Source organism: Candidatus Methylacidiphilales bacterium (genome assembly GCA_033875315.1).
Taxonomy (GTDB): Bacteria; Verrucomicrobiota; Verrucomicrobiia; order Methylacidiphilales; family CAZTYG01; genus JANRJG01.
Genome location: JANRJG010000009.1, coordinates 113,776 through 171,446 on the forward strand (window position 1 = coordinate 113,776; position 57,671 = coordinate 171,446).

Here is a 57,671-nt window from a genome sequence, read left to right on the forward strand (position 1 = left end):
AGGTCGGGTTTTTCGCTCATGGTGTTTTCGTTTTCCTATGGGAGGGGCGGAACGTTATCAGGCGGACGCGGGCTGCGCGGATTCCTTGATGATCCAATCGTAGCCTTTTTCTTCCAATGTCAGGGCCAGTTCGCGTCCCCCCGTCCGGACGACGCGTCCTTGGACCATGACATGGACCACGTCGGGCACGATGTAATTGAGGAGGCGTTGGTAGTGGGTGATGACGAGGGCGCCGAGGGCGGGTCCGCGCAATTTATTCACCCCTTCGGAGACAATGCGAAGGGCATCAATGTCGAGACCGCTGTCGGTTTCGTCGAGGACCGCGTAAGTGGGTTCGAGCATGGCCATTTGGAGAATTTCGTTGCGCTTCTTTTCACCGCCGGAAAAACCGTCATTGACCGGGCGGCTGGTGAAGGACTTGTCCATCTCGAGCATGGCCATCTTGGCATAAAGCTTTTTGTAGTATTCGACGGCGTCGATTTCCTGGCCTTCGGGCAGGCGGGCTTGGAGCGCGGCGCGGATGAAGTTGGCGATGCTGACTCCGGGGATTTCGCTGGGGTATTGGAAGGCGAGGAAGAGCCCCTTGCGGGCCCGTGCGTCGGGTTCCATTTCGAGGATGTTTTCCCCGTTGAGCAGGACCTCGCCCTCGGTGACCTGGTAGTCCGGGTGACCGGCCATGACCTTGGCCAAGGTGCTTTTGCCCGAGCCATTGGGGCCCATCAACGCATGAACCTCGCCCTGCGGAAGGGTCAAAGAGAGACCTTGAAGAATCTCCCGGTCTTCTATGCGGGCGTGGAGGTTGCGGATTTCAAGCGTATTCATGCCTCAACAGTATAGAGGCAGCTACCGGGGGCGCAAATAAAACCGAATCTCATGTGCATTTAGCAGGCTCATACTCCGAGAAGAAAGCCACCCCAGTAGCGGGCCTTATAAACAGCTTTAGTCAGCAGGGGGACATGAACTGGCCTTTATTTTTTCTGGAGTTTGGCAATGCGGGCTTGGAGACCGCTGACGATTTCCGGAGGGATGGGTCCCGGAATGAGCATCCTTCCCGAACGCAGGGGCATGTCGATGATCGGCGCATAAACCACCGTGCCGTTGATGAGTACGACCATGATCCTGCCGGAGTTGGAGGAGCTCATTTCCTCCAGAATACGCGTTCCGGTGCTGTCAGCCTGCAGCATCATGCCGCCGTCGGGGGTGGGCAAAACGCTTTGGAGGTGGTTTTCCGAAAATGCGGCCAAGCGGTTGACGGCGATGATTTGGTTGGGATTGGTAAGCGAAATCTGGAGGGTTTGGCTGGCCGCTTCTGTGCGCGACTGGACCTGGACATGGATACGAAAAGTCATTTCAGGTTTCGAGGCCCCCGCGCACACGTTCTGTTGTGGGGTGAGGACAAAGACAGAGAGGAGAGCGGCCAAAATCCTTAGCATCAATGCATGCTGCCCTATTCCGGGCCGATGCCAAGTATTCCGGAAATCAAAGAAGATTGAATCGGGCCGTCTCCTCCCCCATCTTATGGGCATGCGCATCTTCACGGCCCTGATACTGGCGGCCTGCCTTGTTCCCGCCGCCCAGGCAGTAGACGTCAATCCCCAACGCCGTACCATTCCGGATAATTTCATCAATCCCCCGGGCAAGCGCTACAGTATCTTCGCCGGTGACCCGGCGCGGGTGCAGCGGGCCAATGAAATCAATCTGAAAGATTTCAGCACGCAAGTTCAGATCGAACCGGCATCGCTGTCCCTCTCCAACCCGGTCAATGCCCAGGGCCAGGCCGTGACGGGATTCAAGGTCACCTTCAAGGTGCAGAACAACGGCAAGAAAAAATCCTATCCCCTCTCGTTCCCCGATGCCCAGCGCTACGATCTGGCGGTCAGCGGCCCGGACGATAGTTTGGTCTGGCTTTGGTCGGAGGACAAAATATTCACCCAAGAAGCCGACTCCCTCTTTATCAACGCCGGGGAATCCATCACCTACACCGAAACCATCCCGGTGGAGTCGCTGAAATCCAAGGCCAAGCCCGGGACCTACAAGGTCGTGGTCATCCTCTCGAACTATCCGGAACTCAAGGACAGCAAGGAAATCACCCTAACTCCCTGATTCGGAAACCCTCACTCGCGTTTGTTGAGGATCTCGCGCACCTCGCTCATGCTCAGGACCCCGCCCTTGAGGTCTTTCTTGTTTTGGAGCGTCTGGTTGATGATTTCTATTTCCGTGGTCTTGCGCGTCAATTCCGGACCCTCGTAACGTTCCCGGGCGGGCTTGTAGGTCTTGTCCCCCATCGGATTGGCGCCGGTGTCGAATCCGGCCGCATTCCGTGTGCTGTAGTTTCCCGAGAATCCGGTGGCCGGACCGGTCCGATAGGACTGCGAAGCATCGAGGTAGGAACGTCCGTTGAAGACACGGCTTTCCGAGACGCGGAAGGACTTGTTGAAGCCCTTGTTTTCCGCGGGGAGGCCGAAAGTCGGCATGTCGTTGCGGGGAGTGGTCCTGAATTCTTTCAACCCGTCGTAATTCTTGACCCGCTGGAGCGACTGGGTGTCGTAGATCTTGCCGGACATGTCGTAGGACTTTTCCATTTTGTCCTCGAATTGGAGGATGTCTTTGAGCGCGGCCGGGGCCGACAGCGGCCAGATGACGGAGAGAGCGGCCACGATCCAGGCGGGAAGGAACTTTGGCTTCACCCTTGCAGCATAGCATCGGGAAGCGGACCGGGCCAGTGGCCATTCACATCGGTGCATAGGGCAGCATCAATTCAATCAATTGGGCCAGAAGGTGGATCTCGAGCAAGACCATCCGGCGTCCATCATCGTGGAACGCATCCAGGTCGCTGTCCATGTCCTCTTCGCCAATCGCATAACGGCCCGCCAGGTACATGCGGTGGTCGTTGGCCAGGAGAATGAAGCGCTCCACACCTTCGGGATCTAGACGCCAGGTGACCCACTCACCGGAGGAGTTGCGGAGAAGGGCCGACCACTCCCGGGCCTGGCGAGCATGTTCCGAGGCGTGCAGGCGGCGTTCCTCCCACCAGGCCTCTTCGTCCTCGGGGGAATAGCCACTGCCGTCCAAACCCCGGTGCGCCGGGGTGGAACGGTCGGACGATTGATACTCGTCCGCGATGCGGTCGAGGATGGCGGCGAGAAAGTGGGCTTCGGCGGGAAAGAATTCCAGCAGCACTCCGTGATCTTCCGGCCGGATTTGCATAACCCGTTTGATCAACCGGCAGGCCGCAACGTGCAACGGAGACCGTGATGGAGGATTTGCTGGTGGTAGAGTTCGGCCTTCTCCCGCGCCTCTAGGGCGACGCAGCTTTGCCCCTTTTCGTGGACCTCCAGCATGTGGCGGGTGGCCCGGGCGCGGTCGAACCGCAGGACCTTCATGAACACATAGACCACATAGGACATGGTGTTGACCGGATCATTCCAAACCATCACTTCCCAGCCCGGATCGGTGTGGTCCCGGCTGCGCGGTGAGACCACGGGGGACTCCACCGGTGCGCCCGCGTTTCTCATGGTGCCAGGCGGCTCAGCGGATGATGCCCCCACCCGGCTGGGCCAGGTCGGTATCCAGTTCCAGTGGGCCGGCCTGGGCTTCGTTCTCACTGGCGTTGGAGAGGGCGGCATCCAGGGCCGGGGTGGTTTGCTGGGCATAAAACCGGACCAAACCGATGTTGGTTTTATCACCAAAAACCGTGATCAGGAGGCAATCAAACTGCAAGGCGGTCATGAGGATGCTGATGTGACTGCCTTCGTGGTACAAGGCGGTGAATTCCTGTTCGCCCAGCCGGCGGGCCAGCTCGCGGGTCGCGGCAAACGAACCCGCGGCCAGGGCGCTCAGGATGCTGATGTCGAGCGTGCCGATGTCCCCCATCTCGGCGAAGAGGTTGCCGCCCTTGTCGACCACCGCGGTCCATTGGGATTCGGACTTGGCCAGAAATTCCTTGAGGGTGCATTCTATCGCCACCTGGTCTTCCACTGAGAGCATGCCAATCGCCATAAACGTATCCTGATGGGGGTTCAACCAGCCTGGGGATCACCGGCCACGGGACGTGCCGGGGCGGCGGATTTGGAGTATTTGGCCAGAAGTAGACGGGCGACACCGTTGAGCGTGTCCAGGACGCCATTGCCCTGGTGGGCGCTGGCTTCGAAGGAAAGCACCCGGTTGGCGCGGTTGTTGAAGGTGTATTCCAGGTAGTGCATCGGGGCGACGTTTTCCACATCCCGCTTGTTGTACTGCAACACGTAAGGAATTTGTGCCAGACTGAGGTGGTTTTCGATCAGGTTCTCCTGCAGGTTGGCAAAGGATTCGACATTCTCCTCCATGCGCTCCCATTGGGAATCCACGACGAAAACGATGCCATCCACGCCCTTGAGGACCAATTGGCGGGTCGTGTTGTAAACCGGCTGGCCCGGGACGGTGTACAATTGGAACCGGGTATCGAACCCGGGCAGGGTCTGGGTGTTGAGACTGAGGAAGTCGAAGAACAGGGTCCGGTCGGCATCGGTGGCGAGGGACACGAGGTCGCCCTTCTGGGTGCTGGTGATGCCTCCGTGGAGATTGATGAGGTTCGTCGTCTTGCCCGAAAGGGCGCAGCCGTAATAGACGATCTTGAGCTGGATCTCCCTTTTGGAGTAATTGATGAAGGCCATAGGGGTTGAAGGTTAACCGGGACCCGACTGGGCCAGCAAGGCCAGGGCTGCGTGAATTGTTTTACGGTGCACGATGGGCAACTGTTCATCTTCGTGCACCAAAACCAGGATGAATCCGTGGTCGCGGAAAAGGGTCAGGCTGTTTTCCTTGCCGGGTAGGTTCATCTCGGACAATTCCGCACGACCCAGGTCGGTGAGCAAGCCAGAAGTGGTCTTGAACAAACGGGGCGCCACCGCCGCCAGGGCCTCATCGGTCTTGTTTTCTCCACCGGCGGCGGAAATCGGCAGGCCGTCAGGCCCGCATAGGATGCAGCCAAGCATCCCCGGCCAGAGGCTGATCTGGCGGGTGAATTCCTTGAAACCCGCCGGCACATCGGCGGGCAGGCGGATGAGCTGGTGCAACTCGGAGGACGCAGCCTTCGTGGGAACGTTCGTTTTTGTCGGCGTAGCCTTCAAGGCCTTGCTGAATGAATCAGCCAGTTGGGGCGACGATGCCACAGCCGCGCTGAGCGGAGAAGCCGGAAGCGGTTCCACATCAGACTCATCCGCAGTTGGTTCAACCGGCTTGACCTTGGCCCTCTGGGCGAAGGAAAAAACCGGCGCTGTCTTGATGGGATTCGGCGAAGGTGGCGGGGTGCTCACTTCCACGGCCGAGGGTTCATCCACTGGAAGCTCGGGAACCTGCAGCTTGCTCAGCAGAGCCTGGTATTCCGAACTCTGGGTGAAGGAAAAGCTGTCCGCTGGATCGGCCGACTCCTCCACCACAGGAGCATCGACTGGATTTTCCACGATCGGCAAGGCTTCATCGGCCTGCTGCACCTCGGATTCGGCGAGGGCGGCCAAAGCGGCCAGTGCCGGATCCAAGCCACCCGTATCGGGCTCGGATGCGTCGACTGCCTCCGTCTGAAGTGCGGTGTCGGACATTACCGGCTCCGGGTCGGGCTCCTGATCTGCCATGGATAATCCCGGGTCCGCTATCTCGCCAGGATTTTCGCTCGGAGAAAGTTCCGCCCCGGCGAACGGTGTCTCACTGGCTGCCGCGGCTTCGAGTTCCGCCTGTTGCGCCGCTTGAGCGGCCTGGGCGGCTTCCACCTTGGCCCGGATGGCCTCCGGGGAAAACGGATCATTCATTGAGGCCACCGCCTGGTCGATCTGCTTCTGGTCCCTGCGCAACTTCATATAGTCGGCAGGGATGCGCATCACCACCTGGGGCAGGGGCAACAAGATGGTCATCGCACCGTATTCACCTAACGAATCAACCGGATGAATCAATCCTTCCGGCGCACATTGCGCGAGGTCGGCGATGGTGAACTCGATCTTGCCCGAGGGCAACATGGGCAACACCGCACCCATGGGCAGGCGGAAATCCCCTTGCCCCTGGGGCGACTGGAGCAAACTGGCCGGATCGGCCAGCAGGACCGCCTCCGGCAGCAAGGGCACGACCACCGATGCCGGCATCTCGAGCGCCACGTCGGGCATGGGCGTCATCTGCATGGTAGGTGGCGGGGCGGCCACGGCTACGGCAGCGGGAATCTTGAGCTTGGCCGAACCCGGCCCGGAGGAGTTCAAACCGGCAAGGGAGAGGCGTTGGGTGACCCGTTTGCGTGCCCGCTCGAACAAAGGCTGCGAACCAGGAGGGCGGGGCATCGACCCGCCCCCGATCGGCCCGGTGGCTCCCGACTCCGGCGGAGGCATCGGTGCTCCGGGCGGTGGGGAAGAACCCGGCCCGCGGACCATGGGCATGGCAGGACTGGGGGCAGCGTCCTCTTGCTTTTTTTTACCTAAAAATCCTAAAAAACTAGACGCCATGATTTTGGGTGGTTTAGTCGGCCCAGAATGCCTGATCCTCAAGTGCTTGCAACAAAAACATCGGTCAGCCATCTCCGCTCTTTTCAGTTGGAAATTAAGTCCCATGCTTGCGGGAGATGACGACGCTGGAAATTCTTCAGCTCTGCCTGATTGGACAACGGAGCGGACGGATCGAATGCTTCCACCCCGGCAAGCAAGGTGTGCTCCACGTCGAAAGAGGCAAAATCATCCATGCCGTATGCGGGGATGCGAAGCCGGAGGATGCCTTCTACAACCTGGTGGTCGAACCGGGCGCCGCCGCCGAGTTCATTCCTTGCGACGACCACCCCGCACGCACCATCACCACCTCAACGGATTACCTGCTGATGGAGGCGGCGCGGCGTGCGGACGAATTCAAACGCAATACTCCGGTCTCCCCCGAGCCAACGCATCCTCCTGTGACCCACCTCAGCGTCGTCTCCGATCCCCTTCCGAAAATTTTCGAGTTGCTCGATGACCGCATCACCATCGGCCGCAATCCGGACAACCGGCTCCAACTCAGCGTGGAATCTGTATCCGGGCACCACTGCGTCCTGGAAAAAAGAAACCACCACTATTGGATCAACGATCTCCAATCGAGGAACGGTACCTTCTTGAACAATAAACCCATCGTATCGCCCACAATCATCCAGCCCGGCGACCTCATCCAAATGGGCGCGGCACTGCTGCGGTGCGAGATAAAAGGCCCGCTGGAAGTGGGACATAAGAAAAAAACCGCCCGCATCGTCAGCTCTGACACCCAGGATCTGCGATTGCCTCCCCGGGCCCATGCCACCGAGGGGGCCATCCGCTTCCAGTCCCCCGAGCCCTGAGGTTGCTCTCAACCCCTTCCAACGGCCCCGAAGCACTCCAAGGAAAAAGCTTCAACCGGCCCCTTGTAGCCCGGGAATCCTTTCCCAGGGGTCCATTAACCCGCCACCGCAAGGGCGAATTCCCTCGTTGATTCCCGGGACATAACTGGCAGTCTAGAAAACCCTTGAACAACTCAAACTCACCCATCGCTCACGCCATCCCCCCGCTGCTGGAAGCACCAGAAATCTGGATTTTCAGCCACCAACGCCCCGATGGTGACGCCTTGGGAAGCGCCCTCGGGCTCGGATGGACCTTGTCCGGACTGGGGAAGAGCGTGCGCATCTTCAATCAAGATCCCGTGCCCGACCTTTACACCTTCCTGCCCGGGCGGGAACGTGTGGAATCGCCTGCCGGATGCTCCCCCGGCCCCACCACCCTCTTGGTGGCCTTGGACACCTCGACGCGTGAGCGGCTGGGAAAGGGCTTTTTGGCTTGGAACCGCCAAGCCGACCTGAACCTCGATCACCACGAGAGCAACACCCTCTTCGGCCGACTCAATGTCATCGACCCCACCGAGCCCTCGACCGCCTCGCTCGTTTTGCGTCTGATCGAGGAAGCCGGCTGGCCCCTGCCACCCGAAGCCGCGACGAATTTGTTCGTGGGTTTGAGCACCGACACCGGATCCTTCTGCTACCGCGGAACAACCGCCGCGACCTTCCACGCCGCCGCCCGGCTGGTGGAACGGGGCGCCGATCCCGCCGAACTGGCCCGCGAATGCTACCAATCCACCAGTCCGGAACGTTTTGCCCTCCGCCGCTTGGCCCTGCAGCGCATCCGACTCGAACACCAAGGTCGGTTGGCCGTTCTCGATCTGGAGCCCTCAATGTTCGCGGAATCTGGAGCCAAGGCATCCGATACCGAGGGTTTGGTGGAAGAAGCACTGACCGTTCGCGGGGTGCAATTGGCCGTTCTTTTTGAGGAGCGCCCCGGGGACGCACTCAAAGTCAGTCTGCGGTCGAAGGGCCAGCACAACGTCAGCACCCTGGCCCAGGCATTCGGCGGCGGCGGCCATCCGGGTGCGGCGGGGATCAACTTTGAAGATCATGCCAAGGCCCATCGCCAATCGGTCTTGGAACGTATCGCTCAGATTTTCTCCTAATCTCATGAATCCCCCCCTCCCCAGCATCGACGGACTGCTCATGGTCAACAAACCCGGCGGTATGACCTCGCACGACGTGGTGGATTTCGTGCGCCGACGCTTCGGCCTGAAGAAAGTCGGCCACTGCGGGACACTCGACCCCATGGCCACCGGCCTCCTTATGCTGGTCATTGGCAAGGCCACCAAAGTCCAGGACCTCCTCATGTCGGAAGACAAGGAGTACCGGGGGACTCTGAAATTGGGAACAATCACCGACTCCCAGGACGCCGAGGGCCAGGCCTTGGAAACCCGTCCAGTGGAGGACTACGATGAAGCCACCCTGCGGGCGGCCTTTGCCGCATTCCAGGGTGATTTCTACCAGACGCCGCCCATGGTGTCGGCGGTGAAAAAAGACGGGGTGCCCTTGTACAAACTGGCGCGCCAGGGAAAAGTGGTGGAACGGGAACCACGCCTGGTCACGGTCTACCGTCATAGCCTTGACCGAATTGCCCTGCCGGAAATTGATTTCACCCTTCGTTGCAGCAAGGGCTTCTACGTGCGCAGCTACTGCCATGAAATCGGCCTGAAGCTGGGCTGCGGAGGCCACCTGTCGGCCCTCTCCCGCACCCGCTCCGGAAATTTTTCCCTGGAACAGGCCCTGGGTTGGCCGGCCATGCAGGACATGCGTGATCTCGCGCAGTTGGTCCCTTATGTGATCAGCCTGCCGGAAATCTCCCGCATTCGACGCCAATAATCCGACTCACCCCTCCACTCATGAAGGTGTTCCGAAGCTGGGAAGACGCGGCCCGCAGCGGTGAAGTCCGGCGGCTGGCCCTGGGTTTCTTTGACGGGGTCCATCGGGGCCACCGGCTTGTCTTCGATGCCGTGCGTGAACCGTGCACAACACCTTCAACCTCATCTTCATCCAATTTTTCTCCCACCTCTACCGCCTTTTCCGTGCTGACCTTCTGGCCCCACCCACAGGCCATCCTGTCCCCGGGCCAGGAACCGCCCCTGATCACCGGGATCGAACACAAATTGCGGCTCTTTGCCGCCGCAGGAGCCGCATCCACGCTCCTTATCCCGTTCGACCTTGTTCTGGCCTCACTGACCGCTGATGCGTTTCTGGATCTCCTTCATCATCATCTGCCGAACCTGGAAGCCGTCGCCTGCGGGCAAAATTTCCATTTTGGCCACGGTCGCACGGGAGATGCCTCCCACCTGCGCGCCTGGGCCAACGGGCTCGGCATCTCGGGCCTGATACCGCAGATGCAACGGGACCGCCATGGCCAGGCCATCAGCAGCAGCAGCATCCGAAATCTCCTGCGTGAAGGACGTCTGGAAGAGGCCTCCCACGCACTGGGACGTCCCTATAGTCTTTGGGGCCAGGTTGTTCAAGGACGGCAATTGGGACGCCAACTGGGCTTCCCCACGGCCAACCTGCAAACGGGCGACCAACTATTTCTACCCGCAGGCGTCTACGCAGGCCGGGTGGTGCTGGAGAACGGCGACACGTATACGGCGGCCCTCAACATCGGGCGCAGACCCACCGTGGAGGGTTCGGGCGGTCTTCTGCAAGTGGAAGCACACCTGCTGGGCTACAACGGAGGGGAACTCTATGGACAGCACATCGATGTTCAGCCCATCGAATTCATCCGCGCCGAGCGATCCTTCACCGACCACACGGAATTGCGTAAACAAATCGCCGATGACGTGTTGGAAGCTGGCAGGCGAGTCGGGTGATGCCTTTGTTTGACAAATCGAAGTAACCGACAGGATGGATTGACGGGAAGGCGAGGCTCCTGTCGAGCCGGTTTGATGTCTCTATTCCAAGGGCGGCTCAGCGGGAGCTTTGCCCCCCCGTATTGCAATTTGTCGCCTACTCAATAAGACATGGCGCTACTGACCTGGGGTCAAATTGTAAGGCTCACCATCCGGACGCAGGATGCGAACTGTAACAAAAATCAGCAAATTGCGTTTGATGGCCTGTTCAGCCTTGCTGCGGAAGGCCCTACCTATCAATGGGATGTCTCCCAGAATTGGCACTTTTTCCTCCACCGTGGAGATGTCCTCACGAATTAATCCGCCCAATACCATGGTTTGGCCATCTCCGATTTCCATCTGGGCGTTTTCCACTGTGCGAACCGAAAAGACAGGCTGGTTGATAACGTTATTACTAATCACCTGACCGTTGGGAACACCAAAAAACGCATCTGATTCTGTTGAAAAAATACGCGAACCATAATTGATAAACCCATCAAACTCAGTGATGTCCGGCTTGAGGGTCAGGAAGACGCGCTGGCGGTCGACGGTGATGCGAGGCTGGGCCGTAAGTACCACCCCGACGTTGCGAGTTTCAAAGGTAGACGGCCAGGCCGGCACCACTGTGGTGCGGGATGAAATCGTCGCCGCCGTGACTTGGGCCTCATCGAACTCAGTGGGATAATAAAATTCGCGGGCAATCGTGATAGTTCCTTGAGCCCCATCATTGATGATGATTGAAGGAGCCGTCATGAGGTCGAAGCTTTGCTTCTGACTCAGGGCCTCCAAGAGTGCGCGGAAGGCGTTTCCATCGAGAAAGCCACCGATACCGATTTTGTTGGGTTCCGTGGCATTAGACGCAGGATCTATCGCACTGGCTCCAGCGCCCAGAAGGGTTGAAATGACATCGGAGGGTTTGATTGCTGAGGCCCCCTGCAAACCGGTGCTGGCCCCCACGGAGCCGCCTCCGATGCTACTGCCGCCGGACGCCACGATGGAGGTGGGATTGGCCGCCAGCGTGGCATTGATAGCCAGAGAATTGAGGTCGGTTTGATTAATTTCTACGACACGCGCATCCACTTTGACAACCAAGGCTTCCACCGTGTCCCCAATGACTAGTTCTTCCACTAGGTCGATCTGGTCTTGGGTGTTTTTGACCGTGAGGATACCGGTGGAGAGGTTGTAAAATGCGGCTGCCCCATCCGTGCTAAAGTCCACGCCACGGGCTTCCAGCGTAGAACGAATGCTCTCGCTGCCGCCTGACCGGGCGGCATCCCCCGAGTCAACTGGAGTGCGACGGCTGTTCACGGCAGGCTGATTGCCAGCCGATGCGGAGGGCGCTACGTCAAAGAAACTGGGGCGGGTGGGAAATTCCCGGGTTACTAGAACATCCGTGCGCTCGGTCAAGGGCACAATGAAGACGGCAAACTCATCCACCCGATATTTAACTCCGGCCAAGTTAGTGATGTAACGCAGCACCTCACCGGCGGGAACATTGTTCAGGCGCAGGCTGAAGGGTTTGCTGGAGGAATTGACCCCCTCGTTCTTGACAATGACACTCACTCCGGTGCCTTCCGGATCAAGTTCGCGGGTGCGGTTGGTGATGAAGGTTGCGGCATCGGCAATGGTGGCATCACTGAAGTCCACTTGCGGGATGATGATGGAAGTGAGCTTCTGGCTGATAGCAAAATTATTGGAACGGCGGATGGGCTGGACCAATTTGGTGGGATCTGTGACGCTTTTTTCCGTGCGGGTGTTTTCCGTCCAGCCTTCGCGGGTCTTGGTCAGACGTTCTTGGCGGCTGGATTCACGGCCGATGCGCGCCACCGTGCGACGCTTGATAAAAAGCTTGTTCAATTCGATCGCAGCGGGTTTGTTGTAGGGGTCGATGACAAGGACGTCCGAGAAGGATTTTTCGGCGGCGTCAAGCTGGCCGGTGCCAATCTGATCGCGACCCAGCTTCATCAGGGCTTGCACTTTATTGAGGTTTTTGACGAATTTGCGATCCACTGCCGGGTTGATGGTGGATTCGTCGTTATCGCGGATACCCAGGCGTTCATTGACTTCTTCGAGTATCTGGCTGGCTTGGGCGTTTTCGGGCTTGTGACCCAAAGAAGCAATAGCGCGGTCACGGGCTTCGAACCAATCCTTTTCATCCCGGGCCTTGCGGGCGGCGTCAAGCTCGATCAGCGCCAATAGAGCAGAGGCACGAGCGTACACCGGTGAGCCCTCCCCGGTTTGCGGGATGGTTTTGAGGATCTCAGCCAGGCGAGTTTTTGCTTCCTCTCCCTTACCCTCCTTGATCAGGCTTTCGGTAGATTCAACGTCCTGGATGGCGCGCAGCACGATTTCCTGACGGCGAATTTGTTCACGCTGGACGATGGCGTTGGCTGTTGTCGTTTCGGCAGGTAAAACCGTAGGGTGAACCAAGAAGCTTACGGTGCCCAACAAACAGGCCATTGAGCCAAGGAATTTGGAGGAAAGATGGGAACTAGATGGGGTCATACGCATTTATTTCAGGGCTTGAAGGAGGTTTCCATCGCGTCGGCTTCGCTGTCCGTGAGAAACTTGGGGGTTCCATTGGGATTCATGATCCGCGCGGTGGTGAAAATGATCAGGTTCCGCTTCACATCGCGGTTGGTCTTGGATCGGAAGAGTCGTCCGACCAGCGGGATGTCACCCAGGAGAGGGATCTTGTCCTCAATGGCAACGGTGTCATTGCGGATGAACCCACCCATAACTACTGTTTGTCCGTCGATAACCTGGAGTTTGGTTTCGACTTTGCGCATTTGGAAGACTGGGGTCAGAGCTACGCCCTCAGCGAGCACATTCCCTTGCTGGTCATTTGCTGCGGTGTTGACGGCGGCTTCACGGGCAGCCTGACCATAGTTGATAAAACCAAGAAACTCGGTCACTTCCGGAGTCAATTCAAGGTCGATACGGCGGTCCTTGCTGGCATCCGCTTTGACTTCCATGATCACCCCCACATCGCGATTCACAAATTCCGACGGATTCGAAGGGGCGACGGCCACAAACTGGGCGGAAGTCCCCCCGATTTCTACGGACTGGGTCTGGATTTCTGGAGCCTCATACTCCGTCGGGTAAATGAATTCGCGAACAACGCGGATCTTGGTTTTCTGGCCGTTGACCACGGTAACCTTGGGAGCAGACATCAGATCCGCTCCAGTTGTGGCTTCAATTGCGCGCATGACAGCTTCAAAACCTTGACCGAAAAGAATGGCGGAAACACTCAGAAGGTTGGTCTGGCTGCTCGCGCCCGGATTAAGCAGGGCTTCGATGGAATTGCTGGGCAGGGAGGCCCCGTCACGCAGGTTGCTGTCGAGTGCCACCCCGTCTTTGCCCGCATAAGCGTTGCTGCCAGCATTGGACAGGAAATTGGCCGAGGTGATGTCGGTGATGCCGCTGAGATCCGACTCAAAGGAGAGGCGGTAGTTGAAACCAAATTCCTTGAACTGATCTTCGGTGAAGTCGACAAATTTCGTTTCGATTTCGATCTGGGTGGCCACGTCCGTTTGCTCGGAGAGGAGTTGCTCGATGAGGTTGATCTGGTCGAGGGTGTTCTTGACCACCAGCTTGGCACTGCGGGCCAGATAGGCCGCGCTGGCACCGGCTGGGAACTTGACCCCGCGACCTTCCAATTCTTTTTTCACATCGGCCGTGACAAACTGCACTGTGGCTCCCCCGGTGACGTCGGTGCCGCCTGTGTTCTGGGGTTTGACGCTGAAGAAATTAGGCGGAACGGAAAAGGAGCGGACCACCAGGACGTCGCTGGTCTCGGTGTTGGGGAAAACGTAGACGGCGAATTCTTCCACCTTGAACTGGAGGTTGGTCAGGTTGGTGATGAAGCGCAGAACTTCCATGAGAGGGACCTTGCGCAGGTTGAGAGTGAGGGTGCGCTGCGGAGGCGGGGGAGCGGTCGCCGTATCGGCAGCGGCTCCCTCGGCGGGTGCGGAGGAAGCGGTTGGGTTGACCTTGAGAACAAAATTGACCCCGGTTTTCTCGGGATCGAGCGCCTTGCTCTGCTCTTGGAGAAACTTGATCGCGTCCACGACATCGACGTCGGTGAAGTTCAACTCAGGGATGACGATCTTTTCCAACTTTTCGAACATGTTGGCTACACGGGTTTCATTGACTCCGGTGGTGCTGATGGCGGATTCGACCTGGCGACGATTGACCGGCTTGGTGTGGTAGGCCTCATCAACTTCGGCCAGCCTCTTTTCGCGCACGGCTTCGTAACGCAGGGTGGCGGCCCGTTCCTTGGTTTTTTCCGTTTTTTCAATCCGGAGGCGGGCGACCTTGTTGGTGGGGTCGATGGCTAGGACTTCCTTGTATCTTCCAATGGCCCGTTGGTATTGACCGGTTTCATGGAAGCTGTCCCCTTCGAAGAGGAGTTTTTGGATGTTGTTGACCTTCTCTTCCAATTCAGGACTGACAGCCGTATTGCCGGGGTAGCGTTTGGCCAAGGAGGGATTTTTGTCCTCGATACCCTCCAGTCCGGCTTTGTAAGCCTTGTTGGCGGGGTCGAGGGTGACCGCCTCCTGCCAGAAGGTGCGGGCACTGTCCCAAGACTTTTTGGTTTCTTCCTGGCGGGCCTGGATGGCGGCGACGGCGGCCAGTTCTTTCCGGGCGCGGGCGTTGGTGTCGGCAAAGGAGGGGTTCTTGGTGGTCTGCTCAATGACACTGGCGTATCGGCTGCGGGCCTTGCCGTAGTCTTGGGCCCGCACCAACTGACCTGCCTCATCCAGAAGGCTGTTCAGAGCCAGCGAGTTTTCCATGCGCTTGATCTGTTCCATCTCGGTTTTTTTGGCCGAATCCGAGTCCTGGGCAACGACGGGAGTGATGGTGGTGAAAACGGCCAAAAGCCCGGCCAGGCAAGATGTTAGAACAACGGGGCGCAGGGGGTAGTTCATGGCGGAAGGTCTCAATTCCAAGTTTTTATAGATAACCAAGTAAAATACAAGCTTTAGTTGCCCATCGCCGGTTGGTCACAGCCCCCCAGCTCAACCGCCGATACCCTCGAGCACCTGGCCGGACTGGAGGTCCTTGATCGTCACGGTTTTTTCGCCGGGTTTGAGCAGTTGGTATTCTTTGCCGTCGAGTTTGAATTTTTCCCCGCGGACCACGCGGGGAGGTTCGACCTTGCCGACTGGAGAATCCACCCGCAACTGGACGAAGCTTTCATCCGAGTCCTTCTGGACATTCCGGACGAGGGTGATGGTTTCATCGAGCTTGAGGTTGATGAGATCGAGTTCGGATTCGTCGATTTCCTCGACGATGCCGGTTCTGGGGTTGGGCCGTTTGACGATGTTTTTTCGGAATGCCCCGACCTTGTAGCCTTCGATGGTGTCCCCTTCCTTGACCATGCGGGTCTTGTTGGTTTTGACGTCGAGGAGGTTCAATTGGAAGAGCATCTGGCCGGTGGTGGCGTCCGGGTTGTAGCCCTTGAGGATGACACGGAAAGGCACCTTGGTGTAACTCTCCACGCGCAGCTTCAAGACCAAGGGAGGCCGACTGGCTGAATCGTTCGCCTTGGTGTGGGCGGTGAATTCCTCCAAGTTGCTGAAGCCATCGTTGTCGGGGTCGGAGGAAGCCACCGAAGGGTCATCGATGGGGAACTTGTTGTCTATTTTCCACTGGATGGTGATGCCGGAGGGATCCTTGTCCGCGGGATTGAGGGCTTTGACGGTCTGGTCCTGTGGGTAGTAGACGACAAGCCGGGAAACGAATACCTTGTGCTCGCCGTCTTTGACCTCCACGGGATGGAGCAACTTTTCAGCAGCCTGCTGATAGGGAGCGGGGTCGAAAGCAGGCGGGTTGTTGACCCGTCCCTGGGGCAGGGGGTCGAGGGGGGAAAGAGAGAACCCGAGAAAAGCCAGGAGTCCGCCGCCGAGCACAAGTGCGGCGACGAGGAACCATTGTTCGTTCTGAAGCTTGAGCATGGGATCAGGGCTGGGCCGGTTTGGGTTTGGCGTTTGGATTGCCGGGCTTTTCGCCGGAAGCATCGGCTTTCCAGTAGATCAGATCGATGCGGATGCGGGCGACGAGGTCTTCCTGACCGACGATGGGGACGAGGAGCTTGGCCCCCTCCCCTTCCTTGGCGGCGGAGTTGGCGAATTCCGAGCGTTTCGGCACGGTGTTTTTTTCATTTTCCACCACGACGAATCGGGTGATGAAGATCATCGGGCTGCGACCAAGGGCGTTGACGAAAGCGTTGAAGGCCGAGGGGGAAGACTTGAATTTGACCTCGAAGGGGAAAACCCGGTAAAGACCGCCCGTGCCTTCGACCACCGCGGCATTGATCGACTCCTCTGAGGTCGTGCCACCAACCGCACCCGAGTCTTCCACCATGACCCGGCGAATTTCCCGGATTTCGCCAACCTTGGCCTCGATGAGGAGGCGGGAGATTTCTTCGAGCGCGGCCAATTGGATGCCGATGTCATGGGTGGCCCCGGCCGGAGGAGAGGCCACACGGTAGCGCTTGAACCCGAAGTAAAAATCATCCGCTGTCTGCACGTTGCCCTGGTCGGCCCGTTTTTTGAGATCTTCGCGGACTGAGACCAGTTTTTCCTTCCAAGTTTCCTGGGGCAGGCCTTTCTTGTCAGGACCGAGGAAGGGGGCAAAGCGGGAAGCGGCACGGTCGAGTTGGGGGAGGATTTCTTTGGCCAGCGCACTGACAGCCTCCTTGTTGCCCTCGAGCAATTTGAGGTTCTGGCTGGTCGGGGAAAAGCCCTTGGACTGGACCTGCTGGAGTTTCTCCGTGATGGAGGTGCGTTCGGCCAAGGCGGTTTCCAACTGTCCGGCGGTCCAATACCAGGCACCGCCGCCCAGCAGCCCGATGACCACGAATCCAATGATTCCGAAGAGGAGGTGTTGGGGGATCTGCTTCATGGCTGGAGGCTGACCTGACGGTCCTCCTTGAGGGTGGCCTTGATCAGGAACAAGGTCGCCACTTGGTCCCCGTCGGGGGGTTCGCGGTTGATGATGTCGATTTTCTCAAACCAACCGGTGGCTTGGAGGCTGGAAACAAACGTGTTGAGGATGTCCCATTGACTGGCCTCGACGAAGCCGCGCAGGTTGATCTCGGTGCCGCGGGGGGCGACGTTGATGGAGGTTTCCGGAGCGGTGGGTTTGGCACCGGGAGCGAGAGGCTTGGTTCCGGGGGCCGGGACACGCGGACGGGAGGGGGCCGTGCCGCCGGGTGATCCGGAGCCACCCTTGGTTGCGGCTTCCAGCGGCTGGTTGTTGAAGGTCATGTCCATCTGGGTCAACCAAAGTCCGGTGCTGGTCTGCGCGCACTGGCCGATCTGGACAAGCAAATCCGGCCAATAGTCCCGCTGCACAACCAACCGCTGCACGGCATCGACCCGTTGCTTGAAGGAGGCCAGTTCCTTGTCGGCTTTCTCAATCCGCGCGGCCAGCGTGGTTTTCTGATCGTAGTCCGATTGCAATTGCGCGGTTTCGGCGGAAACGGCGGAGGCCCGGAGGAAATTGACCCCGGCGATGGCCGCGAAACAGGCCGCCCAGGCCAGCAGACCGACGACGAGATACGGCACCGCGCGGCGTTTTTCCCGCGCGACCTTGGCCGAGGAGGGCTCGAGGTTGATCTCGACCGGACATTCACCGGCCATGCGGAGGGCCAGACCGACCAATTCCCCAAGTTGGAAGGCTTCGGCGGCGACCCGGTTGCGGTCGATATCCTGGGCGAGATTGACATTGCGCAGGGGGTTGAAGTGTTCCACCGGAATATTCATCTTCTCCTTGAAGAAAAGATCGGCGAAAGGCATACAGGCCGAACCCCCGGCCAGATGGATCTTCTTGGGGGCACTCCCACCCTGCTGGTTGCGGTAGAAGCCAACCGACCGGTTCAACTCCGCATGGAGCTTGGAAAAAATGCTGCGGGCGATTTTGGAAATACGGGCGGCGGCGGCATCGTCCGGATCCTTGTAGGCCCCGCCGAGACCGACAAAGCCCTTGCCCTTTTTGAGGGTTTCGGCGGCGACATAGGGCTCCTGGAACTCGTTGGAGATGTTCTGGGAAATGAGGTGGCCACCGACGGGGATGACACGGATGAAGATGCGGGAACCCTCGATGAAGATCAGGTTGGTGTTTTTGGCCCCGATGTCGATGAGCAGGTGGCATTCATCGGGGACGCCGTAGTTGTAGTAAAACGCATTGATCAGGGCCAGGCCGGCCACATCGACGCCCGCCAGTTCGATTTTGCAGGCGCGGAAAGCCCCGGCGGCCTGCTCGACGATGTCCTGCTTGATGGCGACAATCAGGGCCTCATTTTCTTTGGCCCCAGTTCCACCCAGCATTTGATAGTCCCAAACGACTTCGTTGATGGGAAAGGGCACGTTCTGTTGGGCCTCGAAGACGACCATTTTGTCGATCTCGGCCGCGGCGACCGGAGGGAGCTTGACGAAGCGGGTGAAGGCGAACTGGCCTGAAAGGCTGCAGTAGGCGGGGGCGCTGGGGAGTCCTTTTTCCCGGAGGAGGTTCTGCAGGGTTTCGAGGATGAAGGGGAACCGGTCCTGTTCCTTGTTCGGGTCAAGACCCATGTCCTTGATTCCGTAGCGCAGGAGAGTGAGATCGCCCGAGGCGCTGACCTGGAAGGCCGCGGCTTTGAGATTGCTCGACCCGAGGTCAATGGTGAGGATGCGTTGGGCGGATGCCACGGGATTGGGAAGGCTGGGGGTGGGAGGTGGTCAGCGGGTGGCTGCTTTGATCTGGTTGAACTTGCGTTGCTCCATGGGCCAGAAAGGGGAGTCCTTGAGGTTCACAAGCACGCCGGGCACCTGGGGGAAGGAGCTGAACCAATTGGGTTGATCCTTGCGCAGATCAAGCCCCGGACCGTTGGAACGACCGTTTTCCATCAAATCGACGTGGACGTTGGCTTTCTTGATGCCGTCCTTGCCTGCGGATCCACCGTAGCGCGACACCGCGGCAGGGTGGAGGTAGGCCGTGGCCACGTGACCGTTGCCCTTGGGAACATTGATGAAGGTGACTTCGGAAGTCAGGATGATGGTCTCGTTCTTCTTCAGGGTGTCGACCATGTCCGTGTAAAACTTGACAGTGATTTCTTCGGTGAGCTCCTCGGTCGTATCAAATTTTGCCTCAATGACGTACCAATCCTCTCCCAGAACCCTGTTACCCGGCGTGGCCGTTTCCGCTTCCCGGGGTAGCGTTGCCTTCTCCAACTTGATGGAATTTTCCACCAAACGGGCCGGCTGGCCTTGGGCCACCAGAGAAGTTATGGCAAGCAAAGAGGCGACCATTCCCACGATAAAAACGCGAGAGAAGTGAGCAATCATGACAAAAGATTAGCTTATCCATGAAAGTCAGGTCAAAAGTTTTTTACGGTAAATTCGGTATTTAAAACGATAACCCCCGCCAATCGCCCAATTTGCCCGGAAACATTTTTTGCAATGGCCACTGGACGTTGGGGCAGGCCGCTTTCACCTCAGGATCAGGCCGAGTAGGCCAGATTGGGGCGCAACCAACGCTCCACCTCCCCAACCGAAGAAGTCTTACGGCGCGCGTAGTCCGAAACCTGGTCGGCCTGCAACGGGCCGACGGCAAAATACCGGGCTTCGGGGTGGGCAAAATACCACCCGCTGACGGAGCTGGCCGGTGTCATGGCAAAGCTTTCGGTCAAACGCACGCCGATCCGCTCGGACACTTGCAGCAATCGGAACAACTTACCCTTCTCCGTATGGTCGGGGCAGGCCGGATAGCCGGGGGCCGGACGGATACCGCGGTAACGCTCCCGGATCAGATCTTCCTGGCTCAGATCTTCCGCATGGCCGTAACCCCATGCCTTCCGGGCCTGTAAGTGCAGGTATTCGGCAAAAGCCTCGGCCAGCCGGTCGGCCAGGGCCTTGGACAAAATCGATTGATAATCATCATGCCGGGCTTCGAATTCGGCACAAAGCGCTTCCAAGCCATGACCCGCGGTGACGGCGAACGCCCCCAAGTGATCGCGCCGTCCACTTCCGCCCGGGGCGATGAAGTCGGCCAGAGCGTAGTTGGGCTTGCCCGGCTGCTTGGCCAACTGCTGTCGCAGGGTCAGCAAACGCTCGCATTCACGCCCGCTTCCCCCCGGTTCGGTCAACACGATGTCATCGCCTTCGGCATGGGCCGGGAAGAAGCCCCAGACCGCCCGGGGCTGTAAAAGATCGTTTTCTGTGATCCGGCGCAACAACTCCTGCGCGTCCCGGAACAATTCCTTCGCCTGCACCCCCACCACCGCATCCTCCAGGATCTCCGGGTAACGCCCCCGCAGTTCCCATGCATGGAAGAATGGCGACCAATCGATGAAGGGCACCAGATCGGCCGCCCGCACCCCAGTCACTTCCCTCACCCCGGTGAACTCCGGCTGCGGAATATCGACCGTGGACCAGTCGCAGGTGAACCGGTTGGCGCGCGCCGCTTCCAAAGCCAGCAGCTTCTGTGTCTCCTGCCGCTCGGCATGGATCCGCCGCGCCTCCTCCTGCGCGGCGCGTACCGTGGCCGTGTAGGACGGGGCGGTTTCCGGGTTGAGCAACTGGCCCGCCACCCCGACCACCCGGGAGGCATCGATGACATGGCAGGTCAGGTGGTCGTAATGCGGGGCGATCTTGATGGCGGTGTGGGCGGCACTGGTCGTGGCACCACCAATGAGCAAGGGGACGGTGAATCCCCTGCGCTTCATCTCCTGCGCCACATGGACCATCTCGTCCAACGAAGGCGTGATCAGGCCGCTCAGGCCGACCAGGTCGGCCTTCTCTTCCATCGCGGCATCGAGGATTTTGTCGCACGACACCATGACACCGAGGTCGACGACCCGGTAGTTGTTGCAGGCCAGGACGACACCGACGATGTTCTTGCCGATGTCGTGCACATCACCCTTGACCGTGGCCATGAGGACGGTGCCCTGGGCCCGGGTGTCGGCGTTGGCGGCTTTCTCCGCTTCCATGAACGGGGTCAGGTAGGCCACGGCCTTCTTCATCACCCGTGCGCTCTTGACAACCTGCGGCAGGAACATCTTGCCCTCGCCAAAGAGGTCACCCACCACCTTCATCCCGTCCATCAGGGGGCCCTCGATGACCTGGAGCGGCCGGGCGAATTTCTGCCGGGCTTCCTCGGTGTCGGCATCGATGTGGGTGGTCAGGCCCTTGATCAGGGCGAACTTCAACCGTTCCTCGACCGTACCCGAGCGCCAGGCCTCGTCTTCTTTCGCGCGCGAGGTGTCCTGGCCCTTGAGCGATTCGGCGTATTCGACCAAGCGTTCGGTGGCGTCGGGACGGCGGTTGAGCAGGACATCTTCAACGCGCTCCAGCAAACCCGGTTCGATGTCCTGGTATACGGCAAGCATGCCGGCGTTGACGATGCCCATGTCGAGACCGGCGCGGATGGCGTGGTAAAGGAAGGCCGAATGCATGGCCTCGCGCACCGGGTTGTTCCCGCGGAAGGAGAAGGACACGTTGCTGATCCCGCCGCTGACGCGGGCATGGGGCAGGTTCTGCTTGATCCATCGCACGGCCTCGATGAAATCGACGGCATACTTGTTGTGCTCCTCGATGCCGGTGGCGACGGTCAGGACGTTCGGGTCGAAGATGATGTCCTCCGGCGGAAAACCCGCTTTCTGCGTCAGGAGCTCGTAGGCCCGGCGGCACACCTCGGTTTTGCGCTGGAAGTGGTCGGCTTGACCTAACTCGTCAAAAGCCATTACGACCACCGCTGCCCCGTAGCGGCGGACCAGGCGGGCCTGGGCCAGGAACTTTTCCTCGCCTTCCTTGAGCGAAATGGAATTGACCACGCCCTTGCCCTGGAGGCATTTCAGTCCGGCTTCGATGACCGACCACTTCGAGCTATCGACCATGATGGGCACGCGGGCGATCTCGGATTCCACCGCCAGGAGGTTGAGGAACCGCGTCATGCACGCCTCGGAATCGAGCAGGCCCTCGTCGAAGTTGACGTCGATGATCTGGGCCCCGTTGTCGACCTGCTGCTTGGCCACGGCCAGGGCGGCCTCGTAGTCCCCCGCCTTGACCAGTTGGGCGAATTTGGGCGAGCCGGTGACGTTGGTGCGTTCGCCGATGTTGACGAAATTGGTCTCCGGACGGAGGGTGACGGCATCGAGGCCGCTCAAGCGCAGTGAGGGTGCGATCTGCGGAACCCGGCGTGGGCGGCAGTGTTTGACGAGACCGATCATGGCCTCGATGTGTGCGGGCGTCGTGCCGCAGCAACCACCAAGGAGGTTGAGCCAACCCTGCTCGGCCCATTCGCGAAGTTGCGGGGCCAGCGAGTCCGGGGTTTCCGGAAATCCCGTGGGGGAGAGCGGGTCGGGCAACCCGGCGTTGGGGTAGGCACTGAGGTAGACCGGGGCGGTATGCGATAGTTCCTCGATCAACGAACGCATTTCCTTCGGACCGAGGGCGCAATTCATGCCCACGCTCAACAACGGGACATGGGAGATGGAATTCCAGAAGGCCTCCACCGTCTGGCCCGTCACCCCGCGGTTGCTTCCGGCCTGGATGAAAGTGACCGAAGCCATGAGGGGAACGCGCTGGCGGCGCTCGTCGAGCAACTGCTCGATGGCGAAGAAAGCCGCCTTGGCGTTGAGGGTGTCGAAAATGGTCTCAACGATGAGGATGTCGGCCCCGCCGTCCAGGAGCCCGCGGGCCTGCTCACGGTAGGCGGCCACCAATTCATCATACGTCACTCCCCTCGCCCCGGGGTCGTTGACATCGGTGGAAATTGAGCTGGTCCGCGTGGTCGGTCCGATGGCCCCGGCGACGAAGCACCGTCGTGCGGTGAAGGCATCGACGGCGGCACGGGCATTGGCCGCTCCCGCCCGGGCCAGTTCGTAGGCCAGCGATTCCATGCCATAGTCGGCCAGGGAAATGGACTGGGAATTGAAGGTGTTGGTCTCGACAATGTCGGCCCCGGCTTCCAGATACTGCCGGTGGATGCCGGTGATGATGTCGGGACGCGTCAAATTGAGCAGATCCCCGAGGCCTTTGAGATCCTTGGGCCAATCTTGGAAACGGGTGCCGCGATAATCGGCTTCTGAAAGCTTGTACTGCTGGATCATCGTGCCCATGGCCCCGTCGATGAAGACCAGGCGTTCCTGCAAGAGCGTGCGCAGCGCCGTCTCGGCCTCACCGGCGGGAAGGGAGCTCCATGATGACAAAGGGGATGAAGACATATCTTCGTATCATGATATATTGATATATATCAGAAGCAAAGCAAAAGTTCCGGGATAGTCGGCCGCAGGCGAACGGCCCGGCGGGAGGCACGGAAATTTTCCGTTGCCAAGGGGGCGGGGCCTTGGGTATGTTTTCCCTTCCTCAGCGACCCTATCGTCTAGAGGCCTAGGACACTTCCCTTTCACGGAAGATGCACGGGTTCGAATCCCGTTAGGGTCATTCCTCTCTTTCTCCTTAAGTCCCTGTGGTTTACAGAGGTAGAATCGGAAAAAGGTCTCCAACAGTTTACACGATTTTGCCCATTTTTCCCTGTAATGACGGAGGGCTTCTCAATACAATGACCGCTGAGGGAGCACGAAATCAACACGCCAAAGCTGGCCACCGTTTCCAAGAAATCTGCCAAATGCAGTCGTTTACCAGTAGCACGGGAAAAGCTTGAAGCTTGGCGGCAAGATTATAACAGACAGAGACCCATGGGGGTATAGGCGGATCGGGCCCCGGTTGATTTCCTCAAGGCCATAAAAAAACCAACAACAAAACGGACTGCGAAGCCCAAAGACTAAAGTTCAACCCTGTCTAGTTTGCAGAATTGCTCAATGGTGCGGTGAGCGGTGTGGCCACGCGATGTAAGCCCGCTGGAGCAGGCAGGCCGTCATGATGTTCTTTTAGGGTCTTGTGCGCACTGCGACATTTGTTTAAAGCGTAAGCTTCATTGTTTTGTACGAAGCCCGCTGCCTGCAAGCCTCTCTCGACGCCATTGCCCAGGCCTCATCCTGGGCAATATCTTACCGCCATCGGTTTCCTGAAAAATACACCTTAGAGCCTATCCGAATAACCCTGTTTGCTTGAAGATGAGGACGGCGAAGGCCAGATGGCCGAAGGCTTCGTAGTTGGCGCATTTCTTGGCCGAGCGGATGAGCAGGGAGCGGAAGCGATTGCTCCAGGAGTGTGAGCGTTCCACCACCCAGCGTCTGGCTTTGTGGCCGCGCTTCTTTTGTCTTATCTCTTCTTTACGGGTGCGCATATGGAGGCGCAGCCCATGCTGGCGTGCGAGTTGTTCGGTCACCGGATAGTCGTATCCCTTGTTCAGACACAAGCCCCCTTTGTCCGCAGGCGGCGGCACAATCAAACCCCACAGGGTTGATTCAAGCAGCCGGTGGTCATTGGTGTTGGCTGCGGCGCAGACTAAAGCCAGGGGCACGCCGGCGGCTTCGGTCAGCAGGCTTCGTTTGCTTTCCCGGCTTGCTGCGGTCGGTGGGGTTGGGCCCGGTTTTTTTCCCCTCCCAAGGGCGCTTTGCCCATGGTGCCATCCACACAAAGATAAGACCAATCCAGGCCCCGGAGTTGGTCGTATTCTTCCACCGCTACCTTCCACAACCGTTGCCAAACCCCTTGGCGAACCCATTGTTGGAAGCGGTCATGCGCGGTGCTGTGGGGGCACAGACCCGTGTCATCCAGCGCGGACCACTGGCAGCCGGTGCGCAAAAGAAAGAAAATGGCGTCGGCACAGTCCTTGTCCGGACGCCGGGGGCGTCCTCCCCCAAACCGGTGGGTGTTGATCCGCTCGGGAAGGACCTTTTCCATTTTTTCCCAGAGTGGGACGGGCATGTGGTATCCAAGTTTTTTAACCATCCCCAGTTTGTGCCTGAACGGAGGAACTTTGTACAGAAAGAGTTATTCGGATAGGCTCTAAGCGCGAAAGCGCCCCGGAGGGCCGCACGCTGTGCGGCTTGGTCGCAGGGCCTGCGACCCTCCGATTGAAACAGGCTCATTCAATATGATTTGATATGACATTCATTTTAAGTTGGGCTGTTTGTTTTTTCCATCTCCGGTACAGGGAGGGGCGCAGCCTCGACAGAAGATGGAGGCTCCGCTGCAACCATCTGGGGCACTGGCCACGCAGGTTTTCATGCGGACGGATGTTGTTCTAGTCCAGCCAGAAGTCCTCAATGTCCACCCGTGCTTCAGTCATTGTCCACTTCGTTATCTAGTTGAGACATTCGTCCGGAACTTGCCATGCAATCGTTCCACAATCCCGTTCGGCCGGGGACTGCCCGGATCAATGCTGATCGTTTTGATGGTGTTTTGTTTGAACCATGCCTGAATGATATTGGCAATAAACTCACTGCCGCTGTCCAAGCGCAGATAATACAGGGACCGTGTTGCCCGGGGCCTTGGCTAACCAATCCGGCATATCCTGGCTTTTCAAGGCTGGCCGGCCCGCAACACGTGGCACGCGGGTGTATTCATCCAGGATAGGCGGCATTCCCAGTCGGATAATGCAGTACACCGCGAAGTGCGTGGAGAACGCGAGGCAGAAACTTACGGTATTGAGGGCTCTATAAAGCAGTTCAAACGCATTACAGATGAATTAAGTCTTACTGATCGGTGACTAAAAAGTTGCCTGAAAATCCTTATGTCTTAGCAATCTTACAATTGTTAGTTATTAGCACCTTGGGCAGAGGCCAAGGGCTTCTTCCTGCATCTATCAAAAGACAGCTCCAAGGTTATGGAGCTGGGTAAAAACAGGCACAGGGTTGTCGAACGAGTCACATCCTGTCTCAACCTATATAGAAAACTCATGATGCGTTGCGAGATAAAAGCCGATAGCTACACACGCAGGGTCGTCTCAATTTACGGATGAGTTTTAAGGCGCGTTGTCGCCATTTCAAAAGGGGGTCGGTATCACACGATGGCCTTCTCACTCGCCTTGTCAAAAAATCGTGCCTTCTCCATGTCGGTGACCAAAGTGAGCCGCCTTCCAATAGCATCCTTGCCCATGGCCCGGCGGGAACGGGCAACGACAGGGTGCGAACCGGTATTGAAATTGTAATAGGTCTCCGGACCCATGGGTTCGATGACCTCTAATTGGGCCTGAAAGGCCCCTACAGGGGGGATCTCCTGGCCCTCGGCCAGCAAATCCAGATTCTCCGGGCGCAGACCAAGCACTACCGGCTTGTTTTCGTGCGTCGCCAACTTGCGTGCCAATTCCCCATCCAGGACAATTGCAAGAGCGGCACTTTCTGAGCCCGCCTTTTTTTGTTCATGGAAGCAAAGCGATCCTCCGTTTCGGGTGATGGTTCCCTGGATGAAATTCATAGCCGGACTACCGATGAAGCCGGCGACAAAAAGATTGGCCGGCTCATTGTAGATGGTGAGCGGCTCCGCGATTTGCTGGACCTTCCCCATTTTCATGACCACGATCCTGTCAGCCATCGTCATCGCCTCCACCTGGTCATGGGTGACGTAGATCATGGTGCTGCTCAAGGTGCGGTGGAGTTTGGAAATTTCGGTTCGCATCTCCACACGCATTTTGGCATCAAGGTTGGACAAGGGCTCGTCGAAGAGGAAAGCCTTGGGCTGCCGAACGATGGCCCGGCCGAGGGCCACGCGTTGCCGCTGGCCACCGGAAAGCGCCTTGGGCTTGCGCTCTAGAAGATTGTCAGGCTCAGAAAGTCCAAGGATGCGGGCAGCCTCGCTCACCCTGCGCTCGATCTCTGGACGGGGTGTCTTGCGCAGTTCCAAGCCGAAAGCCATGTTTTTGTAGACCGACATGTGAGGATAAAGTGCGTAATTCTGGAAGACCATGGCAATGTCCCTGTCCTTGGGCGGAACGTCATTGATGACTTTGCCATCGATAAAAATGCGGCCTTTGCTGATTTCCTCCAGGCCGGCAATCATGCGCAGGGTGGTGGTTTTGCCGCAACCAGAAGGACCCACTAGAACCATGAATTCACGGTCCTCGATTTCAAAGTGGGCGTCGTCCACGGCGACTTTCTCCGTACGGTTTTTCTCCCCGGGATATATCTTATAGAGATGTTCAATAATGACTTTGGCCATGGCGTCTTTCTTTGCGGTGTGTTTTGCCCTTAATATAGGCCGGCAGATGGGCGGTCAGTGCGGCATTGATGGTTCCGAATCAAAAGTCCGGAGTAGTGATAAAAATAGAGTAATGGATTTGTCGAACCATGTGAATACCCGGTTTTGCATCTCCTTTTTTTGCGAAGAGGGATCTTGATCCAACGGCTCAGCCATCGATCCTGCGTCGTGTAGAGGAAGAGTGCCCATTCCGCGAACTCATGGCTCTAAGCACCCCGATCAGCCTGTTCTCAGTTGCGCCACTCTGACAACAAGCTGAGTTCCATATGGATATCCCGTGCAATCCACGGCACAAAGCCCTTTGCCAACGTCCTGGGTCCACGAAAGCGATTCATCACTGTCCAACCATCGGGCCGCGACTATTTTCTGATTTAGCCCGCGGATCGCCCGCAATCCGCCCGATCCACCGCCGACCGTCACATGCTCATTGCCTTTGATGGGGAGATTGAAAGCAAAGTAATAAAAGTCCTTTCCCGCCCGCAAGAGAAAATCCTTTCCCTGGCATTGAACCCCCGGCACCGGTTTGCCCTCACGCACAGAGCTCCCAAACAACTTGAGCCAATCGCCCACCCGTCGCAATGCGGCCGCCTCATATTCTGGAACCCCCCCCTGGGCAGTCGGTCCGACATTGAGCAGGTAGTTGGCTCCGACTTTGCGCGACAGACAAAGGGTCTCTATGATCTGGGCGGGAGAGAGGTAGTTCAGGTCACGGCTCCCTATACCCCAATGCGCATTCATGGTCTGGCACATCTCACCTGCAATGTACTTTTTCCAACCCGACCGGTCGGGCATGGTGGGCAAACCCTGCTCGAATGTGGTGCTGTCGATCTCGGGGTGGCCCAATGCCCCCTCGGCACCAATCCCGGTGTTGTTGATGATCAGGGCCTGCGGTTGGTGTTTGCGGATGAGGGCATAAAGTCGGTCTTCTTTCCAATCCGCCGCTTTGTACGCCCAGTTTCCATCAAACCAGAAACCCCCGATCTCACCGTAGTGCCGGCAAAGGATCTCAACCGAAGCATGGAGATAATCCAAGTACCGCGGGAAATCCGCACCCCCGTCAGGCTCCGGCTTCCAGGATGATTTCGCCCACCACTGCCAGTCAATCGTGGTGTGATAAAGAAATGGAACCAATTTCTCCGCCCGGCAGGCTTCGACGAATTCCAACACCAAGTCACGCCGCGCCGGAGAGTGTGGGGCGTCGAAGGTAGACAGTCCGCGCGTGTCGTAGAGAGAAAAACCCTCGTGATGGCGCGTGGTTAAGGTCATGTAGCGCATTCCGGCCTCTCTGGCCAGCCGGGCCCAACGACGCGCGTCAAATTCTTTCGCTGTGAACGTTTTCTGGAGACGGTTGTATTTTGAGGCAGGAATGCGCTGGTGCAGCATCACCCACTCTCCCTCCCCCAATTGGGAATACAGCCCCCAATGAATGAACATGCCATAGGCCAATTTTTCAAAGCGGGCGATGCGTGATTCAGGTTTGGGAACAAGAAGAGGTGTCTTTTTCATGATCAAGGTGGAAGATGCTGCGGATGCCCCTCGTGTCTGAGAATTTTACCACAAAGCACCTTCTTCTCGTTTGCTATACTACCATCAAACCAACAGCCTCGATTCTTACCATCTCATTTCTTTCATTGCAACACATGTATCAGTTTGACCGTATTCCTACCTGACCGGATACTTTTCCCTTGGAAATGCAGGAAGCTTCATGAAATTCCATAAAAACCCAAGAAATGACCACCTTTAGTTTCTACTTGTTGCGGCAAATCAATTCTTTTATAGTGCGTCAGTTGTATCAGTTGGTCGCTTGAGGCGTCGCTTCTGTGATTTGAAATCTGAAATTCACCCCGTCATGTCCTTCTAGATTACAATGCTCGCCCTTTTGCTATCCATAGTAAAACGATTCGATCCGAGTCTCGGCGTTTGGGCCTTGTCGGCCATGGCGTACACACTTGTTGGTTGCTCTCAAGTTTCAGAATCCCCCCAAACTTCATTGTCCATACTTCAAGAGGGTTGGGAATGCTTCCGCTTGGGGGAATTCGAACGTGCCTTGGAAAAATTCCACCTAGTCGAATCCCGGTCTGCCGCTGACTCGCCCGAGTATTTGGAGAGCTTGATGGGGCAGGCCTCTCTCTGGAATACCCGCCAAGATAAACGGGATCCCCGGCGTGCCGAGAAGCTCTACCTGAAGATTGTCAAACTGGCCCCTGGAAGTCAGGCCGCCTCATGGGCATCCCTCGACTTAGTTCGCATCATGCACCTGACCCGGGCAGACCAGCCCCTCGACTACGTTTCACTCGCCAAAAACTACCGCCAGGTTGCGCTGAAATACCCCGGCACCTCTGCCGCGGAAGAGGCGCTCTTGCAGGCCATGGCCTTGGAAGAAATCCAAGCCGACCGCGGTAAACTTCTGAATCTCATCAAGGAGTACCAGGATTTTTTGACCACCCACCCAGAGAGCGGATACAAGGGTGCCGTTTATGGCGCGATGGCCCGGCTGTATGACTCGCTGCGCCGTTATGAGGAAAAACTCACCTCGCTCCTCCACGCTTTGGAATTTCAGGACATCGACAAACTCAATCCCAACGAGCAATACGTCTGGATCTATTGGACAATTGCCGTGACAGCAGAGTTTGATGTCGGAAATTTCCCCGTAGCCCGCCGGTTTTACAACAAATTGCTGGCCGAATATCCCTCGGACTTGTTGGTATTCCGAGCCCGTGAGGCCCTCTCCCGGATGGACCGTGTGGAATCGGACCTGAAACTGGGCCGAGCCATTCCAGAATCCCAGCCATTGGGGAGCTTGAGATGAAAATACTCCAAGCCAAGGGAAGCCTGGCCTTGTTTGTACTTCTGGTGACCTATGCCGCCTGTGTCTTGGTCGTCCACACCCGTACCCGGGAGGACGGAAACCCGGGACTCACCACTATTCGCATCGGACATTGGCAGTTGGAAAGCGGATTTCGTGAAGGCATCGATTATGCCGCGCGCGAATACCAAAAAATTCATCCCCACGTGCATATTGTGCAGGAAGCCATTCCCGAATCGACCTGGAAACAGTGGGTCAGCACCCAGCTGATGGGGGGCACCGCCTCCGATATCCTGGAAATTGGCAACATGGAGCCAAACCTCGTCACCAGTTTCTATGTTCGCTACTTCCTTCCCATAAGCCAGGCGGTGGGCAGACCCAATCCCTACAATTCCGGCACCGATCTCGAAAAAGTCCCCCTGGTCAACACATTCAAGGACGGCCTTCGCAGCTCCTATGTGGGTGAAACCCAGGAGTTCATGAACATCCCGCTTTCGCTGATCGGGGTCCGCATCTTCTACAACCGTACGCTTCTGGAAAAACTGACCGGACGATCCACCCCACCCTCAAACTACCGTGAATTCCTCAAAACCTGTGCTTTGATCCGGTCCCAGACCATTCCCTCCGGGCCAGGCAAAGGCGATCCCTACATCCCCATCGCCGGTTCGGCCTGGCATTACGGCCGCTGGAGGGAATCCATGTTTGAGCCCATCACCTCGATGGCGATGGTCGACAACGATCTCAACCGTGATGGGAGACTTTCCAAGGAGGAGATGTACCTTGGCTTCCAACTGGGACGCTTGTCCATGAAGCATCCCGCTTACCAGGCCATGCTCGGATTGATTCACGAAGTGACCGCGTATTTCCAAACCGGCTACACCGGGCTTTCCCGTGACGAAGCCCTTTTTCTCTTTGCCCAGGAACGGGCGGTATTCATCCCCACTGGGTCCTACGAAGTCATGAGCCTGAAGACCCAGGCCGAAGGAAAATTTGAAATCGGTGTGGCCAATTTTCCCTACCCCGACAAAAGCGATCCAGAATTCGGCTCCGTCATCGAGGGACCCCGTTACGAACTGGTGGACGGCCAGGCCCAATTCGGGATCACGCGGGGATCGAAACATGCCGATACCGCTCTCGATTTCCTGCTGTTCATGGCCAGCCGGAAACAGAACGAGAAGATCAATGCCCGTTTTGGCTGGATCCCGATCATCAAAGGCGCGGAGTCCACCCCCGAATTGCAGGCTTTCAACCCGAACCTCAACGGGGTCATTGCCGCATTCGACCCTTCACTTGGGCCTGAAACCGCCATCCGCTGGTTACAAATGATCGCCCTCTATCAAGTCAATCAGATTTCTTCCGAGGAATTGTCCAATCAATACGGGGATTTTTACCAAAAAGCCGGAGCGGCGGACCTGCAGGAGTTTTTGCGCAATGCCCGTCGGGGTTATGCACGCGACGTCCAAATGCTCGTCGGACAGAGAGCCCTGGCCGGCTCCCAACCACAGGACAGCAGGGATTGGATCCGTTATCGCAAGATCCTCACCGACCGCCTGATCGGTGCCGAAGTTTACCTGCGCAAAATTCAGGCACTCTCCGGCAAGGACGCTGAACATCCTCCGATTTACCCCTATCGATACCAACCTGAGGCCCTGGAAAAGATCCGCTCTCAATTCTACAAGGCACCGAAGGGCGGAAATTCATGAGCCGTCAAATTCCCTGGAGACAGGTCCATCACCACTGGGAAATCTATTTCCTGGGTCTTCCCACATTCATACTGGTGGCCCTCTTCCAGTACTACCCGGCAGCCAGCGGCATTTTCCACAGTTTTTACCGTTGGAACGGCTCCGATATCTCCGAATTCGTGGGACTAGCCAACTACACGGATCTACTCGGATCGACGGCCTTTTGGCAGTCTTTCAATGTGGCCCTGACTTTGGGCTTGTGGAATGTCGCCAAAATGATTCCGGCAATTGCCGTGGCCGTCTGGATCCATCGATGCCGCAGCACGAAATGGCAATTCGTCTATCGCCTGCTTTTCGTCATCCCAATGGTCATTCCCACTCTGGTGGTGGCTCTCATTTGGAGATCTTTTTTCTTCGAGGCCATCTCCGGGTATCTCAACCAATTCCTCAATATCACCGGTCTTTTCACCCTGCTATGCCGTCTGGACCAATGGCTGGCATGGGGCGGTATCTTTGTCCAAGGCGCCAAGCCCGCCTGGTTGGGCGACCCCAGACTCATCCTCACAGCCTGTATCGTCTGGGGATTTCCATGGGTGGGTTCCTTCGCCGTCCTCACCCATCTGGCGAAGTTGCAGAACATTCCCAAAGAGCTCTATGAGGCCGGTGAAATCGATGGCACCAATTGGTGGAACAAGTTCACCCAGATCGAATTGCCCCTGATGATGGGTTCGATCTACCTCATGCTGGTTTTTGTCATCATTGGAACTATCAAGGATGCCGGCATGATCCTGGCCCTGGCGGGGCTGGAAGGCGGCCCTGGCGGGGTCGTCACCGTCCCGGCGCTCTTCATGCTCCGCAAGGCTTTCGTGGGCCAGGAAATGGGCGCGGCCTGCGCGGTTGGGATCATCCTCACCTTGGTGGTCATGATGCTGCAAAAGATCAGTGAATTCGCCCTGCAGGAACCTTCCCTCCGGGGGCGGTTCCACTCCATTCTCCCGTGGTTCTGTGGTCTCTTGGGAATCTTCCTCGTCGCCAGCAGTTTTTCACTCCTTCCCGGCTTGTGTCTTCTCGGACTGGCCCTGCCCTGGGGGGTGTTCGCCCGATTTATCCAACGGATGGGTTTGTTCAATGGCACACTCCTCCATGTTCAGCCAGTGCCTGCGCTAAATAACAAACCAATAATCAAATCCAGGCTGTCGATGGACTTGCCCCTGCGTTCATTCAAACACGCCGCCATCTGGTGCATCTTGATTTTTGCCTTCCTGCCCCTTTACCTGATGCTCGTCGTCAGTATCAAGGACAACAGCCAGTTCTATGCCGCTCCGGCCACCCTCACCTCCCCGGCGCACTGGGAAAACTGGCAGTTTGCCTTCGAACTGATCATGCCCAGTGTGGCCAACAGTCTCTACATCGCGCTGAGCAGCACCGGACTTGCCCTTTTCGCCGGATTGGGCGCGGCCTACTTCTTTGCCCGCAACCGCCTGCCCCTGTCCTCCTTTTTTTGGAACGCTCTCCTGATCATGATGATGATGCCGGCCATCGCCAACCTAGCTCCCCTCTTCCGCCTCCTCGCCGACTTGAACCTGCTCAATACCATGACTGCCCTGATTCTTGTCGGTTCCGCCGGTGGCCAGGCCTTTGCCATTTTTGTCCTGCGCAACTTTGTCTCCGAAATTCCCCGCGACCTCTTTGAGGCCGCCGAAATCGACGGGGCCGGGCACTTCCAGCAAATGCGTTATGTGGTGCTGCCCTTGTGCGGTCCGATCCTCGGAACAGTCGGGGTCATGCATTTCATTTCCGAGTGGAACGAATTTATTATGCCCCTGATCGTCATGCGCGACTCCGCCAATCTCCCGGTCATGGTCCAGTTGCTCCGTTTGGCAGGCGAGTATGTCAAATTCTGGGGACCACTCATGGCCGGCTATGCCATTGCCAGTTTGCCGGTCATCTTCCTGTTTTCCTTCAGCATGAAATTGTTCACCCGAGGACTGACGGAAGGAGCCGTTAAGGGTTGACCACCCTCCCCTTCCGTTTGTGAAACCCAAAACAGCCACTCCTTTCCAAACCCGGGATTCTTCCCTGTTCTGGAGCCGCAAAGGCGAATCCCTCCTCATCGAACCCTGGGGCCGCAACAGTGTGCGCATCCGGGCCACCCGCAACGCCTCGTTCTCGGGAAACAATTGGGCGCTGCTGCCCCAAAAAAACACCTCGTCGGCCGCTCCAATCATCCGCATCGATGCAAACCAGGCGGCATGGCGTCATGGCTCCATCCGTGTCGTCTGCACCGCTGAGGGTCAGTTGCGCCTGGAAAACACCCGCTCACTTGACCTGCTTTTGCAGGAACACAAACCCCGTGCTTACCGTTCGAAATCCGGCGGGCTATACAACTTGGAAACCACCTTCCAGGCATTCGAAGACGAACGATTTTACGGCCTGGGCCAGCATCCCCACGGGTTTCTCAACCAAAAAGGATGCAGTCTGGCACTGGAACAGCGGAACACCGAGATCAACATCCCCTTTCTGATCTCCAGCAGAGGGTACGGCTTCCTTTGGAACCAACCCGGGGTAGGACGTGTCGACCTCGGACGCAATGGCACACGCTGGAACTCGCACTCCTCACCGGAACTGGATCTTTGGATCACGGTCGAGCCTTCCTATGCCGGTATTCTGAAAAACTATGCCTCCGCCACCGGCGGATCACCCCCCTTCCCCACCTACGCCAGCGGCTTCTGGCAGTGCAAACTGCGCTACCGAAACCAGGAAGAACTGCTATCTGTGGCGCGCGAACACAAACGCCGGGGACTGCCTCTCTCGGTCATCGTCGTGGATTACTTTCACTGGACCGCCATGGGCGACTGGAAATTTGATCCCAAGGACTGGCCCGACCCGGGAGCGATGGTGCGCGAACTGCGGGGCCTGGGCATCGAACTCATGGTCTCAGTCTGGCCCACCGTCAATGCCCTGAGCGAAAACTTTCCCGCATTGGAGAAGGACGGGCTGCTGGTCGGGACCGAACGGGGGCTGCCCGTGGTCACCCACTTCATCGACACCCCCCAAGAAGGCCGCGCCTACCTCCATCACTACGACGCCACCCATCCCGAAGCCCGCAAGTTTCTCTGGAACCGCATCCGGGAAAACTATCTCAAGTCTGGAATCCGGGTTTTTTGGCTGGATGCCTGTGAACCCGAACTCAACCCCTTCGACCACGACAACCTGCGCTACCACTTGGGCAATGGGGAAACCGTGGGTAGTTGGTACCCATTAGCCCATGCACAAACCTTTTACGACGGTTTGAAAGCGTCGGGCGAAAAGGAAATACTCACACTTTGCCGATCGGCTTGGGCCGGCAGCCAGCGGTATGGCGCGGCCGTCTGGTCTGGTGACATTTCTTCAACATTCGACTCCCTGCAAAAGCAGATCAAAGCCGGTTTGAACATGGCCCTGAGCGGCATTCCCTGGTGGACCACCGACATCGGTGGTTTTCACGGCGGCGATCCCGAAAGCCCGGAGTTCCGCGAACTCATCGTGCGCTGGTTCCAGTATGGTGTGTTCTGCCCCATATTTCGGCTACATGGAGCACGCCTGCCCTCGTCGCACACCGCAGGTGGACCGAATGAAGTCTGGTCTTTCGGCGAAAAAGCCTACCAGGCCATCCGTCCCCTGCTCTTCCTCCGGGAAAAAATGAGACCCTACATCCACCGGCATATGAAACGGGCCGAAAAAGGAATGCCCCTCATGAGGCCGGTCTTTGTCGACCACCAGCACGACCCCAAGGCTCATGATGTCGAGGACGCCTTCATGTTCGGTCCAGACCTGATGATTGCGCCGGTCACTGAAGCCGGGGCCCTCCAACGAACCGTCTACCTGCCCGCAGGCACCGAATGGCAGGAGGCTTGGACCGGCCAAAAACATCCGGGAGGCAGAACCATCCTGGTCGCCGCCCCTTTGGAAATCATTCCCGTCCTGGTCAAAGCAGGATCACCCTGTGCGAAGTGGTTCAAAAGCAAGCCCTAAACTGGAGTGGGTTCATGCAAAATCCGCCCTTCATACCATATTTTCACATCTTATCCCTTTCTTGACTGTCCGATTCGACGTAAATTGGAAAAAACGAAGCGCCTCATTAGATCCCTGCCCATGAGCCCCACGCGTCCCACCAAAACCTCCGCCCTGAAGCAGAAAACTTCGGAAAAAATCCAAAAGACCACTTGGAGTGCATTGGCCCTTTCCGTTGCCATCCATGGTTCAATTTTGCTCACCGTCGGAGGGTACGTGATCTATGAAAAAATCATTCCCCGGACTCCCTTCCTGGATACCGGCACAACCATCAACAACGGTCTGGATGAAACTGTCCTGCCACCCGTGGATGCCATTGAAGAGGCACCTGACTCCCCCCAGGTAACAAGTGATATTTCCAGTTCCCCAGCGTCTGGGGATGAAGGTGCCGCCGCCACACCCTCGGACATCCTTGTTTCCACGGCCATCAATCAACAATTCACTCTACCGCCCGCCATTGGTGCACCCATGACCAACTTGTCTGTATTGTCCAACGGGTCGGGTTCCGGCCAGAAAGGCCAAGGCACGGGCGGTGGAGGCAAAGGAGTCGGCCCCGGAGGACTACGCGTCCCCACCAGCCTCTTTGGCTCAAGATCAGGTGGGAATGAAACCCTCACAGGCCACTTTTATGACCTCAAACAAGATCCGAAGGGAAATGAAACCGACATGGGCCTCAACGCGCCGGGAAGTCATGATGATAAAAACAACATGTTCGCCAACAACGTGGCCGCTTTTGTCCAAACGTGGGATGAAAACTTCCTCCTGAAATTTTTCCGGGCCAAAGACACCCTGAATACCACCCAGGTGTTTATCCCCATCATGGATGCAAACGAGGCCCCCAAGGCTTTTGATGTGGAACGCAAGGTCGCCCCCAATCGCTGGCTCATCCATTATAAAGGCACTTACACGCCGCCCAAAAGTGGCACCTTTTGTTTCGCCGGCGTGGGCGACGACATTCTCCTGGTGCGATTCGACAACGCCCTGGCACTGAACGGCAGTGTCTATGGCATCCCGGGCCTGAATGAAGCCTACCGCGAAAATGTCGGTGTTTTCAAAATCGGCGATCTTGTGCGCAATATCAGGGCCGGGCAGTGGATACGCATGAGAGCCGGCAAAAGTTATCCCATCGAAATCATCATCGGAGAAATTCCCGGCGGCCAATTCGCCCAATTTCTAACCATCATTGAGGAGAAGAAGCGTTACAAACAACGTCCCAACAATGCCGGTTTATTGATCCCCGTGTTTCAAACCGTCCCGACCAAACTTCCCAAATTCGATCCAGAGGGCAACGCCCCCTCTATTCTTACGGACCCCAGCATCGTCGAAGACGCGGAGTAACAGGTCGCGCAAAGCAGGTTGGACAGGACGGGGGTATTGCAGAAAATCAGAGCGCTTCCGTTTTTTGCTGGTGCTGCCGGACGGGGATTCAATGACTTGGCAGTTCCAACGTCTGCTCAATCATCCGTCTCTGGGGACCTCCCGGAAGTGCATTTGCCACTCGCCCCAGAACCAGCTCCGCCAGGGCCTCAGCCGCCTGTGGCAGGTGGGTGTCCACGGTCGGGGGAGCACCCCCTTCCAGGGCTTCCGGACCATGATTGGACAAAATCTCGTCCTGTAACTCTTTCCAGTCCCCGTCGAATCCCGCAATTTCCAACGGCTGAAGATCCAGCTTCCGGGCAATCAACCGGAGGGGGGCCACGGCTGGGTCATTGTAAGCCATCAGGGCCGTGAGCGGAAACCGGTCTTTGATGGAGCGCAGGGTCTTTTCCAGAATTTTCTCATTGCTCCCGTGGAATTCGTTGAGCGGAGGCAACTCGATGGTCCATTCCTGTGCGGTGGCCTGCGGGAAGCCGTATTCCCCCAAAGCCCGGATGAACCCGGCCTGCTTCTGCTGTTCAAACAAGTAGTTGGCATTTGTGCACAAACGGATGATACAGCGGTGCCCCTGTCGCAAAAGATGCTGGGTAAGCTGGTACTGGCCGCTTTCGAAATTGAGTGAAACCCGGTCCAATTCCGGGAGATCACGGCGGGTCGCCAAAAAAACCACATAAGTGCCAACAGAACGGAGTCGTTTCAAATAATCAGCGATTTCGTCGGAAAAATCCTCCGGGTAAGCGAAGACGAGGACCTTGGGGCGGAGGATCAAGGCATCCCGCAACTGACTGGTGAACTCCCCGGCATTGTCATCCACGGATAGGTTGGATACCGTCAGGCGCATGCTCCGCTGGCCGCTGAGCCGCCAGAACAACCACTCCTCCACGGCGGGCAGAATGTGTTGGAATTTCAGGGAGGGTTCTTTGACGGTGGGAAAGGCCCGCAGGGTGGTGATCAATTCGACCACCGGTTTGATTTTGGCAGAAGATTCCTGGCTAGTCCGGGCATTAACCCGAACACCCGAACCATGGATGCATTTGACGAACCCCTCTTTTTCTAGCCGTGCCAGGGCTTGGTTGACGGGTGTGATACTTTTACCGAACTGCTTGGCCAGGGCGCGCGTGGAAGGCAGGTAATCCCCAATCTCCACTTTACCCGATTGGATGAACTGGATCAGATGCAGGTATATTTCTTCCTGAAGAGAAGATGAGGTGTTGCGCTGGGGGCTATAGCGCAACGCTTGCAAGGCTTTCTCAGGATTATTCATATGCCATCAAACGTATGGACTGCAACCCAGTAAAACAGTTGTCAAGATTTAACTCAAGCAGACCATCAATGGGACATGTCAGACCACAACATCCATGTGGGCAAGTCTTGCACATCCCGTCAAATTCAAACACCAAACTTTCAAAAACAATCCCCCAAGATTTCAGGCAAACAGCTTCAGGCATTCATGATCATCGGGGTATTTGCATCCGATAATCCGGCGCCTTGCCGAGGTTTTCATATTTTTTCCATAGCTTCAGAAATTCTCCGGAAAGTTGCAGCGGAGCAGGCGGGTCTTCATCGTAAACATACTCCATCGCGCCCAGCTCGCTTTCTTCTGCAATCGGAAACCCAGTCTTGACGGAAATCCACACTTTGGTCGGAACTTTGGGCTTTTGACGGAACTTGAGTGCGATCGCTTCCAGATCGGAATACTTCGTTCCCTCCGGCATCATCGTGGGATCAGGTGCCCGCTCCGTCCACTCGTAAAGAAAGCAGTCCTCTTTTCCGCTCTTTTGCACCTTCACAAAGTGGGCGGCGTCGATCCAGGAAATCCCTTTGAAATCAGAGGCGGCATAATTGGGCAATTCCGCATCCTTGAAAGTTTCACCCATGTAAATCGCATCACTCCCCGGCTTTTGGTAGAGCATCACCCCATTGATCACCCATGTTTGGCTTTTGCTCTCATCATTCCAAATTGTGGTTTCATTTAACATTTTGTTGGATTTGACCACCCGGATGCTGACAGGAACCAGCTGGGACTTCTTTCCGTTGGGATCGTTCTTTTCATCAGTTTGGGCAGCCGACTGCGGGCTGCGTTGCTTCATCCGACATTTGATGGTCCAGGCGCTTGGATCAACTGCCCGCTTGACGAATGGCGGCACGGGTCGGATCTCAGGCAATACTTCGCCAGCCACCTGGCCTTGCAATTGGAACAGCAAGCAACCTAAAACTAGCGGAAAAATGAATGAGTTACTCATAAACAGCCTCAATTTGTTGATCTATGATTTCCCCGGTAAACCGGTCAATCGCCACATGCAGCCAATAATGCTTTTCCCCTTCCACCACAAACCCGGCCGCCAGATCCGTGGCCTTTGATTGATAACGTCCCGATTGAACAATGAGGTCAATAAACAAATTCCAAGTTCGGGTGGTCCCGGATTCGGCCAGCGCGCGCACCACACCCTCCCTTTCGGTCTTGATGTTTCCCTGAGTGCCAGAGGGAGAGATTTCATTCCAAAGCTTGGTCACCAATTCGGACCGGTTCAGAAGAGGCCCTTTTCCAGAAGCCGAGCTTTGGGTGAAATCCACCAGTTTGCCTGCCAGTGTCGCCGCTTGAGAAGCGCTGATTGACGAACTCTGGTCATCCTTGTAGGCGGCACCCGCGAGAATAGCCTCGACCACGGGCTTTTGGCGTGTGTTCAGATTGAATCTTCCAGCACTCAATTCCCCATCTTCGATGGAGAAACAATCCAAAAGTGCCGCATCCGCACTCCTGGGTGAGAAGAAATCGAGGCTCTTGAAGGGCTGGTCGCGGAATACATAACCCAACTCCCCCACGCTCCGGAATGGGCGGTTGAGAATGATGGGCTTGCTTGCATTATTGCCGGTGATCAAGGCCCGGCCGTTGGCGTTCGAAGCCAGAGCTGCATCCCCCCAGCGGATGACTCCATCAGGATCACGGTAAGCCACCCGCGAATGCCCCCCGGGGTCACCACTTGCGCGGTTCTCCGCAAGAGTGGCATAATTGGAATTTAATGCGGCATTAATCGAATTTGTTCCAGAGGTATTGTTGTTGTAAATGAATAGGGACGAGCCGCTGACTCCAGTGGCATCGAAACTGTTTTCCCGGAGTTGATCTCCGACATAGCCCGTGGCTGCATAATTATCGACAAAGAGATTGCCCAAATTGGTATGGTAACCCCAACTTCCATCAGGTTGAGCGACGTTAAGCACGTTCATGCTGGTTCCAAATCGATCGGTGCGGGGATCTACGCGCAGGTAATAAAAATAAGTGCCATTGGCATTCACGTTCTCTTTTTGTTGGGCATATATGTTGCTAAAGGTGTGGAAGGGATAGGAACGATAAACCCCGTCTTTCTTATAATAAAATTGAAATGAAACACCTTGGGAGTACGGTTGCAAATTGGCATAACCCAGTGGCCCGCCACTGGCGTCGTAGATCGTTTTTCCCACGTTTATTCCGATACCCTGGGTGCCCGCCAGAGGCGGCGAAGTGGCATGATAATTCAATCCATTGTTGGTTGATGTATTCGTTGTATTGAGGAGGGTGGCCCCGGAAAATCCTCCTGGACTCAAATTGACTTCCAACTGTCCGCACGTGCTCAAATCCGTGCCCGTGCCGGGCTGCGAACCAATTTGCGGTCCAAACCAACGGTAGACCAAGATATTGGCGCTTCCTGAGCCAGTGATCTTGATCTTATCGGGTATCCATGAGGAATCCGCAGTTTGGTTGATGTTCTGGTAGGGATTCCATAATTCGAAATTATACCAGCCGTAAACTGTTCTGTTGGCCGTGTCATGGCTCAGTGTATAATAAACCCGCACGGGATAAGGCAGGTTTTCCGAACCACCAACCATGGTTTGGTTGTTGAAATTAATTCCAGTTGGAAAACTATCCGGGTCCGATTGGTCGATGATGTTGGCCCCGATTTGCATGATCTGAAAGTAAGTATTAAAAGAATAGGCCCGGTTGTAGCTGGCCGAACCCGGCTCATAATCCTGCCAATAATACCATGCCCGGCCGGAATCTCTGCCCAAAGATCCAATGTTGATGGCCGCCTGAAGGGTTTCAAAGAAATCGGGATCACGTGTCGAAGGGACATCCTTGAGATATTTGATATTAGAAACTACAGAAGTCTCATCCGGCGAAGTGTAATTCCAAGAACCGCTGGCGGGCACCCAGACCAAACCATAGTACTTCTTGATATTGGTTGCGGTTCCATTTCCGTTGTAACGTGCGTCTGCCGGTCCCAGGCTGGCACTCGGCCCGTCTGATGTCAGCCAAACCAGTGTGCTGAGGGGAAATCGCTTGGTCATAACCGGTTTGCCTCCGGTGCTTTTCCTCACCTTGTTGAAATCTGGATTGAAATTATTTTCATTATTGGTTGTGTTGTAGGTGTAAGGATTTCCCACATAGGAGGAGTAAGTGGTGATAAGGTTCCAGAAGTCCGAGGGAAGTGTAGAGTTGGAAAATTGGATTCTCGGACGTTCCACGCTGCCCAAAACGGGTGGCGCATAAGTGGGGGCGTTTTTTTCACGACTGAAAGTGCCCAGATATTGTAAAGCGGCAGCACTCAATACATCAGTGTTGGCTTTCTGGTAATTGATCAAATCCTGGCGACTGGTGAAAATCTGATCATTGGGGTAGGGATTGAGGAACGTATTGGTTGGCGTGGCATAGAGCCAGACAGGATTCGCAGATGCCGACGGACTGCGCCATTGAAGAAATTCGTTGATCTTGGACAGGGAAGCCGTAAAGCCGGGAATCCGCGAGAGGTCCGCCCCGGTCATTCGCCCCCTCCGTGAGTTATCACCGGGCGACAACCGGTTGCCGGCCACATTGATGTCCAGCAATCCCCCCTCATCATGGATTGCGTAGGCATAGCGTCCGATGGCAAATAATGGATTTGTCGGAGCCGCATCCGTCAGCTGGGCCAATGTGGGAGCGGTTCCATTCGCCGTATCCACCGGACCCTGCCGGGTGATGAGAACCCAGTCAGGACTCTCCCAATCGGGCGGCACGGACGAATCCCCCAGCAAGTAAGATTTATTCCAGCGATTGGCCGCAATTGAACGGCCGTTGTTGGAAGGAGCAGAGGCGCTGCATCCGGACAAAGCCCTTACGGGGCTGCTGATCGTGGAGTTGTATCCCGTTCCAGACCATAAAGGAACACCCGCTTTGCTGATTTTGACCAAATTGACATGGGAACTGGCTCCTACTTTGGAGGGCATCAGATGCCGGTTGGATTTTGGCAGGTACATGTTGACGTTGCTTTGAGTGTCGACTTCCGAACCGGCTACGATCTCTTTTTTCAGGTCGCTCACAAGAGTCTGCAATGAAGTCTGGGCCAGCCATTCGGCCCTGGCTTGGCCGGCGCTGGAAAAGGCGATCCGGCGGCCGAGTGTGGCCTTGGATAGAAAGGCCAAAACCAGAATGCTCATCAACACCAACGCAGCCAGCGTCAGGATCAAGGCCGCCCCTCTCTGTCGAACACTATCCCAGGGGCGGAAAATGGATGGAATGATTTTCATGTTAGTATAGGGAAAATCTCCGTTCCATCACCCGGATGCGTCCCACTGCTTTGATCGGGATGGATGTGGCAGAATTCAGGGCCGCGACGTCATTGATCTTGGCAGCCCAAACAGACAAAGTTGAAGTATTGTCCGCCGCATCTGGAAATTGTTTTTCCAGATCGGCCAGTTGCACCGACGGGTTATTGAGCAGTTTGCGTGATTCACCATCGAGCGCGGCCATGGTGATGCAAAGGGTGCCCACTTTTTCTTTCCAATCCCTCCCAGTGGCGGGAAAAGAGGTGAGGATCGTTCCCGGCGTCGTGTCCTTGGCCGAAAGATAGGAAATTTCCATACGGAAGATGGCCGCCGACAGCAGATCGAAACTGGCATCCATCGGTTGCACGGGCGCTGCCAACAGGGCGGTCGGCTCGATGAACACAAGCCCGGTTCCTCCAGCCGACGACCAAGTTGTTCCCTGCGAACAGCGCAACAGACGGTAGGGGTTGCTGCTGGTCGGATCCCCCACCCGGTAGAAAAGCTGCGAGATCCCCCTCGGACCCGAGGAAACCGCAAGGGTGGAAGGGACCGAACTGTAAAAAGAAAAGGAGTCATTCTGCTTTCCGGATACTTTTTGAAAATAGAGCGAAACATCCTCACGTCTCAGACGCGCACTCAAATCCATCCCGATCCGGTCGAGTGCCTGCCGCATTTCCGCATGGGCGTCCAAGTCCTTGTTGCTCTGGGCCAGGGCACTCGAGGTGGCTTGGAGGGCCTGGGCAATGATGACCCCTAAGATGGCGAAAACGGCCATGGCCGCCATCAACTCAATCATCGTAAACGCACGCTCCAGTGTGCGAGGGATTTTGGAAGGGCCCCGGTGTTTCATTTTCAATTCCGGGGAATGGCCACCACGGTCTCAACCGACCTCAAGGGGGCTGTCGCTGCCACTTTGAAAGGAGAAGAGATCCGGATGTGATAAAAGACCGGATCACCCGCCCCGACTGCCCAGGCCTGACGGGTGACTTCCACCTTGTATCTCCCGAGAGGGTTCGTCGGCGGGGTGAGCGTTTCCAAATTTTCCCCTAGAAGCAAAGTGGCACTCGCGGCGGTTTGCGCACCCGCGGTCACGGACGCACTGTCATTCACCGCTGGCATTTGATAGAGTACGGTCTTGGCCGTCTGCGGGGACAACCTCAAGTCGGCGATCAGGGCGTTGACTAGGTTGACGGCAATGCTTTCCTCCCTGGATTCTTTGTTCGATTGCAGTCCGACGGGCAACAAACCGACCAAAAGGACCAAGGCAAAAGCAGTAATACCCAGAGCCAGCGTGACCTCAATGAGAGAAAACCCGGGTGAAGAACCCGAGCCGTCCCGAATCCACGCCATCAAACAACGATTGTCGATTCGCTGAACCATGGTCTTGAACCTGGGCGATCAGCGGAAGACTTGGACATTTCCGGTCAAGCCACTGATCTGAATCACAGCCACATTGGTGTTCGAACTGTTGGAGTAAGCGGGGGCCAGCCCGATCTGAATCCAACGGGAGAGTCCGTCGACCAAAGCTGAGGCGCTTCCATCAGGGGCGAACTTGATCACATAGGGGTAATTCATCAGGCTGCCCGCAACTTGACGCTGGAGTGTGGGGATTCGACCCGTACCGCTGGTGGCGGCATCCAGCACGTCACCACCTGAGGCCGCCCCTGTGACAGAAACGGAATTTTTGATGCTGACCCTGTTCAGAACTACCGGTTTTCCCAATGGCAATAGATTGGCCGCAGAGGTGTCGTCCTCGGCGGACTTGGAGAGCATCGAAGTCAACTGTATCCCACCCCCGGTTCCGGCAGTGTTCAGACCGACATAGACATAGGTATTGTTGGCCATGGCCAACGACCGGGCATCATCGAGTTGGGCGGTCAGGTTGCTGATCGACTGGCTAAAACCGCTGCTCTTGGAGAGAGAACTCAGGGCAGGAACGGCCAGACTGACCAGCAGCGCCATGATCGATACCACGATTAAAAGCTCGATCAGAGTGAATCCTTGGGACTTTCGCCAATTCATAAATTGCCTACACCTCTTCATGAAATTTGTTTTTGAACCACTTCTGACTACCTGTGTAGTCAAGCATCACTAATATCACAATACAAAGTATTCACAAAAAGTCAAGCCTCATAGGGCTAATATTGCAATGATTCTTTCAATAATCGCCCTCTTGGTCGGTGTTTTAACAAAAGCAGTGACTTTTGCTGTTACTACTGATACATATTAACCATGTCGCCCGAAGGTTTGACTGACCTACCGAAGGTATTCTCGCCCGGAAACCTTCATTTGCATCTCGGAGGACACGAAAGCCCTTGGCATCACCTCCGCGATGCTCAAGGTCCCATTTTTGACCATCCCACTCTCCCTTCTTTCATCTTGCACTTGGGGAATAGGGAGTTGGGGGCCTTTGTGCGGGTGGGAAACCAGGAAACGGACCTGCCATATGGCAAGGGTTGGAAGATTGACTATGTGGATCCTTCCCTCCCCGGCTTAAAATTGATTGAAAGAATCGGGCCCGGTCCCCGACCCCATACGATTCACCGCCAGTTTGATTGTCAGACGCTGGATGATTTCCAACCCCTGCACGGACCGAACTTGCTGCAGTGGAGATTGATCCTTTCTGGACTGGGAATCGGCCAATGGGCTGCCTCGAAGGTTTCAGTTCCCATGGCCCGCATGTTGCCCAGCCACCCCATTTCCCGGGTCATCCAACGCCCACGCACCTTCCCCCCTGACACTCTGGATGGGGAGTTTGAGGACTTGGGGGTGGCTCCGGACTGCGGCTTGGGAGCCGTACTGATGTCCTTGGAGGATTCTACCCATCATTTCGCCCTGATTCCCTTGGCTGACGAAAGCCCTCTGCGGACGTTCATCTTTGGACACCAAAACTTGCTGGCCGTGGAGCATGTTTTTCAAAAAGAAATCCGTCTTGCTCCAGGACAAATCCACCGGATGGGCACTCAAATCCTTCTTTCGTTCTCGGGGGAACGACAGGATTTCTTGCGGGAGGTTTCCCGGATTTATACCCACTCCTACCCCCCTCCCCAATCCTCTTCCCGTCCGGCATGGGCCGGCACGGCCACAGTGCTCGAGGCCGACTTCGTCCATTACGGAGGCATTGCCGGCCTGACGGAAAAACTACCGGCCTTGAAAGACCAGGGATTTGACACCGTCTACCTCATGCCCTGGCACACCGGCCCCTACAGTGGTTATGGCACTCTGGATTACTGGGAGATCGACCCTGCCAAAGGAACCTTCGAGGATTTGCAAAAACTGACCCGTCGGGCCCATGACTTGGGACTTAAGGTGTTGTTCGATTTGCTGGTGAACATGGTGACTGAAAAAAGCCGTTATCTTTCGGAAAATCCGGATTGGTTTTACCGTGATGAAGAAGGAACCCCCCAACGACACACCGTCTGGCCGGGCTTCGCCCTCGATCCCGCTTCCATCGGATTCCGCCGTTTCCTTCGTGATTATTGCCTGCGCTGCGTCACAGAACTGGGCGCGGACGGATTCCGCGTCGATGCCGTGAGCTACCGGGGCGGCAATTGGAACCCCCTTACCGGACTCCAGCCCCACCAACATGCCCACGCTATTTTTACCCTCCTCGCCGAAATCCGAACCGCCATCCAATCTGTCAAACCAGAAGCTATCCTCATGGCGGAATGCTTCGGCCCCATCCAAGTTCCGGTCAGTGATCTGGTATGTTACCAATGGGTCGGATGGCTTGACTGGGTCTTGCAAAACCTCATCGAACAAAAACTAACCGGACAACAATTGGGCCTGTTGCTCCAGGACCACTTCGGCTGCATGCCACGCGGAACCTGGCTGACCACTTACACCCATACCCACGACACCGTGGCTTTCCAGGGTCGGGAATGGGAGGGCGAACCGGTGAACCTATTATTTGCCCTCCTTCACCTCGCCAGCGCTGGCATCATGACCTTCGGCGGGGGATGGAACATGCGCGAACGTCCTGGGAGCGGTGAAATCGCTTGGCAAAGGAAGTTGGCCCGTCTGAAACACGAAACGGGAACCGTGGCCTCCCACGAGATCTGGTTTCAGAAACATCACCACCCGAACTTGCTCATCTTTGAACGCCCCTCCCAACTTGGCAAACTGCGCATCTGCGCCAATTTCAGCGCGGCGGACCAGCCTTGGATTCCGCAAGGCTCCCTCCTCTTCACCTCACGCGAAGCGACGCCCCAAACCGACAGGCTCCATCCCTGGGAATTTCGGGTGGAAAACCTATCCTGAATATGTTCTCCCCTCCCCAACAAACATGACTTCTGCCACGCCTATATCCGCCTGACCGACCTTTGATGCGCTCTTTCTTCCCCACCCATCCCTAATAACAAATTGATTCATGCGACACTTCTCTTTCTTTCCATTCCTACTGACATTGTCTGCTCAACTGGTTTGGGCCGCTTCTCCACCCCCCATCCCCTACTCATCAACCTGGGCTGGCAATTCCTACGGACAAGGTGACCGGAAATGGATCCAAAACAACATCCTGGGCCTTCATGTCAGCTCCAATGGCGTGATTTACACCAACAGCTGGTGGGATGAAGCAGGCCGGGAGAGCGGCATATACTCGGGCCAAGATGGCGAGCCCATCGGCATGCTCAAAACCCTCCACGCATCCTTCGGCGGGGGATTCGCCATCACCGGGGACAACCGCTACATCTATTCCTCCAATTGGGACAACGTTCGGCGATGTGAACCCGATGGTCGTCCCGCTCCCTTTCCTGGAGGGCTTGGGCCCTGGGGCGACTCTTTTGGGGTATCGGATAAACCCACCGGATCGAACAAAGCCATTGGAATCAGGGGCTTGGCAATCGACCCGGAAAAAGGTTTGCTTTTTGTCTCCGAGAACAACGACAACGAAATCGAAGTCTGGAGCACTGAAAGTCTCAAGTGCCTCCGCAAATGGTCCTTCGATCGCCCAGGTCCTCTCGCCGTGGTAGAAGACGGTTCACTCTGGATCATCTCCCAAAAGGGAAATAATCAGCCCGCCCGCATTGTCCATTTCAGTGCCACGGGTCAAAAACTCGCACAGGAAATCGAGTCAGGTCCGGACTTTGACCCCACCAGCCTATGGTACGACCGGGTCGGCAAACGGCTCCTGGTCTCGGACAATGGCCCGGATCAAAACATCAAAATTTATCTCCACTTGGAAAAGTCCCGCATGGAACCGGATGCCGTTTTTGGTTCCAGTGTCTATTCTGGTATTCCGGGGAAAATCAGTCCTACCAAATTCGGCAGCAGCGGGCTCACCGGGGTGGCCACGGATGACCAAGGGAATTATTACGTCAGTATGAACGGTGTCGGCCCCCACTCCTTCTGGCATGGTGGAGGAACTGTGCTGGAATCCTGGACAAAATCCGGAACGCTCCGGTGGCGGAAACTCGGCCTGAGCTTTGTTGACTGTGCCGATGCCGATCCCGCTTCCGACACCGGGGATAGCCTAGATATTTATGACAAATACTCGCGCTACCGGCTTGATTTAACCAAAACCACAGCGGGAACGGAATGGTCCTATGCGGGCCGCACTCTCAACCCGATCAAATATCCAAATGATCCACGTTTCATGCGTGCCCCGGATGGCTGGGATTACACCGGAGGAACCTTCGTGCGCAACATCCAGGGACGCAAATTGCTTTTCGTCCTGAGCATGCAGGCCCGCAGGATCCTCGTTTTCCGATTCAACTCAGAGACTGACGGCGAAACTGCCATCCCCTCCGGTATCTGGGAATCCCAAGTCGGATACGATGCGGGCTATGACGGCAGCCCCAAAGGAAAAGATTTCTACTGGCGGGACTCAAATGGCAACGGAAACATCGATGCGGAGGAATTTTCAGCCGGACCTGGCATGCCCAATCTTGGTTATGGCCTCTGGGTGGACACCAACGGAGACATCTGGTCCTGTAATCACTGGGCAGGGAGCGGAGTTGGAATCCGCCGATTGAAAATGCAAGGTTTTGATCCCCTGGGTAATCCCATCTACGACTACTCTGCTGGAAACTACACCGAGTTCCAGCGCCCGGAAGGAAGCCATGGCGAACTGCGTCGCATCGAATACAACCCGGAGAACGACACCATGCTGGTAGGAAGCACCAGTCTTCAGGACGGAGATCGTGATGCGGGCAATCGCTTTGTGAAGTATAACAACTGGAACAAGGAAAACCGAACGGTGGCATGGACCCTTGATCCACCCATGGATAAAACCAAAATTTCATCCATGACCGTGGCCGGAGATTATTTGTTTCTGGGCTACAGTTATTTCAGCTCCAACAGCCGAGAAGGAACAATCCGCGTATTTCGTTATAGCGATGCTTCTTACGTCGGGGATATGACGCCCACTCCCGTGATCGGCTCGCTTTCGGGAACTTTCGACATCCCCTATGCCATTCGGGCCTTTAAACAAAAAAATGGAGAATACCTTGTCTTTGCCGAAGACGACCACTTTGCGAAAATCGTCATTCACCGGTGGAATCCCCAAGGAAACAACGTTGTCGACACCCTCGATAGTCTCGACAAAATTGATAAGAATCTCAGCTCGGCGGGCTGGTCCATCGATGGTGGAAACCAAGATCATTTTGGACGGGATGCGGCCAGGGCCACTCGAACCACTGACACCGCAGAGCACCTCGTCTGGAAAGTGGATTCCCTGTCCAATTTCGCCGCCGCCATCTATTTTGATGCGCGGAACAAAATCGACGAACAAGTTGCTTTTTTCTCCTCGGTTGACGGAGAAAACTGGACCCCTGTAACCCTGGCGCGCCTGTCGGATGTCCTCAGTGGCGGCGGATGGAATGTTACCACGTTCCGCCCCCATAATGACCAGTTGCCGAGTGGAACACAGTACCTCAAAATGCAATTCTTGCCCACAGGCACTGCTTGGAACGTCCAATTGGGTCGAATGGAACTCTTCGGAAAACGACCCCAATCCTGAGGCTAAAATTAACCGTTCGATAATTGTCACCCAGCGAAGAGTAAAGCATTAAAACTTACAAATCATGATTTACTGAGCGGTGTCTTTGAAGTCAACACTCACATCCTGACTGTCTCTATCGTGACACGGGTCTTTATCCACCTGGGTCGAAACTCGGTTGCGACGCCATGCTAATGGAATGATATATTAACCTCTTATGCAATACTAAGCAAAGAAGAAAGCAGTAATGATTCCCGGCACGGATCTGAAACATATTTTATTCCAAATTTCCCTTGCTATTTTATTGCATTAATTATGCTTAAACACACGGAACTGACTGAATGCCGCATCCGCCAAGCGTTGGAACGCCTCCATGCAGCTTGTACCAGCGATTTCCGCGCCCTCGGTGTGGAGGCAGCCACAATACCGGGCGAACCTTTACCGTGGAGTGTGGCCGAAAAAATGGATTACAGGCCCTTTCGTGTCGGCGAGGCCTGGGGCACTTACTGGAGTACTTGGTGGTTTCGCTGCCGGGGACGGGTGCCTGCGGAGTGGGCGGAAGGTGAAGCCATCGCCCTTTTTCATTGTGGCTTTGCGGCAGGGGAAGGTTTCACCTCGGAGGCGCTCCTGTGGTCCGGTGGTCTCCCCCGGCAGGCGGTCAATGTCAATCGCATGGACTTGCCGATTAACGGAGCCCCGGGGGCGGACTTCGAATTCCACCTGGAGGCGGCAGCCAATCCGTCGCCCAACGTTCATGGATCGGCACCGCTCCTCCTACCTGGCTCGGACGCCGCCCCGGCTTTCGTGCTCAAACGCGCGGAGCTGGCCCGCTTCCACCGCGAAATCTGGCAGGCATGGTGCGACATGAAAGCCTGTGCCGATGCCCTGGAGGTTTTGCCTGCCACTTCAGCCCGCCGCGGACAGTTGCGCCATGCCCTCAACGAGGTGGCCGATTGGATCGACTGGGAGGGCGGGGCCTGCGCCGCCCGCATCCGCTCCCAACTAACCCCCCTGCTCCAACGCCGCAATGGCGACACCGCCCACGTGGTTAGCGCAGTCGGCCACGCCCACATCGATACCGCCTGGCTCTGGCCCCTGCGCGAGACCGTGCGCAAGTGCGCCCGCACCTTTTCCACCGCCCTCGCCTACATGAAGGAGTATCCGGATTATGTCTTTGCCTGCTCCCAGGCCGTCCAATACGCCTGGATGAAAAGGCACTACCCGGAACTTTTCCAGGATATCCGCTCCGCCGTCGCCCGGGGCCAGTGGGAACCGATCGGTTCCATGTGGGTCGAGCCCGATTGCAACCTTCCTTCCGGTGAGTCCCTGGTGAGGCAGATTGTGCATGGCAAACGCTTTTTCCGCGACGAGCTGGGTGTGGAAATGAGCAATGTGTGGATTCCCGACGTCTTCGGCTACAGTGCGGCCCTGCCGCAGATTTTCGCCCTCAGTGGCGTGGATTCCTTCCTGACCCAGAAGATTTCCTGGAACCAATTCAACAAATTCCCCCACCACACCTTCCTCTGGGAGGGAATTGATGGCACACGCATCTTCACCCATTTCCCCCCGGCCGACACCTACAACGGCAACATGCACCCACGGGAAATCCTCCGCAGCGCGGAAAATTTCCGGGACGGCGACCACGCCTCCCGCTCACTTTATCCCTACGGATTTGGAGACGGCGGCGGCGGCCCCACGCGCGAGATGCTTGAAATGGCGCGAAGATTCCGCGACTTCGAGGGACTGCCTCGCTTGGAGTTGGAGGGGGTTGCCCGCTTTTTTGAGAAAGCCCGTGCCGATGCCTCCGACCTCCCCTTGTGGGTGGGCGAGTTGTATCTGGAATCCCACCGGGGCACCTACACCACCCAGGCTTGGGCCAAGCGGGGCAACCGGCTGGTTGAGCGCGCCCTGCGTGAAGCCGAATTAGCCGACGCCTTCGGATGCCCCGGCCATGACGAATCTGTCTTTGCCAAGATTGAACCCTTGGCAGTCTATGAGGCTGAGCCTTCCCACCTCCCCAGCTTGAACCAGCGTCAATTGGATCGTGCCTGGAAGCTGCTTTTGACCAACCAGTTCCACGACATCATCCCCGGCAGTTCGATCCATTGGGTCTATCAAGACAACCGGCGCGACCTCCGTGTGGCCGGAGAGATCACCGATGCCGTGGTGGCCTCCACTTTGGGCCCTGATCTGGACACCTGTGACGCGGGGGCCTCCGTGCTGAATACCCAGGCCTTCCACCGTGCGGAAGTGGTGGATCTGCCGGACGGTACCCCGGCCTGGGTGGAAGCACCAGCCTGCGGTTGGGCTCCGCTTGAGGCAGGCACCCGTTCGTCCTGTCCAGCGGTCAGTGCACAGTGCGTGAACGATCTCTGGATACTCGACAACGACCTCATCCGGGCGGAGTTCAACCACTGCGGTCTGCTCATAAGGATGTTCGACCATGAGCACCAGCGTGAGGTGCTGGCCCCTGGATCGCCTGCCAATTTGTTCCAATTGCACAGCGATTATCCCGTCAACTGGGATGCCTGGGACATCGATGTTTTCCACCGTGAATCGTGCCACAATCTGGACGGCGTGGCGGAATTATCCTGGCAGGGACAGCATCCTCTTCAGTCCCGGCTTCGGATCGTGCGGAAATTCGCTGCCTCCCGGCTGGAGCAATCCGTGGTTTTGCGAGCGGGTTCGCGGCGTTTGGACTTCGAAACCACGGTGGACTGGCACGAAAACCACAAGGTGCTCAAAGTCGCCTTCCCCGTCAACATCCGAGCCTCCCATGCCCTCCACGGCATCCAGTTCGGCTGCCTGGAGCGACCCAACCATTTCAACACTTCGTGGGATATGGCCCGCTTCGAAACCTGCGCCCACCAATGGAGCTGCCTTCACGAAGGCAACTACGGCGTCTCCGTTCTGGAGGACTGCAAATACGGAAGGGATGTCGTGGGTCATGTAATCCGCTTGACTCTGTTGCGGGCACCCACAGCCCCCGATCCGGAAGCGGACCGTGGGACGCACCAATTCACCTTCGCCCTCTATCCCCACGCGGGCGACCACCGCAAGGGGTGCGTTCCGGAGGAAGCCGCCCGCCTCAACCACCCCTTGCGTTTGTTCCGGAAACATGCGGAACTACCGGCATCCGCCTCTTTCCTCTCCATCGACCGCCCCGGCCTCCTGGTTTCCGCCCTCAAACGGGCCGACGACGGGCGCGGCCTGATTGTCCGCGTTTACGAGGCACACGGCACACGTGGTCCCGGCCGCCTGCGTTTCGGGCTGCCAGTTTCGGGGGCTTGGGAATGCAACCTCCTCGAGGAAGACCAGAAACCGCTGGAGATCGACCAGGGGATTCTGGATTGCGACTGGGCTCCTTTCCAAATCCGCACCCTCCGTATTGTGCCCTCCTGAATCCGGCAAGGTTTTTTCGATAGATTTGCGTGGTCTGCAAATATGGGCAAATCGTGCAATCGCTATTATTAATGGGCAGATGAACCCCCAAGTGAGTGTTTGTAGGGCTTTATTCACCCGTGTACGATTCATGTTTTGCGGACTGCGCAGGGTCCTTGCCGTCTGGTCAATCCTGACCGCGCAACTTGCTGCCATCGCCTTCGCCGCACCGCTGCCTGGCCAGCGGGCGGATGACTTTGTCGAGTCTTGTGGCATCAACATCAAACTGGACCGTGGCGTCTACTTCAATTGGACGACGGTCAAATCGCGGCTGGATGAATTGAACTTGCGCCATTACCGCGACGGACTCCGGTTGGTCGAGAACCCGACTTACAAGGCCCGCTACCAGGAACTCTGGGATCAACAGGGCATGAAACTCCTCGGCATCTGGGGTCCATGGGAAAACTTCGGTCGCCCGCCTGGCGATGCCGTGCCTACCATCAAGCTGGCAGCCCCTTTCCTCCATGCGGTAGAAGGCCCGAACGAGCCCGACCTCTTTTGGGATGATAACTACAACTACGGCGGCCAGACCGAACGCTATGCCGAGATCCGGGCCTATCAGAATGACCTCTTCAACGCCGTCCATGGAGACGGGCAGACTTCCGGCTTTAATGTGACCACACCCGCCATGGCCTTTGTCGAAAGTGCCCCGCGCCTCGGCTCCAACCTGCATGACTTGGTAGCCTGGCATTTTTACACCGGACCGGCCGACATGCTTGGCATGGGTGACCGACGCAACAGCACCCGTTTGGCCTATGGCAATTCCAGCAAGCCCAGCTACCTAACAGAAACCGGATCAAATGTGGACCTCGGCAGTCCCCTGGGCATTTCCGAACGCGCCCAAATGAAAATGGTGGTGCGCGCCATGCTGCTCGGCTACCTCGGCGACGCCAAGACCTACCTGCACCAACTCATGGATGAGGGCTCGGAGGTCAACGAAAACAACCGCTGGGGCATTGTCCGCAACGACGGCACCCCGCGCCCGGCATTCAATGCCCTGAAAAATCTGGTCAACCTGTTCAACGAAAGCACGTTCAATACCTCGAGCAAAACCTGGAGCCGCCCCGGCTTCAACCCGCCCGGACTCGACTACTCCATCCAAGGGGGCCTCGACAAGTTTTTCCACATCCTCTTCCAGAAGGCGGACGGCACTTCTTACATCGTCACCTGGATTGAGACCTCCTCGTACAACAAGGGAAGCAATACAAACCTCGAAACCAGCCGCCCGATGACACTCAACATCCGGGGAACGGCACGCATTGAAGCCCTGTCTTTCGACAACAACGGAAATTGGTCCACCAGTGTACTGACGGGATCGGGGTCTTCGGCCGGGTTCACCACCAGCGATTCCGTAACCGTGATAAAGATTTCGAATCTAACAGGCGATGGCGACAACGGAATCACCAATAACATGGTTTACGAACTCGAACCACTTTCCAGTACGGGCCAACGTCTGGATGTGGCCGGGGCCGCCGACGCCAACGGGGCCAATGTACATCTATGGACAACCAACGGGGCACCCGCCCAGGCCTGGCGCTTCACCGATGCGGGGGCCGGCTTCTATGAACTTACCCCGCAGTGCGCGACGGGGCGCCGCCTGGATGTGGCCGGTTCCGGAACGGTGGATGGCACCAATGTCCACATCTGGCAGTCCAACGGGGCGCCAGCCCAGAAGTGGCGTCCGATCCGCATTTCCACGGACGTCTATGAATTCGAGCCGATGAACGCCCCGGGCAAGCGGTTGGATGTCGCCGGGAACGGTGCCGACGCCGGCCTCAATGTTCAGATCCGGCAAACCAACGCCGGTAATGCCCAACGCTGGCGCCTCTCCACCCCCAACAGCGGTGGAAGTATCGTCAACAATGCACTCTACGAACTGGAGCCCCAATGTGCCGCCGGTAAGCGGTTGGATGTGAATGCCTCAGCGGATGTCAATGGAGCCAACGTCCAAATTTGGCAATCCTTCGGCAACCCCGCCCAGACTTGGCGGGTGACCAGTGTGGGCAATGGTTTCTACGAACTGACACCGCAATGCGCCACAGGGCGCCGCCTGGATGTCGATGGCATGGGTTCGGCCAACGGCACCAATGTCCATATCTGGCAATCGTTTGGCAATGCCGCCCAGCGCTGGAAGCTGATTTCGGTGGGTGGAGACCTCTTCGAATTGGAGCCGGAGTGCGCCCCCGGTAAACGTCTGGATGTCGCTGGCATGGGCTCGGCCAATGGCACCAATGTCCATATCTGGCAATCGTTTGGCAACGCCGCGCAACGATGGAAGCTCATCCGCAGATGAACCTGCCCTCACACGGTCTGAAACTGGCGGCGAAACGCATTCTCGTCACGGGCTCCAGCGGAGTTGCCGGCCGATTTGTACTGCCGCTTCTTTGCCAACAGGGCTTTCAAGTCCGGGCGGCCGACATGGTGGCCCCGCCCACTTCAGGAAATGGGTTGGAATTCGTCCGTTGCGATGTCCGTTCCCCGGGCGACATCCGTCAGGCTGTCCAGGGCATGGATGCCGTCATCCACTTGGCGGCCTGGCATTGCGGACACCAACCTCCGGTCAGCGATGAAACCACCTTTGCCGTGAATGTGGATGGCACGTTCCACCTGATCCAGGCCTGCCGCGAAGCGGGGAGCCCTCCCTTGGTTTTTGCCTCTTCCATGGCTTATGGCTGGGGATCGGTCTATTCGGTGAGCAAGGTGTTGGGGGAGGATCTTTGCCGGATGTACCACGAGGTGACCGGAGCGCCCGTGGCCATTCTGCGTTACCACGCATTTGTGCCGGGACCGTATCTGGAATTCGGTGCCCGATTGCTGCGCAACGGAGTGGATGCCGGGGACGTGGCCACCGCCACGGTGGCGGCTGTTTCTGCGGCACTGGATGGCCGGGTGCGTTTTTTCCGGACCATCATCCACACGGCGCATGGCATGCCTGAAGCAGTCCGGCAGGATTTTTCCGGCCTCGGTCCTGCCTGGTGTGATGAGCTGGTGCCCGGTGGGGCCGCCCTTTTGAAAAAATACCACCTGCCACTACCCGATCAGGTCGAGCAGCATGACTTGACCACCGCGAGGAATGAAATCAGCTGGCAACCCGCCGTGGGTTTCCGAGAGTTTTTGCAGGATTTGCACGACCGCGATGCCCGCGGCGAACCGGTGGCCCGCTACCATAGTCCAGGCAGCCTCCGTCATGTGGCATTGCGTACTTGATCAATACAAGGCCAGTGTAAGTCCGAGCAGGGCCAGGGTGGATCGCGTCGTGCCCGGAACGGTGATGCGGATTTCCTGGAGTGGCACCGAAGGGTCGGGATTGACCCACTCATGGACGTAGATGCGCCCGGATTTCCCCGGGCTGCCCGCCGGATCACCCACATAGACACTGCGGGTGGACTTGGTTTCCACCGGCTCGAAACCCCACCACCAGTCCTGGATGTTGGCTGGCGACGAGGGAGAGGGCCTGGACTCCCCCAACGCACGGATCAGGATTTCCGATTCGCGCCCGCGCACCGGTACCATGCGGTAGCGTCCGAAGGGTTCACCCCCCTCCACCCATCCCGCAGCATGAAGGAAATACGCGGCACGAACCCTTGTGCGAATGGGAATGTCGATGCCGAGGGGAAGTCCGGCCCCCACGCACGCGGTAATGTGGGGATGGGTCGAACGGAAAAGCACCATGGCCCGGGGCTGGGGCGGCAATTCCTGCATGAGATCAAACGGAACCCCGTGGAACACATGACGCCCCGGCACGAGCGGCAACCGGTGCTCATCCCCAAACCAACCAGTCGTCCCGGTGGAAACGGCACGGTTGGCCCAAGTGGCCAAGTTCAGGCAGTGCCAGCGGGACTTCGGCAGTCGCTGGGAAAGACTGAATTTGCCCAAGACAGTGGACGGACGCATCGGTCCCGGATCGGAGTCCTGTTTTTGCGCCTGCCGATAGATCGAGGGGCGTGAGCCCATCCACCGCTGGAAACTGTTGGAAAATGTAAAAGGGTTTTCATACCCCATGGCGTGGGCAATGGCCTCGATGGACTGGTCGGAGTATTGCAGCAGGGCGGCGGCCCGTTGCATGCGGATGGAAGTCACCTGTTGCATGGGCGTTCGACCGGTTTCCTTGACGCAGATCCGGCGCAGGTGTTCCCGGCTGAGATGCGCCATTTGGCCCAGTTCTTGGATGGACCAGTCCCGCCCCGGGTCTTTACCTACCGCCTCCCAAAGCTTCCACAAACGCACGTCACTGCGTTCTCCCTGAATCAGACGATGGGAGTAAAGAAGGATCAGTTCCGCCCAATGGTCGATACCGGGCATTTCCGGAAGAATGTTTTGTGCCAGCAGCAGTCCTTCCACGGCCGTGCGCAGCGGGCGGGGATCAAGCCGGAAAATGCGCGGTTTCCAATGCTGGCTTTCCGGATGGGGGAAATGATCGGCTTGCAGGTGGACCCAGCAGAATTCCCAACGCCGACCCGCCACAGCCCGCATGGCTTCGGAATGTCCGGGCGGGTTGAGAAAAATCATGCCTTCCCGGAATGCGTGCCACCGCCCCT

General features: G+C 57.1%; 40 protein-coding genes, 1 tRNA gene and 1 pseudogene (2 of these 42 only partly in view). 16 read left to right on the top strand and 26 right to left on the bottom strand.

Translation table 11 applies throughout. The features are described from left to right. The 3 genes from sufB to SFU85_03220 form a co-directional block, all read right to left on the bottom strand. Nucleotides 1–20 carry the 5' end (the start) of a Fe-S cluster assembly protein SufB gene (sufB, locus tag SFU85_03210; protein MDX6765779.1) on the bottom strand. Its footprint begins 1,387 nt before the window's first position, so the window shows 20 of its 1,407 coding nt (coding positions 1–20); its start codon is at nt 18–20; its stop codon lies off the left edge, out of view. A gap of 37 nt (nt 21–57) precedes the next feature. Next, entirely contained in the window at nt 58–822 is a 765-nt protein-coding gene (gene sufC, locus SFU85_03215) for a Fe-S cluster assembly ATPase SufC (protein ID MDX6765780.1), read from the bottom strand. A gap of 146 nt (nt 823–968) precedes the next feature. Beyond that, nucleotides 969–1,349 (bottom strand): hypothetical protein, encoded by a 381-nt coding sequence (locus tag SFU85_03220; protein MDX6765781.1) that lies wholly within the window; start codon nt 1,347–1,349, stop codon nt 969–971. Between the two features lie 175 nt (nt 1,350–1,524). Between SFU85_03220 and SFU85_03225 the strand changes: the two genes are divergently transcribed. Continuing rightward, nucleotides 1,525–2,103: a BsuPI-related putative proteinase inhibitor gene (locus SFU85_03225; protein ID MDX6765782.1), complete on the top strand. Its 579-nt coding sequence runs from the start codon at nt 1,525–1,527 to the stop codon at nt 2,101–2,103. An 11-nt stretch (nt 2,104–2,114) separates the two neighbouring features. Here SFU85_03225 and SFU85_03230 read toward each other — a convergent pair whose 3' ends face one another. The 6 genes from SFU85_03230 to SFU85_03255 are packed head-to-tail and all read right to left on the bottom strand — an operon-like array spanning nt 2,115 to nt 6,299. After that, nucleotides 2,115–2,687 carry a hypothetical protein gene (locus SFU85_03230; GenBank protein ID MDX6765783.1) on the bottom strand — a complete coding sequence of 191 codons (573 nt, stop codon included), beginning with the start codon at nt 2,685–2,687 and terminating at the stop codon, nt 2,115–2,117. A gap of 43 nt (nt 2,688–2,730) precedes the next feature. Beyond that, entirely contained in the window at nt 2,731–3,207 is a 477-nt protein-coding gene (locus tag SFU85_03235) for a hypothetical protein (protein ID MDX6765784.1), read from the bottom strand. 11 nt (nt 3,208–3,218) lie between these two features. Next, entirely contained in the window at nt 3,219–3,515 is a 297-nt protein-coding gene (locus SFU85_03240) for an ATP-dependent Clp protease adaptor ClpS (protein MDX6765785.1), read from the bottom strand. Nucleotides 3,516–3,528: 13 nt separating this feature from the next. Next, nucleotides 3,529–3,999: a roadblock/LC7 domain-containing protein gene (locus SFU85_03245; protein MDX6765786.1), complete on the bottom strand. Its 471-nt coding sequence runs from the start codon at nt 3,997–3,999 to the stop codon at nt 3,529–3,531. A gap of 20 nt (nt 4,000–4,019) precedes the next feature. Then, a complete protein-coding gene (locus SFU85_03250) occupies nt 4,020–4,652 on the bottom strand; it encodes a GTPase domain-containing protein (GenBank protein ID MDX6765787.1) in 633 nt (210 codons plus the stop codon). A gap of 12 nt (nt 4,653–4,664) precedes the next feature. Then, nucleotides 4,665–6,299: a roadblock/LC7 domain-containing protein gene (locus SFU85_03255; protein MDX6765788.1), complete on the bottom strand. Its 1,635-nt coding sequence runs from the start codon at nt 6,297–6,299 to the stop codon at nt 4,665–4,667. Between the two features lie 278 nt (nt 6,300–6,577). Here SFU85_03255 and SFU85_03260 point away from each other — a divergent pair, with 278 nt between their 5' ends. The 4 genes from SFU85_03260 (at nt 6,578) to ribF (ending at nt 10,173) form a co-directional block, all read left to right on the top strand. Further along, nucleotides 6,578–7,312: an FHA domain-containing protein gene (locus SFU85_03260; protein ID MDX6765789.1), complete on the top strand. Its 735-nt coding sequence runs from the start codon at nt 6,578–6,580 to the stop codon at nt 7,310–7,312. Between the two features lie 164 nt (nt 7,313–7,476). Continuing rightward, a complete protein-coding gene (locus tag SFU85_03265) occupies nt 7,477–8,451 on the top strand; it encodes a DHH family phosphoesterase (protein ID MDX6765790.1) in 975 nt (324 codons plus the stop codon). Nucleotides 8,452–8,455: 4 nt separating this feature from the next. Then, the gene (gene truB, locus SFU85_03270) at nt 8,456–9,184 is read left to right on the top strand and encodes a tRNA pseudouridine(55) synthase TruB (protein ID MDX6765791.1); all 729 of its coding nucleotides are present in this window, start codon (nt 8,456–8,458) and stop codon (nt 9,182–9,184) included. A 20-nt stretch (nt 9,185–9,204) separates the two neighbouring features. Continuing rightward, a complete protein-coding gene (gene ribF / locus SFU85_03275) occupies nt 9,205–10,173 on the top strand; it encodes a riboflavin biosynthesis protein RibF (protein ID MDX6765792.1) in 969 nt (322 codons plus the stop codon). 156 nt (nt 10,174–10,329) lie between these two features. Here the strand turns inward: ribF and SFU85_03280 are convergent, their stop codons facing one another. From SFU85_03280 to metH, 7 genes are all read right to left on the bottom strand, one after another. Continuing rightward, on the bottom strand, nt 10,330–12,651 hold the full coding sequence (locus SFU85_03280; protein ID MDX6765793.1) for a hypothetical protein: 2,322 nt from the start codon (nt 12,649–12,651) through the stop codon (nt 10,330–10,332). Between the two features lie 56 nt (nt 12,652–12,707). Next, a complete protein-coding gene (locus SFU85_03285; GenBank protein ID MDX6765794.1) occupies nt 12,708–15,122 on the bottom strand; it encodes a hypothetical protein in 2,415 nt (804 codons plus the stop codon). Between the two features lie 90 nt (nt 15,123–15,212). Continuing rightward, the gene (locus tag SFU85_03290) at nt 15,213–16,151 is read right to left on the bottom strand and encodes an Amuc_1099 family pilus-like system protein (GenBank protein MDX6765795.1); all 939 of its coding nucleotides are present in this window, start codon (nt 16,149–16,151) and stop codon (nt 15,213–15,215) included. Nucleotides 16,152–16,155: 4 nt separating this feature from the next. Then, nucleotides 16,156–17,100, bottom strand: coding sequence for an Amuc_1100 family pilus-like protein (locus SFU85_03295; protein ID MDX6765796.1), 945 nt, complete (start codon nt 17,098–17,100; stop codon nt 16,156–16,158). Further along, a complete protein-coding gene (gene pilM, locus SFU85_03300) occupies nt 17,097–18,887 on the bottom strand; it encodes a pilus assembly protein PilM (GenBank protein ID MDX6765797.1) in 1,791 nt (596 codons plus the stop codon). The genes SFU85_03295 and pilM overlap by 4 nt, the downstream gene beginning before the upstream one ends. Nucleotides 18,888–18,917: 30 nt before the next feature. After that, nucleotides 18,918–19,487 (bottom strand): hypothetical protein, encoded by a 570-nt coding sequence (locus SFU85_03305; protein MDX6765798.1) that lies wholly within the window; start codon nt 19,485–19,487, stop codon nt 18,918–18,920. A gap of 191 nt (nt 19,488–19,678) precedes the next feature. Continuing rightward, the gene (metH, locus tag SFU85_03310) at nt 19,679–23,401 is read right to left on the bottom strand and encodes a methionine synthase (GenBank protein MDX6765799.1); all 3,723 of its coding nucleotides are present in this window, start codon (nt 23,399–23,401) and stop codon (nt 19,679–19,681) included. 147 nt (nt 23,402–23,548) lie between these two features. On the opposite strand from metH, the gene SFU85_03315 reads away from it, so the two are divergent. Further along, nucleotides 23,549–23,621 (top strand) — tRNA-Glu (locus SFU85_03315). A gap of 604 nt (nt 23,622–24,225) precedes the next feature. Here SFU85_03315 and SFU85_03320 read toward each other — a convergent pair. From SFU85_03320 to SFU85_03330, 3 genes and pseudogenes are all read right to left on the bottom strand, one after another. Beyond that, a pseudogene (locus SFU85_03320) lies at nt 24,226–25,034 on the bottom strand (IS5 family transposase). A 1,053-nt stretch (nt 25,035–26,087) separates the two neighbouring features. After that, the gene (locus SFU85_03325) at nt 26,088–27,242 is read right to left on the bottom strand and encodes an ABC transporter ATP-binding protein (GenBank protein MDX6765800.1); all 1,155 of its coding nucleotides are present in this window, start codon (nt 27,240–27,242) and stop codon (nt 26,088–26,090) included. A 258-nt stretch (nt 27,243–27,500) separates the two neighbouring features. Further along, nucleotides 27,501–28,787 carry an alpha-L-fucosidase gene (locus SFU85_03330; protein ID MDX6765801.1) on the bottom strand — a complete coding sequence of 429 codons (1,287 nt, stop codon included), beginning with the start codon at nt 28,785–28,787 and terminating at the stop codon, nt 27,501–27,503. A gap of 484 nt (nt 28,788–29,271) precedes the next feature. Here SFU85_03330 and SFU85_03335 point away from each other — a divergent pair, with 484 nt between their 5' ends. The 5 genes from SFU85_03335 to SFU85_03355 all read left to right on the top strand — a co-directional run bounded on the left by SFU85_03335 (nt 29,272) and on the right by SFU85_03355 (nt 37,160). Next, on the top strand, nt 29,272–30,090 hold the full coding sequence (locus SFU85_03335; protein MDX6765802.1) for a hypothetical protein: 819 nt from the start codon (nt 29,272–29,274) through the stop codon (nt 30,088–30,090). Continuing rightward, nucleotides 30,087–31,790, top strand: coding sequence for an extracellular solute-binding protein (locus SFU85_03340; GenBank protein ID MDX6765803.1), 1,704 nt, complete (start codon nt 30,087–30,089; stop codon nt 31,788–31,790). The genes SFU85_03335 and SFU85_03340 overlap by 4 nt, the downstream gene beginning before the upstream one ends. Beyond that, the gene (locus SFU85_03345) at nt 31,787–33,784 is read left to right on the top strand and encodes an ABC transporter permease subunit (GenBank protein MDX6765804.1); all 1,998 of its coding nucleotides are present in this window, start codon (nt 31,787–31,789) and stop codon (nt 33,782–33,784) included. The genes SFU85_03340 and SFU85_03345 overlap by 4 nt, the downstream gene beginning before the upstream one ends. A gap of 19 nt (nt 33,785–33,803) precedes the next feature. Further along, nucleotides 33,804–35,783 (top strand): glycoside hydrolase family 31 protein, encoded by a 1,980-nt coding sequence (locus tag SFU85_03350; protein MDX6765805.1) that lies wholly within the window; start codon nt 33,804–33,806, stop codon nt 35,781–35,783. Between the two features lie 120 nt (nt 35,784–35,903). After that, nucleotides 35,904–37,160, top strand: coding sequence for a hypothetical protein (locus SFU85_03355; protein ID MDX6765806.1), 1,257 nt, complete (start codon nt 35,904–35,906; stop codon nt 37,158–37,160). Between the two features lie 88 nt (nt 37,161–37,248). Here SFU85_03355 and SFU85_03360 read toward each other — a convergent pair whose 3' ends face one another. From SFU85_03360 to SFU85_03385, 6 genes are all read right to left on the bottom strand, one after another. Next, complete coding sequence (locus tag SFU85_03360) at nt 37,249–38,463, bottom strand: GntR family transcriptional regulator (protein ID MDX6765807.1); 1,215 nt, start codon at nt 38,461–38,463, stop codon at nt 37,249–37,251. 190 nt (nt 38,464–38,653) lie between these two features. Further along, a complete protein-coding gene (locus tag SFU85_03365) occupies nt 38,654–39,403 on the bottom strand; it encodes a hypothetical protein (protein ID MDX6765808.1) in 750 nt (249 codons plus the stop codon). A gap of 31 nt (nt 39,404–39,434) precedes the next feature. After that, complete coding sequence (locus SFU85_03370) at nt 39,435–42,737, bottom strand: hypothetical protein (protein MDX6765809.1); 3,303 nt, start codon at nt 42,735–42,737, stop codon at nt 39,435–39,437. Between the two features lies 1 nt (nt 42,738). Then, on the bottom strand, nt 42,739–43,605 hold the full coding sequence (locus SFU85_03375; GenBank protein MDX6765810.1) for a prepilin-type N-terminal cleavage/methylation domain-containing protein: 867 nt from the start codon (nt 43,603–43,605) through the stop codon (nt 42,739–42,741). Nucleotides 43,606–43,607: 2 nt separating this feature from the next. Further along, nucleotides 43,608–44,105: a hypothetical protein gene (locus tag SFU85_03380; GenBank protein ID MDX6765811.1), complete on the bottom strand. Its 498-nt coding sequence runs from the start codon at nt 44,103–44,105 to the stop codon at nt 43,608–43,610. 48 nt (nt 44,106–44,153) lie between these two features. After that, on the bottom strand, nt 44,154–44,798 hold the full coding sequence (locus tag SFU85_03385; GenBank protein ID MDX6765812.1) for a prepilin-type N-terminal cleavage/methylation domain-containing protein: 645 nt from the start codon (nt 44,796–44,798) through the stop codon (nt 44,154–44,156). Between the two features lie 627 nt (nt 44,799–45,425). Here SFU85_03385 and SFU85_03390 point away from each other — a divergent pair. The 5 genes from SFU85_03390 (at nt 45,426) to SFU85_03410 (ending at nt 56,340) form a co-directional block, all read left to right on the top strand. Next, nucleotides 45,426–47,015 (top strand): alpha-amylase family glycosyl hydrolase, encoded by a 1,590-nt coding sequence (locus SFU85_03390; GenBank protein MDX6765813.1) that lies wholly within the window; start codon nt 45,426–45,428, stop codon nt 47,013–47,015. Nucleotides 47,016–47,124: 109 nt separating this feature from the next. After that, a complete protein-coding gene (locus SFU85_03395; protein MDX6765814.1) occupies nt 47,125–49,713 on the top strand; it encodes a hypothetical protein in 2,589 nt (862 codons plus the stop codon). A 294-nt stretch (nt 49,714–50,007) separates the two neighbouring features. Further along, nucleotides 50,008–53,094 carry an alpha-mannosidase gene (locus SFU85_03400; GenBank protein MDX6765815.1) on the top strand — a complete coding sequence of 1,029 codons (3,087 nt, stop codon included), beginning with the start codon at nt 50,008–50,010 and terminating at the stop codon, nt 53,092–53,094. Between the two features lie 130 nt (nt 53,095–53,224). Further along, nucleotides 53,225–55,426, top strand: a complete 2,202-nt coding sequence (locus SFU85_03405; protein MDX6765816.1) for an RICIN domain-containing protein — start codon at nt 53,225–53,227, stop codon at nt 55,424–55,426. Then, nucleotides 55,423–56,340 (top strand): NAD(P)-dependent oxidoreductase, encoded by a 918-nt coding sequence (locus SFU85_03410; GenBank protein ID MDX6765817.1) that lies wholly within the window; start codon nt 55,423–55,425, stop codon nt 56,338–56,340. The genes SFU85_03405 and SFU85_03410 overlap by 4 nt, the downstream gene beginning before the upstream one ends. Here SFU85_03410 and SFU85_03415 read toward each other — a convergent pair whose 3' ends face one another. Beyond that, nucleotides 56,341–57,671, bottom strand: partial view of an AraC family transcriptional regulator gene (locus SFU85_03415; protein MDX6765818.1) — the 3' portion only. Its footprint extends 217 nt past the window's final position; 1,331 of the gene's 1,548 nt are visible here — the last part of the coding sequence; the start codon falls outside the window, past its right edge; the stop codon is at nt 56,341–56,343. It lies immediately after the preceding gene.

What these genes read in the sequence shown, in the direction of transcription:
- sufC (MDX6765780.1), bottom strand. Translation starts at nt 822, where the DNA reads ATGAATACGCTTGAAATCCGCAACCTCCACGCCCGCATAGAAGACCGG.
- SFU85_03220 (MDX6765781.1), bottom strand. Translation starts at nt 1,349, where the DNA reads ATGACTTTTCGTATCCATGTCCAGGTCCAGTCGCGCACAGAAGCGGCC.
- SFU85_03225 (MDX6765782.1), top strand. Translation starts at nt 1,525, where the DNA reads ATGCGCATCTTCACGGCCCTGATACTGGCGGCCTGCCTTGTTCCCGCC.
- SFU85_03235 (MDX6765784.1), bottom strand. Translation starts at nt 3,207, where the DNA reads ATGCAAATCCGGCCGGAAGATCACGGAGTGCTGCTGGAATTCTTTCCC.
- SFU85_03240 (MDX6765785.1), bottom strand. Translation starts at nt 3,515, where the DNA reads ATGAGAAACGCGGGCGCACCGGTGGAGTCCCCCGTGGTCTCACCGCGC.
- SFU85_03245 (MDX6765786.1), bottom strand. Translation starts at nt 3,999, where the DNA reads ATGGCGATTGGCATGCTCTCAGTGGAAGACCAGGTGGCGATAGAATGC.
- SFU85_03250 (MDX6765787.1), bottom strand. Translation starts at nt 4,652, where the DNA reads ATGGCCTTCATCAATTACTCCAAAAGGGAGATCCAGCTCAAGATCGTC.
- SFU85_03255 (MDX6765788.1), bottom strand. Translation starts at nt 6,299, where the DNA reads ATGCCCCGCCCTCCTGGTTCGCAGCCTTTGTTCGAGCGGGCACGCAAA.
- SFU85_03260 (MDX6765789.1), top strand. Translation starts at nt 6,578, where the DNA reads ATGACGACGCTGGAAATTCTTCAGCTCTGCCTGATTGGACAACGGAGC.
- truB (MDX6765791.1), top strand. Translation starts at nt 8,456, where the DNA reads ATGAATCCCCCCCTCCCCAGCATCGACGGACTGCTCATGGTCAACAAA.
- ribF (MDX6765792.1), top strand. Translation starts at nt 9,205, where the DNA reads ATGAAGGTGTTCCGAAGCTGGGAAGACGCGGCCCGCAGCGGTGAAGTC.
- SFU85_03280 (MDX6765793.1), bottom strand. Translation starts at nt 12,651, where the DNA reads ATGGCCTGTTTGTTGGGCACCGTAAGCTTCTTGGTTCACCCTACGGTT.
- SFU85_03285 (MDX6765794.1), bottom strand. Translation starts at nt 15,122, where the DNA reads ATGAACTACCCCCTGCGCCCCGTTGTTCTAACATCTTGCCTGGCCGGG.
- SFU85_03290 (MDX6765795.1), bottom strand. Translation starts at nt 16,151, where the DNA reads ATGCTCAAGCTTCAGAACGAACAATGGTTCCTCGTCGCCGCACTTGTG.
- SFU85_03295 (MDX6765796.1), bottom strand. Translation starts at nt 17,100, where the DNA reads ATGAAGCAGATCCCCCAACACCTCCTCTTCGGAATCATTGGATTCGTG.
- SFU85_03305 (MDX6765798.1), bottom strand. Translation starts at nt 19,487, where the DNA reads ATGGTCGCCTCTTTGCTTGCCATAACTTCTCTGGTGGCCCAAGGCCAG.
- metH (MDX6765799.1), bottom strand. Translation starts at nt 23,401, where the DNA reads ATGTCTTCATCCCCTTTGTCATCATGGAGCTCCCTTCCCGCCGGTGAG.
- SFU85_03325 (MDX6765800.1), bottom strand. Translation starts at nt 27,242, where the DNA reads ATGGCCAAAGTCATTATTGAACATCTCTATAAGATATATCCCGGGGAG.
- SFU85_03330 (MDX6765801.1), bottom strand. Translation starts at nt 28,787, where the DNA reads ATGAAAAAGACACCTCTTCTTGTTCCCAAACCTGAATCACGCATCGCC.
- SFU85_03340 (MDX6765803.1), top strand. Translation starts at nt 30,087, where the DNA reads ATGAAAATACTCCAAGCCAAGGGAAGCCTGGCCTTGTTTGTACTTCTG.
- SFU85_03345 (MDX6765804.1), top strand. Translation starts at nt 31,787, where the DNA reads ATGAGCCGTCAAATTCCCTGGAGACAGGTCCATCACCACTGGGAAATC.
- SFU85_03355 (MDX6765806.1), top strand. Translation starts at nt 35,904, where the DNA reads ATGAGCCCCACGCGTCCCACCAAAACCTCCGCCCTGAAGCAGAAAACT.
- SFU85_03360 (MDX6765807.1), bottom strand. Translation starts at nt 38,463, where the DNA reads ATGAATAATCCTGAGAAAGCCTTGCAAGCGTTGCGCTATAGCCCCCAG.
- SFU85_03370 (MDX6765809.1), bottom strand. Translation starts at nt 42,737, where the DNA reads ATGAAAATCATTCCATCCATTTTCCGCCCCTGGGATAGTGTTCGACAG.
- SFU85_03375 (MDX6765810.1), bottom strand. Translation starts at nt 43,605, where the DNA reads ATGAAACACCGGGGCCCTTCCAAAATCCCTCGCACACTGGAGCGTGCG.
- SFU85_03380 (MDX6765811.1), bottom strand. Translation starts at nt 44,105, where the DNA reads ATGGCGTGGATTCGGGACGGCTCGGGTTCTTCACCCGGGTTTTCTCTC.
- SFU85_03385 (MDX6765812.1), bottom strand. Translation starts at nt 44,798, where the DNA reads ATGAAGAGGTGTAGGCAATTTATGAATTGGCGAAAGTCCCAAGGATTC.
- SFU85_03390 (MDX6765813.1), top strand. Translation starts at nt 45,426, where the DNA reads ATGGCCCGCATGTTGCCCAGCCACCCCATTTCCCGGGTCATCCAACGC.
- SFU85_03395 (MDX6765814.1), top strand. Translation starts at nt 47,125, where the DNA reads ATGCGACACTTCTCTTTCTTTCCATTCCTACTGACATTGTCTGCTCAA.
- SFU85_03400 (MDX6765815.1), top strand. Translation starts at nt 50,008, where the DNA reads ATGCTTAAACACACGGAACTGACTGAATGCCGCATCCGCCAAGCGTTG.
- SFU85_03405 (MDX6765816.1), top strand. Translation starts at nt 53,225, where the DNA reads ATGTTTTGCGGACTGCGCAGGGTCCTTGCCGTCTGGTCAATCCTGACC.
- SFU85_03410 (MDX6765817.1), top strand. Translation starts at nt 55,423, where the DNA reads ATGAACCTGCCCTCACACGGTCTGAAACTGGCGGCGAAACGCATTCTC.